Origin of the sequence: Nocardia sp. NPDC051321, from assembly GCF_044455225.1 — a bacterium.
GTDB lineage: Bacteria > Actinomycetota > Actinomycetes > Mycobacteriales > Mycobacteriaceae > Nocardia.
On the sequence record NZ_JBITEM010000008.1, the window covers coordinates 1 to 54,992 of the forward strand.

Here is a 54,992-nt window from a genome sequence, read left to right on the forward strand (position 1 = left end):
AGCTCGGCGTGCTGCAGCAGGGTGATCGATTCGGACAGTGCCTGCAACGCGTGCAGGATCAAGTAGTTGACCGCGATCTTCACCGTCGGGGCGGCGTCCACGGCGTCGCCGAAGTCCCACACCCGGCGGCCGAGTGCGGCGAGTATCGGTGCTGCCGCGGCTCGGACGTCCGCGTCGCCCGAGATCATGACGGCGAGCTTCCCGGCCACCACCGCCTCGGGCCGGCCGACCACCGGGGCACTGAGGTAACCCCCGCCGTTCGCGGCGAACTCGCGAGCCGCGCCCGGACTGATGGTCGCGTGGTTGACGTGCACGAAGCCTTCCGGCGCGGAGCGGATCCGCTCCGCCGTAAACACCTGCCGCACCGCCTCTTCGTTGCTCAGCATCGAGAAGACCATCCCGGTGGCGATCGCGTCCTCGGGGCGGTCGGCGAGCGTCGCGCCCCGCGCCAGCAGGTCGTCTGCCTTGGCGGCGGTCCGGCTCCACACGGTGACGTCGTAACCGGCATCGAGCAGTCGGCCCGCGATGGCACCGCCCATCTTCCCGAGCCCGATGAAGCCCACCTGGCGAGTTGTCATGATTGTTCCTCCGTTCTCCGCAAGGACTGCGGTCATGAGTTGCTGTCGAGCGCGCGCGACATTTCCGTACCGATCTTGCGCAGCAGTTCCCGGTTCGGGTGGAGCGTGGCGTCGAGGTCGCGCAGTTGCCAGTTTTCGTCCACGTCCTGCTCGGTGATGACGGCTTCGACGCGGGTGTCGAGCAGTCGCATGTGCAGTCCGTGCAGGACGCCGATGAGCTGTTCGGCGCCCCTGTTGCCTCCGTGGGTGCCGTAGGTCAGCACGCTCGCGGGCCGGTCGCGCCATTCCCAGTAGAGGTAGTCCAGTGCGTTCTTCAGCACCCCCGGGTAGCCCCAGTTGTATTGCGGGAAGACGAAAAAGAAGCCGTGGTAGCTCTGCACGAGCCGGCTCCAGGCCCGGGTGTGTTCATGCTCGTACTGCTGCAGCGCGGCCCGGCGGGGCTCGTCCAGGAACGGCAGCCCGACCTCGGCGAGATCGAGCAGGTCATAGTCGAGATCGCTCTCCTCCCGCAGAGTGTCGCGTGCCCAGGTGGCTATGCCTGCGCAGATACGGGCGGGGCGGGTGCTGCCGATCACGACGGCGATGCGTTTCTGATCCGTCATAGGACTGCTTCTTTCCCTATTCCGGTCGGGTCGAGCCCGGCGGCACCGTGTGCGGCCGACCCCGCTCAGGCCTACTTCATTGTTCGTCCCAAGTACTGTTCGTGTCACGAATCAAAGTAGTTGGTATCACGAACCAAATCAAGCTAACCTGACTTACTGTGATCACTGACGCACCCGATCCAGCGCCGGACTTGGTCGACGGGCTGATCCAGCTGTCGTTCATCCTGCAGGCGGTCCTGGGCCGCCTCGCCGGCCAGCAAGGGTTATCGGTCACCCAGTTGCGAATGCTCGCAATACTCGACGATCGCGAGATCGGCATGCAGCAGCTGGCCGGCATCCTGGAACTGGAGAAGTCCAGCGTCAGCGGCTTGGTCGATCGAGCCGAGCGGCGCGGCTTGGTGCGACGGATCGCCGTCCCCGGAAACCGGCGCGCCGTCCATGTCACCGTCACCGCCGCCGGCCGAGCCGTCGTGCATCTGGTGCGCGACGCGGTCCGAGCCGAGATCGGGGATCTGGCAAGCACTTTGAGCGAGCGGCAGCAGGGCTCGTTCCGCCGATCGATCGAAACACTGATCCTGCATTACGTCACCCAGCACGCCATCCCGGTGTGAGCGTCCTCGATGCCTAGCGCCGCGATTGCACGTTCGGTGCCGCGTGATGTTCGGGGACGAAGGAGGATCAAAGCAGTCAGGGTACCGTCGTGGTCGTAGGCGGCACCGCGGTGCCGATCGTCACGGTTTTGACAGAGAGTGTCAACCAGCGCCGCGGGTAGTGTCACGTGCGGTCCCCACATGTCATCGGCGTTCCGGGTACGCCGAACCAAGACGCACGCAAATCAGCACCACCGGACGTTTCTGAGCTGCAACGGCTTTGGTCCGCCGGTCACCCAGGACTGCCGCTTCGATCGGCGTGGATTCGATTGGTAACCCATGGGCGGAGTCTCCTACGCTGGGGTGTGTGGATGTCATTGAAATGCCGGTGCGGCTGTTCCTGCTCCGGCTTCCGTTCAGGCATGGTCAGCTATGGATGGATCCGGACCAGCTGTCCCCGCAGGAGCGGCTGAGTGGGAGTCTGCTGTGACCACCGCGCTGATCATCGGAGATGTCCAGCGGGGCATCACCGGCGGCTATCCGTTCGCCCGTGACGTGGTTGCGCCGCTCACCGAATTGCTTCCGCGTGCTCGCGCCGCTGGTGCTCTGGTGGTGTTCGTGCACTTCGCTTTCCGGCCCAACGGGGCCGACTTGCCGCCGGGCAATGCGCTGTTCAGATCGTTTTACGAAGCTGGTCACTCGTTCCATGAGAACTCGGCCGGAACCGAGATCGATCTGCCGGTCGCCGAGCAGGACGTCGTTGTACTGAAGCGCCGCGCCAGCGCGTTCGCGGGCACAGACCTGGACCTGGTACTGCGTGCGCACGGCGTGGACACGCTCGCGGTCGCTGGAGTCGCGACAAGCGCGATGGTCGCCGCTACATGCTATGACGGGGCAGACCGTGACTATCGGGTAACCGTCCTGCGGGATGGCTGCGCCGACGGTGACCCGGCAATGCACGACTTCTTCATGGATGCCGTCTTCCCCAGCCGCGGATTCGAGGTTGTGTCCTGCGCCAGTTGGGGTTTCGCAAGCCAGAAGACACCACGAACCTGACGCCTATCCACGTTGAAAGGCGCGCATAACCTGCTGACGGACCAACCCGCGAAGGTGCTTGTCCCCGTATGGATCCATGCCCTCAGCGTCGAAAACCGCGTCGGTAAAAGAATCGATGTCCGTAGGAGGCGATTCGCATAGGCTTCGTCTCTTCGCCGATGGCAGACAGAATCCCAGGTCGACGCACAGGTTGTCGAGTAAATGCCTTACGTCTACGTCATTGCCGCTCATAGGCAGAAGTCTGCCCGAGATAACCTCTGCCCGTTCACCTTGCTCGGGCCGCGCCCGCTCGGTGACCGCGCTCTGATCGATCTCGCGGCGGCATGAGAACTTATCTGTCTCGACTGAAGTCGGGGTGTGGCAACAGGCTCCGATCGGCCGCAGGTTGTCCATTCCTCCGCGGGAATCGCCCGGGGCGGCATGGCTGCTGCAGAGTTATTGCCGTGAGTCAACGAGAGATTTTGCGGTACACCCGAATCGAGAGCACCCCGGACGGGGGTTCGTCGTTCGTCGATGAGAAGTTTGCGCTCACAGCACGAACGGTCGCGGCGGGCGTACCGCCGATGGAAATCGGCGAATTGAGCGCTGCGGGAGCACTTTTCGTGCGTAGTGGGGGATTCGACAGTGCGCCACATCCTGCGCCGCGTCGACAGTGGGTGGTGATGGTGCGTGGCGCGATCGAGGTAACCACCGGCAGCGGTGAGAAACGAGTGTTCGGCCCGGGCGACCTGGTGCTGGCGACCGATACCGACGGGCTCGGGCACAGCACCGTCGCGCTGGGCGATCCGCCTTTCGAGGCGCTGTTCCTACCGGTCTCCGATCGGGCCTGAATCGGCCCGGCGGTTACTCGCTGCACGGCAGATCGCGCAGACGGACCTCCGCGCCCCATCGGGGGCACGGTGAATGCGCAGAACGCTTGTCAATTGCGTTGTCGCAGTGATCGGTACAGCAGCCACAGCGCCAGGGCGAGCGGGGTCAAGATCGCCGCGAACAAGATTCCGGCGAACATTCCGTAGCCGTGCGGATCGAACAGCAATCCGGTGGCGCTGAGCATCGCCTCGCCGACGAGCAGCACGATCAACGTGGTGGTACAGGCGAACGTGCTGAGCAGGAGGTACCGGAGCACTGTCCGCGGGACGCTTGTCCGGGTAGTGGTATCCGGTGTGTCCATGCTCGGCTCCGCGGGTTGGGTTGTGTCGCAATCATTTCGGGTCAGGGGTGCAGATGGTCAGGAACGACTTCTGGTTCTCGCGCTGCACGTCCGACGCGTCCATCCAGCCGCGCTGGCCGAACAGATAGCTTCCGGAGGGATGCCGGGCCGACTCGCGCAGGATCTGGGCGACGTCGACCCTCGCACCGTACGCTTTCGGGCCGTCGACGGAGAAGTTGAGCGAGCCGGCCTTGGTCCAGTCGTAGTCCGCTGGCAGCGGCTTCTGGACCTGCAAAGATCCACCGCTGTCGGGGGCGGGAGGCCCGGTCGTCCGCAGCAGATCCATGCGTTCTACCGGCACCCCCGGCCGCGGCGCCGTCCACACCTGCTCCGTGCTCTGCTGAGTGCCGGAGTCGAAGATCAACGTCAGGCCGGTGACCCCATCGCACACGGTGCCCGTCCACAGTTTCAGGACGCCGTCGTCGACGCGGAACCCGGCCGCCGGTGGCAGCGACGGCGCGAACTGCGCCTTGGTGTCGCACGCCGCGGTCACCGCCGCCAGAAGTAGTGCAACGCAGGCGACCCGCAGCCGCCTAGTATCCGCCATCGGAAAGTCCCGCGTCTTCCTCGGTCTCGTTGCCGCCGGTGAGTTGCTCCCACGCATAGGAGGCGAGGAAGCCTGTGTAGCCTTCGTCCGCCCATTGCCGGGAGTGGCGCTCCTCGTGGTGCAGCAGTCGGTCGATGTCCAGATTCCCTCGGTAGGGGCCGTTGTCGTTCTCGTACCACGCGTAGCCCGACCTTGCCACCTCTCGAATTTGCTGCGCGGGATCTTTCGGGTCGTCGATGTTCAGCATGAACGTGTCGCCCCAGGTCGTTCCGCCGTGCTGGCTGTACATGTCCTGGATGAAGTTCCCGCCCAAGCCCATCATCATGCCGTTCGGGGTGGTCGCCAACCGCCCACCGTTGCCATGCACGAACCCCACATCGTCGTCGTAACTCCAGGAATTCTCCCGTTGGCGGTCGGTGATCCGCCGCAGTTCCGCGGATCCGTACGGAGTCGGTGGGAAGTCGGTCTTTTCGCCTTCGGTGCCGTAGTCGGTGCCCGCGTTCAAGATGTAGGTCATCCGCACCGCCTTGGCGGCGTCGTCCCCGCTGAAGTCGGTCGGCATCAGGAAGTACGACTTGAAGATCCCGTCGCCGTCCTCGTCCTCGCGGATCTCTTCCATTCTGTCGAGGATCTTGAAGTCCGCGGGCGTGATGTGGTGTTCTGCGATGATCTGTTTGATCGTGTCGAGCGAAACGCCCCGGCGCACGGCGTTCTCCAGCCATTGCCGGTAGTAGCCGGATACCGGCGGCCCGGTCAGCAGTCCGGCGTCGCGCAGCGCCTGCTCCATCTCGGCCACCTGGGCGTCGATCTCCCCGCCCTTCCTGGCGCCGTCCAGGGTGGTCGCTCCGTGGTCGCTGATCTTACGGTCCTGCGCGAGTTGCATCACCCCGGCGAGGGTGGCGTCGATGTTGGTCGCCGTGGTGAGTATCGCCTTGGTTTCCTGCTCGAGCTGCTTCCTGATGGTTTCACGGTGCTGCCGGATCTCGCCACGGTCTTCGGCCTCGGTTCGCGACTTCGGCGGGGGGTCGGCGGGTTTGTTGTCCACGATCGCGCCGTTGGCCGCGATGCCGAACTGGTAGGTGTTGGCTAGGGCGTCGTTGTTGGCGACTCGGGTCTTCAGTGCGGACACGTCGTCCGACACATCCTGTAGCGCGCGTTCGACGGCGGACAGCTCCGCGATCAGGATCTCGGCGTTGTTCCGCGTGTTTCCCAGCGAACCGCGCGCGCGTTCGCTTGCGGGGCCGTGCCATTCGGGCAATCGCCTGGCGTCGTCGAGTTCGTCCTGTAGCCCGATGAGTTTGTCCCGCCGCCCGCGCAGGTTGGTGGCCGAGGTATCGAGCGCTCCCGCGTCCCACTTACCGACGTCGTCGTAGCCGATAGTCATTTCCCGAAAGCCTTTTTCGCCTCGACCTCGTTCTCGGAGTAGATTTTCGCGGCCGACGTGATCGATTCGTCCCACTGGCCGATCTCGCCTGCCCACCCCTTGGCGCGCTCATTGAACGTCGATGCCAGAGTGGGCGCGTTCTTTGCCGCATTGCCACCTGGCAATGCCGTCGCGATCGCATCCAAGCCGGTACCTGGGTTTACCGTAATAGCCTGTTCCGCAGCAGATCCTGCCGCCTTGGCCGCTGCTCGTAGCTGACTGATCTGGACCTCGTACCCGCTCACAGTCTGTGACCCCTATCCCCGCACGCGCCGATACGGTCTGTGCCGTCTACCGGGTTTGTCACCGGTGATCGAATCTGCGATTCGCGAATCGGTTCCGCGGCAGAGCCGAGGGGCCTGAATCTTTTCTGGCATCGAGTACTCCCCCCGGGCGCACCACCAATTGATTCGTGTAATGCGTAGGCACCGATGCTATCGCTCACCGAGATTCACCTCTTGCCCCCGATTCAGGGGGCTACGCTAGTGCGGTTTCCTCGTCAAAGATGTTCTGCGGGAAGGATTCCTACATGCCGTGCGGGGTGTGCCAGTTCGCTGCTGCCAAGCGGTCCCCATGGCGGATCGAGGTAGGTCTCGGCGACCATGGTGTGGCCGGAATTGCCATGAACCCCGTCGTTGACGACGCGGCGGGGAGCCACAGCGAGCCGCACCATCACTCCCTCATCGGCGATACAGGATCTGCTGAGCCACAGCAGATCTCGCCCTAGCCGCGCGCGATATGTGGCAGATACGGACGTTCCTGAACGCGCGATACGCGGCATGAGCGGATATTGGCACGCGCCGTCTGCGCGAAGCTCAGGTTGCCTGAGCGGCGAGTGCCCTGTCCAGAAATCGATCACGGTCTCGATGTCAGGAGATCAGCAAGTCGGTCGTCCACGCGGCGCTATCGGTGGGTTCGGTAGGCGTTGTCGAGTCGTGCGAGCCATTCGCGCAGCAAGCCAGCTTCGAAGACGCTGAAGCCCGCCTCTGTCACGGGGTCGACATCGCGCATCGGGGTGATGATTCCGAGCAGTGACCGCGTGCGGTCGGCGATGGGGTCGGTGGGGCGGAGTGTGGCCTGCTCGGTGAGGGCGTCGAGCACGATGTCGCGCAGCGGCCGGATCAACTGAGCATCCCGCGCCGGTTCCGGTTGGGCCAGTAGGAACAGAACCGCGCCGGTCGTGGATGACTCGATGGCTACCATGGCCGCCTCGACCGGTACCCGGAGCAGCCCCTGCTGGTTCGCGCGGTCGAGCATGGCGCGCAGGATGGCCCGATTCTCCGTTACCGCCGCCGGGTGGCGCACCGGTCGCAGGTTCGCGTACATCAACGTGTAGATGGCAGGGTTGGCCAACCCGAACTCCACATGCGTCTCCCAGCCTCGACGCAGATCCTCGACTGGATCCCGACTGGGCACGAACGCGCGCTTCTCGGCGAGATAGCTCTCGAAACCGAAACTGGCGACCGCGTCGAGCAGCGCGTCCTTGTCGCCGAACAAGCGATACAACGTCGGTGTCTGCACCCCGGCCGCGGTCGCGACTGCTCTGGTGGACAGCCCGGACGGCCCGACCTCGTCGAGGAGTTCCACCGCCGCGACCAGGATGTGCTCGCGTTGATCGTCCGAACCGGTGCGCCGGTCACTGGAAGCCATGTTTCGATGATAACGACAAAGTGTTGACATTGACAATGACACTGTCATCAGAATAACGTTATCAACGTCAACGTCTGGGAGCCGGGTGGCCCAGAAGTCTGCGGCCATGTCCGAGTTCACCCTCACCGATCATCGAAAGGCTCGAGCATGCGATCCGTTCACGTCGCCATCGCTTACTATTCCGGTTACGGCCACACCCTCGAACTCGCCAGGGCCGTTCACGACGGCGTCAAGTCGTTGCACGGCGCCCGCGCCGACATGGTCGACGTCGCCGACATGAACGAGGACAAGTGGGCGCTCCTCGACGCCTCTGACGCGATCATCTTCGGAACACCGACCTATATGGGATCGGCATCCGGGGCGTTCCACGCATTCGCCGAAGCGACCTCCAAGCGCTGGATGACCCAGCAATGGCTGGACAAACTCGCATCCGGGTTCACCAACTCCGGATCGATGAGCGGCGACAAGCTGCACACGCTGCAGTATCTGGCCCTGCTGGCCGCCCAACACGGCATGCACTGGGTCAGCCTGGGCCTGCTGCCCGGCTGGAACACGACCACCAGCAGCGAGCACGACGACAACCGGCTCGGCTTCTACCTCGGCGCGGGCGCCCAAAGCTGGAATGACCAGGGCCCAGACGCCGTCCACGCCGCCGACCTCACCACCGCCCGCCACCTCGGTGCCCGGGTCGCAACGCAGGCTCTGCGCTACCAGCATCCGGTCGCGCCATAGCGCTGCGCACAGCAGGGGCGGCGGCACCGAACCTTCCGGCTCACCGACTGCGATGCCGCGGCCGTCGGGCTCACGCTTGACTTTCGGCCGACGCATGGCCCGGTGGGTGCGTAGATAGCGGGTCAGCTCGTGGCGCAGCTCGCCACGAGCCTGGATGAAAGGCCCGGTAGATCGTCTCGTGCGACACATAACCCATGCTGGACTGCGGGTTTCGGCGCAGCCAGCCCGCGATCTGCTGCGGTGTCGCAGTCGTTCGCAACAGAACGAGTCAAGTCCGTCCCACCTGTGGCTTCTGCAACAGTGCTGGGGCGTCCCATACGAGCGGCCCTCAACCTTCTGCGCTGCACTCCACCGGCCGTAGCTGTTCAGAGGCGACGCCCAGCTCGTTCGATGAAGGTATGCGCGGCCACGCAATTGGCTGCCAGTCAACACGGGGGCAACGCACTCAATTCGGCTAGTTAGACACTTGGTGTCAGGACCGGATCCAGGCCAGGATTTGGTCTAGGTGCCCGGTGGGGTGCTCACTCATTCGGCTGCCCACCGTCGGTATTGGTGTGGCTCGTTAATGGCTTGCCTCCCACCGGGTGCCGTGCCGGGAGTGGCTGGAAAGGGGTCTGCGCGGCTCGAACTAGCGGTGCCTCCCCGCACGGACACCACTGGTCACCGAGCACGGGAGGACACCGATGACTGTCATCATTGGGATGGATCCACACAAGCGTCCCGCCACCATCGAGGTCATCGACTCCATCGGGCGAGTTCTAGCCACCGGCAGATACGCTACCGACACTGGTGGTTATGCGGAAATGCTCGCCGCCACAAAGCGATTCACCGATCGGGGGAGACTGCGCCCGGCCAACCGATCTGGAACGGACATGAGGAGCCGACAGGACTTGTTGAGCATCAACCACTTTCGGCACGTTTGTTGAACACCGGCCCGATACGGTCGGACTCGCGACTCCACCCGACCGGTCCGGTGTCCGACGAACGATTGTTATCTAAGGACGGAGCAGATCTCCGCCGGACCGAGCAAGCTAGTATCCGGTGCAGTAGTGGCAATAGTCTGGGCAGGGAGACCCGTGGCAGCGTCCTTTCGAGTGCGCCTTTCCTTTCTCGCCCTTGTCCTTGTCCGCACTCTTGCTGTTGTCTGGCTGGGCCTGCTCGACGGGTCTGACGGGGTTGGCCGAGGCAGTGCCGCCGCTCGAGACATCACGTGCTGCGATGGTGGGCAGAATATTGTCGGCGTGAGCGGTCGGGGTGGTGATAGCCAAAGTGGCCGCGAGGAAGGACGCTAAGACGACGGCCGGAGCGGCAATACGCAGAAGCATATGTAGTCCGTTTCTATGAGGGCGAACTCGGCGGCCGGACGGCGGTCCGCCGTCCAGCGGTTACGGTACGACCCGATATTCGTTCCACCTTGTAGGTATGGATGGGACGGCGCGCCACCTACTTCGATCCAGCACCCAACACCGCGCGCCGTCCGACGCCTACTCCGGATCGGGCGGCCATGGCCTCGATCAGCCAGTTGAGCAGGTAGCCGATGTGAGCCCCAATTCCGGAGCGGGAGTGAGGCATCAACCAATACTCGCGTGTTACATGTGCCGGTCGAGGGGGTTGGTGGTGATGCGGGTGGACATTCCGCTGTGCAGGGCGGCGGCGGGGGAGGTGTGGGGCTTGCGGGCGGCTTGGGCTTGGAAGCAGGTGAGGAATTCTTTGGGGAGGTCGAGTCGGGGGTGGTGTTGCAGGACGGTGGTCCGGAATTCCGGTGGGAGTTCGGTGGCGCCTCGGCCCGAGATGTCTACGGCGGTGCCGTGTTCCAGTAGGTGACCTTCGGGGTCGATTGTGAAGTCGACGCTGTCCGCCATGTGGGCGATGATCACCTCGGAGACGCGCTTCCTTCGCGCCACCGGCCAACCGGCGGCGGCGCCGAAAACCCAGGCCAGGTGGCCGCCGGAGATCTCGAACGAGAGGGTGGCGTTGTCGAACGCCTCGACCAGGCCGAGGTCGTGCAATAGTGCCGCGACGTAGAGCAGTTCGGCGTCGAAGGGGATGCCTTGGAGCTCGGCGTGGCCCGCGGACCACAGGTACGAGCGGACCGAATGGTTGAACAGAGCGGGCGTGCAGTAGGCGGCCGCTACCTCGGTGGCCGCGCGGCAGCTCGCGGAGTCCGGGATCGCGATGTCTTCGAGCTTCACGGGGTTATTGTGCCAGCAGGGTGGGGCCGAAGTCTCTGCACAGGATCTCCACGTTTGATGCCAGGGACCTGCACAAGCGCTGTCTAGGTTTGCCTGCACCGGGGTGTCCGGGACGCTCGCCGCCGCGGCGAGCCGACGAATGTGGAGGTCGGTATGCAGGGTGTGGACGAATTTTCCCGATGGGCAACCGAATTCGAGGCGAAGAAGGTCGCCCGTGCCGCCGCCGGAGATCCGGAGTGGGGGCGGGGTGCGAAGCTGGAACCGGCGGTGGTTCGTAGTGTGCAGCGGTTCCAGGTCGGGGAGAGTGGGGACGGGGCGAACCTGATCGCCAAGGCCGAGGCCGCGGGGGACCCGGCGTACACCGCAGCCGTGCGGCTGTTCGTCGCCGAGGAGATCAATCACGCGCGGATGTTGGGGCTGCTGCTGGCGGCCGGTGGGTCGCCGACCATTCGCGCGCACTGGAGTGACACGGTCTTTGTGCGGCTCCGGCGTGCGCTCGGGTTGCGGCTGGAATTGATGGTGCTGATGGTGGCCGAGGTGGTCGCGCTGCGGTATTACCGCGCACTGCGTGACGGCACCGACGACACGTCGACCGCCCAGGTCGCCGGTTTGATCCTGAACGACGAATTGCGGCACGTGCCGTTCCACTGTCATCGGCTGCGGGTCGCGTTCGCGAAGACCTCCGCCTCGGCCCGGCTGATTCCGGTGTTGCTGTGGTGGATTGTGCTGGTCGGGGCCACGATGGTGGTCGCAGCGGACCATGGGCCCGCGCTGCGTCGACTGGGTGTCAGCCGGACCGGGTTCGTCCTCGATGTGATCGCCTTGTTCAAAGGTATTGTCCCGACCGCCGTTTCGGCGGGTCCGCGGGCGCACACCGGCGGCGGGCCGGTGCCGTTGCGGGCGGCACTCGGCCTGGCGAAGCACTAGTCTGCTATAAACCCAGCGAGATGCGCCGCCGCGCACCGGTTTTGGTTCGGCATGCCTGCCTGTTCTGGCAGGGTGTCAGATGTGACCGAGACCAGCGATAGGGGCAAGCTGAGGTACCTGGTCGAAATCTCCGAGTTCGACCGGGGCAGCCCGCTGTGGTGGCAGGTGACCAATACCGGTGGCGCCGCGCAGGTGGCGGCGGCATTGGTCGAGATGGCGGTGCGCCTGGAGCTCGAATTGCCGTACCACCCGAGCGAGGTCCGCTGCTGGTACCGCTACGAAGTGAGCTGGCCCGACGGCGCGATCCTGGAAGGCTTCGAGGGCGCGGTCGAACCCCTGCGCATTCCCGATGATCTCCGCGCGCTGGCCCGATCGGTGATCTCGGTGACCGTTCGCGATCGCCGACGGCGCACCGAGTAGAGCTCGCGAAAACGACTATGGTGCCCCGGCCGGGGTCAGGCAGCTGGCTGGTGGGTCGACCAGGACGCACAGGGCGGGGGCGCGGGTGGGGCGGTAGTCGGCGGGGACGCCGCCGTCGTTGATGAGCTGTGCGTAGGTGCCGACAGCGTCGGTGGGGCGGCGGGTGAGGCCGGGGTCGGTGCGCACGTCGACCGTGTAGAGGCCGAATCGTGGTGTGTAGCTGCCCCATTCGTAGTTGTCGGTGAGGCTCCAGTAGTTGTAGCCCATGACGTTCATGCCGTCGGCCTTGGCGCGCTGGATCCAGTAGACGGTGTCGCGCAGATGATCGCTGCGAGAGTAGCCGTCGGCGCGGGGTCGCCCGTTGTCGGTGGGCATGCCGTTCTCGACGATGTAGAGCGGCTTGCCTGGGAATCGGCGCGAATAGTGCTGCAGCGCATAGTAGATGCCCTCGGTGCGCACGGGCAGATCCCAAATGTTCATGCCGGGCAGGTTCGGTGCGGCCGATCCGAGGGCCCTGGTGATGGAACTGAGTACTGACTGCGCCGGATCGTAGGCGAAGTAGTAGTCGATGCCGACGTAATCGAGCCTGCCCCCGATGCGATCGAGGTAGCCCCCGTTGACCTGGTCCTCCGAGCCCGCGACGTAACCGACATTGCTGGTCACCTGTGCGCCGGGCTGGGTTTGGTGGATGTAGTCGTAGATGGCGTTGTGCGACTGCGCGATCCGTTCCAGCATGTCGCCGGGGTTGGCGCCGGCCAGGCGGATCTCCTGCGAGATATAGGCGGCGGGCTCGTTCACGGTGACCCACAGCGGATTACGCGAGGCGTAACGATCGACCACCGTGCGCATGTTGTCCAGCCAGTCGCCGACCATGCCCGGATTGCGCCAGCCACCGCGGTCGACCGCCCAGCCTGGATACACCCAGTGGTCGAGGGTGATCATCGGACGCATTCCCGCCTGCTCGATCTTCGCGATGACGGCATCGTAGAAACGGAAGGCGTTCTCGTCCCACCCGCCCGGCGTCGGCTCCACCCGAGCCCATTCGATCCCGATCCGGAACACCCGCGCGCCGAGTCCGGCGGCCAAGTCGATGTCCGAGGCGTAGCGGTCGTAGAAGTCGACCGAATCCTGCAGGCCCTCGTAGTCGGGGTGTGCCGGGAGGTAGCGCGTCCAATTGCTGTCGGGCGCATGGCCTTCGGATTGGAATCCGGAGGACGCGACGCCCCAGAGGAAACCCCCGTCCAGCCCTGCGGCGACCGGCTGAATCGGCGGGGCCGCGGTCGCGTTCGTACATAGCAGCATCGTCGACGCAGCGGCGGCGAGCATGGCCAAGGCATAGCTACGGAACCGGAATCGCATCACCTCAGGGTAACTGGACGCGCGCCGCCGACCGCGGGATCGCGCGATAGTCGGAGTTCGGCTCCGCGAGTCGCCGCCCGTGGTGCGCAAATGCGGCAGGGCCGCAGCCGGTTTCGCGCGCCAATGGTTCTGGTACTTTGGATGAAGATGCCGGAAACCCGCCAGACCTCACCCGAGTTCGACTTCGACACGACCAAGCGTGGCTGGATGGGCCACGGGACGCACGTTGCCGTGCACCGACATCGGCAGGGACAGTTCCTGTATCCGTCCACCGGTGTGCTCGCCACCACCACCGAACTCGGCACGTGGGTGGCGCCCGCCGATCGCCTCACCTGGACACCTCCCGGATTCGAGCACAGTCACCGCGCGTACGGGGAAACCGAGGTGCGCGTGCTCGAGGTGCCGCGCGAATGGTGTGACGGCCTGCCGAGCAGGCCGACCGTGTTCGCCGTGACGCCGCTGCTGCGAGAGGTGCTGGTAGCGCTCACCACCGATCGTCCATTTCAGCCCGGGGCCAGGGAGCGGCTGTGCCGGGTGGTGCTCGACGAGCTGACCGATATCCCGGAGCAGTTCGTCTACCTTCCCGAACCGCGCGATGATCGGCTACGTGCCGCCACCGCCCTGTTGCATGCCGACCCGGCCACGTCGGCGACCCTCGCCGAGTTGGGGCGCGCGGTCGGTGCGGGCGAGCGCACGCTCAGCCGGCTGTTCCAAGCCGAACTCGGGATGAGCTTCCATCAGTGGCGGACGTTGTTGCGCGTCCAGCATGCCTTGGTGCATCTGCTCGACGGCCGGCCGGTGACGAGTACGGCGCTGGCGTGTGGCTGGTCCAATCCGACCAGTTTCATCGAGGCCTTCACCGCGATCGTCGGCCAGACGCCCGGCCGGTACCAGAGCGACCTTCGGCGGGCACGCTAGAGCTTGGCGGGTTTCCGGTGTTAGGCGGTCGGAAGCCGGTGGTAGGCCTAGGCGGGCGTGCATACCGTGGTGGTATTCCCGGTTCATGGGAATTGCCACCATCTTTCAGGGAGTCACCCAATAATGTCCGAAGTGTACGAGAACACCACTGTAGTAATCATCGGCGCGGGCGTCGCCGGACTTACGCTCGGTAATTTCCTGCTGCGCAGTGGGATTGATTGCATCATTGTCGAAAGGCGGGACCGCGAGTATGTCGAGCAGCGGCAGCGCGCCGGGGTAATCGATACTCGGGCGGTACGCATGTTCCGCGAATGGGGGATCGAAGACAGGGTGTTGGGCGGTGACCCTGTCGCGCCGGTACTGAATTTCCGGATCGACGGCGAGACACGCCCGCTCGAATTCGTCTCCGACGATCAAAACGACGGCCGGTTCTGCCCGCAGCAGGTACTCGTGCGCAACCTCATCGACGTTTTTATCAGCGACGGCGGAGATCTGCGTTTCGAGGCCGAGGTTTCCCTGGAAAACGTTGCCGGCGACGCACATCCGCGCGTACGTTATCGCGACAGCGCGGACGCCACGAAGGTGCTCAGCTGCGAGTTCGTCGCAGGCTGTGACGGTGACCGCGGCGTGAGCAGGGCGGCCATCCCCAGCGCGAGTCTCACTCGGTACTCGCACGAGTACGGGTACGCGTGGCTGACCGTCCTGGCGGAGGTTCCCGCCAACCATCAGTCGATGATGGCGCTGCATCCCCGTGGATTCGCCGGGCAGTTCGCTCGCGGGCCGCACGCGAGTCGCTTCTATTTGCAGTGCCCGCTCGACACTTCCACGTCGCAATGGACGGACGAGCGCATTTGGGAAGAGCTCGAGATTCGTTTCGGTGAACCCGTGGCGAATACGGGCCGGATCGTCAGCACGCAACTGGTTCCGCTGCGGAGTGTGGTGTACAGCCCGATGAGCTACGGTCGGCTATACCTGCTCGGGGACGCCGCACACATCGTTCCACCGATGAGCGCGAAAGGAATGCACCTGGCCATGTACGACGCCGAGGTGTTCGCGAAGGCCGTAATCCACTATCAGACCGGGGATTCGAGCCTGCTCGACAGTTACTCGGCGACGTGCCTTCGTCATGTCTGGAACTATCAGGCCTTCGCGGCGTGGTGGACCGAATTGGTGCACAACGCGGGCGACGATTCGTATCAAGGTGAGTTCCGGCGTCAGACGGCAAGGGCGGACCTGGAGCGTCTGTTCGAGTCCGGAGAGGCGAACCGCCTGTTCGGTGGGTTCATCACCGGACTGAACTAGTCCGAGTCACCCGATCGGCGGATCGTATGATTCGCGCTGTGGTGACGATGGATGAGGTGCTGGAGTCGTTCTGGGGTGACTCCGACTACGGGGTTCTCGGTCCGCTGACGGATAAAGCGGTCCGTGATGCCGAAAGCCAGTTGCGGGTTACGTTGCCTGCCTCGCTGGTACGGCTGCTGCGGGTGCAGAACGGCGGGACTGTTGCCAAACGGTGGAACGCTTGGCCGGTCTCAGCGCCGACAGCCGGGTTCGACTCCTACGTGCCGATCGATCTGGTCATGGGTGTCGGTCGTGCCGACGGTGGCACGACCGTGTTGGATACGCCGTATCTGGTGCAGGAATGGGGGCTGCCCGCACCGATCGTGTTGCTCGACGGGGACGGGCATTACTGGGTCGGATTGGATTATCGCGATTGTGGGCCTGCGGGCGAACCGGCAGTGACGGTGTTCGATGCGGATCGGGAGAGTTCGGTGATCCTGGCCGCGGACTTCGAGACGTTTCTGCGGGGACTTACCGCGGCTGAGTCCTTCGAGTGACGACGCAGCAGACTGGTGGGTAATGAAACTGCCTGAGCTTCCTGATCTGCCGGTTCGTGGTGCGCTCGATCGTATTGTCGGGACGTTGGTGGCGCGGGAGACCGCGGTGCTGGTCGCGCCGCCGGGGACCGGGAAGACGACGTTGGTGCCGTTGGCGTTGGCGGCGGGGACCGTGGGACGGGTGCTGGTGGCTGAACCTCGGCGGTTGGCGGCTCGCGCGGCGGCGGCGCGGATGGCTGCTCTGCTGGGCGAGTCGGTGGGGGAGACCGTCGGATATTCGGTGCGTGGGGATCGGCGGGTCGGGAAGGGGACTCGGATCGAGGTCGTCACGTCGGGGTTGCTGGTGCGCCGCCTGCAGGGCGATCCCGAGTTGGCGGGGGTGGATGTGGTGGTGCTCGACGAGTGTCATGAGCGCCATCTCGACGCGGACCTGCTGTTGGCGTTGCTGCTCGATGCTCGGGCCGGGTTGCGGCCGGATCTGCGGGTGCTCGCGATGTCGGCGACCGTTGCGGCGGAACGGCTTTCGGCTCTGTTGAATGACGCGCCGGTGGTGCGGGTGCAGGGTCGGGCGTACCCAGTGGAGACGACGTATGTTCCGTCGCTGCCGCGGGAGCGGGTCGAGGCGCAGGTGGCCCGCGCCACCCGGGCCGCGCTCGCCGGGACCGAGGGTGACGTGCTGGTCTTTCTGCCCGGGGCGGCCGAAATTCGCCGGACGGCAACACTACTGGCAGACATGAACGACGTGGATGTGCTGCCGTTGCACGGCAGGCTCTCCGCCACAGCGCAGGACGCGGCGTTGCGCGCCGGGGCGCGGCGGCGAGTGGTGTTGTCCACGGCGGTGGCGGAATCCAGCTTGACCGTGCCCGGCGTGCGGGCGGTGGTGGATTCGGGATTGGCTCGGGTGCCGCGCATCGATCGGGGGCGCGGATTGTCCGGGCTTGCGACAGTTCGAGTTTCGGCGGCGGTGGCCGAACAACGCGCCGGGCGTGCGGGGCGTGAAGCTCCCGGGCGGGTGTGGCGCTGCTGGCCCGAGCATGAGAACGGCACGCTGCCTGCTTATCCGGAACCGGAGATCAGGACGGCGGACTTGACGCGGTTGGCGTTGGAGCTGGCCTGCTGGGGCACGGCTGACGGTCACGGTCTCGCCTGGTGGGACGCCCCGCCGCCTGGTGGGTTGGCGGCGGGCCGGGATGTGTTGCGCGCGTTGGGGGCCGTGGACGGCGACGGTGCGGTGACCGATCGTGGGCGGCGCATCGCGCGGATCGGATTGCACCCTCGGTTGGCGCGAGCGTTGCTCGACGGGGCGGCCGTGGTCGGCGCGCGGGCGGCAGCAGAAGTGGTCACCGTCCTCGACGACGACACCCTCACGGCCGGAGTCGATCTCGCGGCCGGTCTGCGGGTGCTGCGCCGCGAGCGACCGGGCCGTTGGCAGCGGGAGGTCGAGCGGCTGGCTCGCTTGGTAGACCCGTCGGACGGCGTCGACGATCCGGCTTTCGTTGTCGCACTGGCTCATCCGGAGCGGCTGGCGCGACGGCGCGGCCCGGGTTCGGCGAGCTATCTCATGGTCGGCGGCACCGCGGTGACGTTGCCGCCCGGCTCCGGAATGGGTGACGCGGAGTGGCTGGCGGTCGGTGTGGCGACGCGCGATCCGGGTCGTTCCGATGGGTGGGTTCGGTTGGCCGCGGTCGCCGACGAACAGTTGGCCCGCCGGGCCGCGTCGAGCCTGCAGACGACCGTCGACGAGGTCGATTGGATCGACGGCAATGTGGTCGCCCGGCGGGTAACCCGGCTCGGCGCGATCGTGCTGTCGGAGAAACAGATTCGCGACCCCGATCGCGAATTGCTCGGCGCAGCGGTACGTCGTGGACTGCGCGCGACCGGTCTCGGCGTGCTGCGCTGGAGCTCCGACGCGATCGCCTTACGTCAGCGTCTCGAATTCCTGCACCGAACCCTCGGAACCCCTTGGCCCGCAGTCGATGACGAGTCGTTGCTCGCCGCCGCCGACACCTGGCTCGGCCCCGAGCTTGCCACCGCCCGAACCCGCGCCCACCTCGAACGCATCGACGCCGGACAGGCACTGCGCCGCCTACTGCCCTGGCCGGAGGCCACCCGCCTGGACGAACTCGCGCCCGAACGCCTGACGGTCCCCTCCGGCAGTCGTCCTCGCCTCGACTACTCGACCGACCCGCCGGTGCTCGCGGTCAAGGTGCAGGAGGTCTTCGGCTGGACCGACACCCCACGCCTGGCCGGCGGCCGCGTCCCGATCGTGCTGCACCTGCTCTCACCCGCGCAACGCCCGGTCGCGGTCACCGCGGACCTGACCTCCTTCTGGCGCACCGGCTGGCCCCAGGTTCGCGCGGACCTGCGCGGCCGCTACCCCAAACACGCCTGGCCGGAGGACCCCACCACCGTCCCGGCGCACCGCGGCACCGCGCGCAACGCGGGCCGCGGCTAGCCGGGGTCCACCGCGAGCATCCCGAACCGGCTGACGTTCGCGTGGTTGTGCCCGTCGGGACTGGTGATCACGACCTCGGTCGGATTGGTCAACGCGATGCAACAGAAGTTGTCCCGATCGTGCTGAATACTGATCGACAACAGGCGCTGACCAGCAGCCTGCTGCCACTCTTCCATGCACTCGTACAGCCCCCGCATGGACGGATTTTCGAAATAGACGAGATTGCGCTTGTTCGTGTCCGACATGAGTCCGGTCTCCATTCGTGCCGTGGGGGAGTCCGCAACACCCCGTGCCTCCATCGTAGAACGCGACGAATAGCGCTCTAGCGCAATATATTCCGGGCGCGGTAGGGCTCGACGACAGCGAACATGCCCACCCTGGCAGTGTGCCGACGGACTGACGAGCCAATGAGATTTAGGCCACGTTCGACCGAATTCGGCTTGCAACTCTCCCCTGACTGGAGAGTACGGTTACTCGTGCTGAGCGATAGCTGAGCAGCGACGCATCCGGGCAGCGCCGCCCGACGTCCCTCGGAATCACGCCCCTCCCCACCCTTCGCCGACGAGCTGGCACTCGTCCGGTTGTGCCTGCCTGGGCACGATCCACGAACGGAGTTCTCCCACGTGACTACCGAGCAGCGCGCCAATAGTGCCGACTGGTCTGTACTTTCCGCGTTGCGGAGCCCGAAGCGATTGCGGATCGAGGCGCTGGCCGGGCTGGTGACGGCGCTGGCGTTGATTCCGGAGGCGCTGTCGTTCTCCATCCTCGCGGGCGTGGACCCGAAGGTCGGGTTGTTCGCCTCGTTCACCATGGCGGTGATGATCGCGATCACGGGCGGGCGGCGCGCGATGATCTCCGGGGCGGCGGGGTCGACGGCGTTGGTCGTCGCGCCGGTGGTGCACGACCACGGGCTGCAGTATCTGATCGCGACGGTACTGCTGGCCGGGGTGTTCCAGATTGCGATGAGCGCGGCCGGGGTCGCGAAGCTGATGCGGTTCATTCCGCGCAGCGTGATGGTCGGGTTCGTCAACGCGCTGGCCATCCTGATCTTCAGCGCCCAATTGCCGCATCTGCTCGGGGTGCCGTGGCTGGTGTATCCAATGGTCGCGGCCGGGTTGCTGATCATCGTGTTGTTGCCGAAACTGACCACCGTCATACCGGCCCCGCTGGTGGCGATCGTCGCGCTCACCGCCGTGACACTGGCGTTCGGGCTGCGGCTGCCGACCGTCGGCGACGAGGGCGCGTTGCCATCCAGCCTGCCGACGCTGGTGTTCCCGCAGGTGCCGTTCACGCTCGACACCTTGGCGATCATCGCGCCGTACGCGCTGGCGATGGCGCTTGTCGGGTTGCTGGAGTCGCTGATGACCGCGAACCTGGTCGACGACCTCACCGACACCGCCTCGAACAAGTCGCGCGAAGCCTGGGGTCAGGGCGTGGCGAATATCGTGACCGGATTCTTCGGCGGCATCGGGGGCTGCGCCATGATCGGCCAGACCATGATCAACGTGAAGATCGCCGGTGCACGCACCCGCATCTCTACCTTCCTAGTCGGTGTCTTCCTGCTGATTCTGGTGGTGGCGCTGAGCGGTCTGGTCGCGCGTATCCCGATGGCCGCCCTGGCCGCGGTCATGATCATGGTGTCGGTGACGACGCTGGATTGGCACTCGATCGCGCCGAAGACGTTGTGGCGCATGCCGATCGCCGAAACGACCGTCATGGTCGTCACCGTCGCGGTCACCGTGCTGACCGCCGACCTCGCGATCGGTGTCATCGTCGGCGTGCTCATCGCCATGGTCGCCTTCGCGCACCGCGTCGCCCACTTCACCGAGGTGACCCCGGTCCGCGACGACGACACGAACCAGGACGGCGTCATCGACACCCGTGTCTACAAGGTGCGCGGTGAGCTGTTCTTCGCTTCCAGCAACGACCTTTTCGCGCAATTCGACTATGCCGACGACCCGCGCAATGTCGTCATCGACATGAGCGAGACCCACATCTGGGACGCCTCGACCGTCGCCGCGCTCGACGCCATCACCCACAAATATCGGTCGAAGGGCAAGCACGTGGAGATCGTCGGGCTCAACGCCGCGTCGCGGGAGCGCCGCGAACGCCTGTCCGGCTACCTCACCGGCACCCACTGAGGTGCGCCCCAGCCAGCAGGGCTACCTGCGAATCGGTGCGGTCGCCGAGCGAACCGCGTTGTCGATCAAGACCATTCGCCACTACGACGAGGTGGGCCTGATCACCCCGTCCGCGCGCAGCACCGGTGGCTTCCGGCTCTACACCACGGCCGACGTCGATCGGCTGCTGGTCATCCGTCGCATGAAACCGCTCGGCTTCACCCTGGCGGAGATGCGCCGCCTGCTCACCGCGGTCGAGGTGCTCGATGCGCTGGATTCTGCCGCTGAAGAACGCGCGGACGCCGGCGCCTACGTGCGGCAGTGCCGGGAGCGAGCCGAGGGCAGCTGCGTTCGGCTACGCCGCCAACTGGCCTACGCCGAAGAGTTCACCCAGCTGTTGGCGCGGACTCAGCCGCCTACCTTGCCGGACATGTCGTACTCCTGATAAATCTGCGCGGCGTTCTCCGGCGTCACTCGCGTCGTCGACAGCACCTGCTTTTTCTCCACCGCCTGGTTGTGCAGCAGCTTCACCAGGGTGTCGACCGCCTGCTCGGCGCCGGTCGGATACACGAAAGTGGTCAGCAGCTGGCCGTTTTGCACGGCGCGGATGCCGCCGGTGGGGATGGCCAGACCGTCGATGCCGATGATCTGGATGGCCCCGGCCTTGCCCGCGCCCTGGATGGCGAGTTGGGCGCCGAGCGCCATGTCGTCGTTGTGCGCGTAGACGAGGTCGACCTTGTCACCCTTGGACAGCCATTGCTGCATGACCGTGGTGGCGTTGGCCTTCAGCCATTTGGCTTCCTGCTCGTCGATGATGGTGAGGTTGTGGCCGGCGATCGCGTCCCGGAAACCCTTGTCGCGGTCGACCTGTGGCTGGTCGGACAGGATGCCGCGCAGTTCGACGACGTTACCGCCGTTGGGCAGCGCGGCCACCGCGGCCTCCCCGGCGAGCTTGCCGATGACGTAGTTGTCGCCGCCGATGAACGCGCTGTAGCAGTCGGTGCTGACGGTGCGATCCAGGATGATCACCGGGATCTTGGCGTCGCAGGCCTGCTGCACGGCGGCGGTCAGCGGGGCGGGTTCGTTGGGCGAGACGATGAGCGCGTTGACCTTCTGCTGAATGAAGTTCTGCACCTGGCTCACCTGGGTCGCGCTGTCCTGGTGCGCGTCGGTGATGGGCAGCAGTTTGAGGTCGGAATGCTGTTTGGCGAAGTACTGCAGCTGCAGGTTGAGCTGGGCACGGTAGGGCTCGGCGTTGTTCGACTGCGAGTAGCCGACGACGAACTGGCCGCCGTCTGAGGGGCCCGGCGGACTGGACGCGCAGGCCGTGGCGGCAACGGCGGTCGTGCACAACGCGATCGCCATGAGAACCGAGCGACGAGTGGGTGACATTTTCACTCCTGGAACAGATATGGGTGGTGGGGTTCCGGCTCGATGGGCCTCGGGTCGGGAAACGGCATCGGGTGCCGTCGCTTATTCGCGGGTGACGATCTCCGGTCGACGGGGTAGCCACCGCGCCAGTGGTCCGCTGAGACCGCGGAAGAAGCCGGGCCGCTGCAGCACCACGGCGATCACGACGATCAGGCCCTTGATGATCAGCTGGAGGTTGTCGCTGACCGCGTTCAAACCGAGCACATTATCGAGCAGGGTGAGAATGAGCGCTCCGACGAAAGTGCCGGTGATGGTGCCCTTTCCGCCCGCCAGGCTGGCACCGCCGATGACCGCGGCGGCGATGGCGTCGAGCTCGTATCCGGCGCCCGCCAGCGGGTCGCCGGATGCGCGGTAGGCGGCGTCGATCGGTCCGGCGAATCCGGCGAGCATGCCCGACAGGGTGAACACCGCGATCACGACCAGGGTCACATTGACACCGGAAAGCCGTGCGGCAGTCGGATTCCCGCCGACCGCGTAGATGTGGCGCCCGAAGGTGGTCTTCGACAGGACGAGCTGGGCAATGACGCAGACGCCGACCAAAGCCAGTACCGGATAAGGGATTCCGGACGTGCCGAACAGTGGCAGCCAGGTTCCTTTGAACAGTGTGTGGCCTGGCGTGCCGAGCAGGGCGAAATCGGACGCGGTGGGGGTGAGGTGCCCGTTCTCGTCGTACACGGCGGTGCCGACGGCGACATTGCCGGAGATCTGCCGATCGATGCCGCGGACTATCGACAGCATCGCCAGCGTCATGACGAACGACTGGATCCGAAGCACCGTGGTGCCCAACCCATTACACAATCCGAAGAACGCGCCGACCAGCGCACAGGCCGGGATGATCAGCCACGGGTCGAGGTTGTGGTCGACCAGCAGCATCGCGGCGGTCATCGAGCCGATGCCGAGGATCGATCCCACCGACAGGTCGATGCCCGCGGTGATGATCACCAGGGTGACCCCGACCGCGAGGATGCCGCGCGAGGAGAACGCGGTGATGGCGTTGGTGATGTTGGTCTGGTTCCAGAAGTACTGACCCTTGGTGCTGATGCCGATGACGATGACCAGCAGCAAACCGATATATCCCTGGGCCGCACCGAGATACGGCGTCAGCCGGGTCAGCCGTAACCACCCTCGCGACGCGAGGGAACCCTGATTATCGGAGGAGAGTTGGTCGGTCATGCTCGGTCCTCTCGCCGGGTGCGGATGGCGGGCGCCCTGGCCATCGCCGCCGCGAGAATCGCTTCCTGGTCGAACGGCGCGCCCCGCGCGGGATCTCGGTTGAACTCTCCGGTGAGGCGTCCCTCGCAGAGCACAAGGATGCGGTCGCACATGCCGATCAGTTCGAGCAGTTCGGAGGACACCGCGAGGATCGCCGTGCCCTGCCGGGCGAGCTGGTCCATCAGGGCGTGCACCTCGGCCTTCGCACCGACGTCGATGCCGCGGGTCGGCTCGTCCATGAGCAGCACCGACGGGTGGGTGAGCAGGCACTTGGCCAGCACGACCTTCTGCTGGTTGCCGCCGGACAGGGTGGCGACGGTGGTGGCCAGCGACGGCGTCTTCACCTTCAGCTCAGTCACTTTCGCCGCGACCGCGGCGCGCTCCCGTTTGCCGTCGACCGTGCCCCACGGGCGCAGATAGCGGTTCAGCGCGGCCAGCGACGCGTTGAAGCGCACGCTGTTGGCGAGCATCAGGCTCTGTGCCTTGCGGTCCTCGGCGACGAGGGCGATGCCGTTGGCGATGGCGCGGCGCGGACCGCGTGGCCGGTAGCGACGACCCGCCAATTCGATGGTCGCGTCGACGCCGGTGCCCGCGCCGTAGATGGCTTCGAGGACCTCGCTGCGGCCGGCTCCCATCAGGCCTGCCAGCCCGACGATCTCGCCCTCGGCCACGTCGAACGAGACGTCGTGCAGTGGCACGGCATCGCTGCCCGCCGTCGGCGTGGTCGTCAGATGCCGAACGGACAGGCACACCTGTCCGCCGACGCGCTGGCCGGCCTCGCGCGGGAACAGCTCGCCGAGCGGGCGGCCGACCATCAACTGAATGAGTTCGGCCCGGTTCGTGGTTCGCATCGATCGCTGCCCGACGTACGCGCCGTCGCGCAATACCGTGACCGTGTCGGCGATTTCCTCGAGCTCCTCGAGCCGGTGCGAGATGTAGACGACGCCGACATCGTGTTCGGTCAGGGTGCGGATGACGGTGAACAGCCGCGCCACCTCCGATTCGGTGAGCGCGGAGGTCGGCTCGTCCATGACCAGCACTTTCAGGTCATGGTTGAGCGCCTTGGCGACCTCGATGAGCTGTTGCTCGGCGAGACGGCACTGCCGAACCAGCCTGCGCGGCTTCAACTCCAGGCCGACCCTGGCGAGCAGGCGGCGGGTCTGCGCGTCCATTTCGGTGCGGTCCAGCGTGCCGCGCATCGTGCGTCGTTCCTGGCCGAGGAAGATGTTGTCGGCGATGGACAGCTCGGGCACCAGGTTGAGCTCCTGGTGGATCATCGCGATGCCGTGCCGGGTGGCGTCCTTGGGGGAGCGCAAATGCACCGGGCTGCCGTCGATTTCGATGCTGCCCGCGTCGGGGGTGAAGACCCCAGCGAGGACGTTCATCAAGGTCGACTTGCCTGCGCCGTTCTCGCCGAGCAGCGCAAGCACCTCGCCACCGCGCAGCGTCAGTTGCACACCGCGCAGTGCTTTCACGCCGGGGAATTCCTTGACGATGCCGCGCATCGCGAGCAGCGGCGGGCGAGCGTCGGTGCTGGTCATGGGATTCCGCGTGGTCCGTTGCGTGTCAACTGACCCCTCCCCCTCGTCGACCGGTGGGCGTCGCCGCGAACGGTGACCGCTCCACTCAGTGTGACATCGGTCTCAGAAATCGATCTCTGCTACCGTAATTTTCGACGCGGCGAGCCGTCAAGGTCATTGGCTGCCAGGAAATCCGGGGGATGGTCGAGCGCCCGGCAGCTGACCGGGCCGGCCGTAACCGGACTGTCATCGGTGTGTCATACCTGGGCGAGAGCGCCGCTGGGGGAGTAGTAGAGAGAGTATTCTGAGAACTCTAACGTGAGTGTGGCAGTTAGGAATTCATCGAAGGGGGGATCGAAGTCTTGTCATGTTTTGGTGAGATGACAATCCGGCCGGGTGTTTTGTCCTATCGCGGCGGAGTGTCCGCGGCGGCGATGCATGCACACCATTCGGTTCAGGTGCTGGTTGCCCGGCGCGGTCAGTTCATCGTGTCCGATACCGGCGGCGCGCAAGTCGCGTGCCGCTCGGTGGTGATTCCGGCCGATGTCGACCATGCCGTGCTGCAGGGCGTGGAGGAAGGCGAAATGGTCCATCTCGCTGCCGAATCCGAGGACGGCGTCGAGGTGAGCCGAATGGTGTTGCGGCCGAGATCTGCCGTGGCGTGGGCGGAGGCGGGGGATGCGCTGATGTCCGGGCTCGGCGACGACGAGTGGTGGGCGGACGGATTGCCGTATGTGCGTTCGACCGTCCGGCCGATGCGACATCCCGCCCTCTCTTCGGCATTGTGCCTGTTGCCCGAGCTCATCGCGGCTGGCCCGGTTCGGTTGCGGGAGGTTGCCTGCGCCGTCGGTCTTTCCGAGAGCAGGCTTTCTCATCTGTTCTCGGAGGAGATAGGGCTGGCGTTCCGGCCGTATGTGCGGTGGTTGCGGATGAGTCGAGCGATCGACGAAATCGCGCTCGGGCGCAACCTCGCCGACTCCGCGCATGCGGCGGGGTTCTTCGATGGGGCGCACTTCACTCGCGTATGCAACAAGACATTCGGCATGTCTCCGGCCGTTTTGATCGAAGAGATGGCATTCACGGTCGATTCGTAGCCGGTTTGTCCAAGCAGTCGCGCGAACAACGCCGGATCATGAGTGTGCGGCGTGATCCAGTAATTTCGGCTTCGACGCCAAGTCGCGGTCCCAGTGTTTATTTTGTTGATTCTGCTGACAGAGCTGCCGAATTATCGCGGCTGTCGAGGCGTGGTCCGGTGATCGGTACCCATGAGGTGATCATCGACCGCGCAGGGGAGGACGAATGACCGACGGTTACACCGCTGACGAACTGCGCGACCTGCTCGAGGGTGGCGCTTTGGTATCCGGCTCGATCAGCGATCGCGCCGCGATCCATGTGCTGCATGGTGTCGGCTTGATCGGACAGCGATTCCTCAACCGCTACATCAGCATCGAGTCCGTCGACTTCGGTGGTGAGCAAGTGGACGCCGCGTTCATCCGCGATTGGTCCGCCCTGGCGCACCCGGCGGACGACTTCCCCTTCCTCAGTGTCAGTGAGCAACGCGGTCTCGAACTGGCCGCCTGCATCGCGATGAGCGCGATGTGCCGATCCACCGCCGCCGATGTCGACGTCGAAGCCCCGCTGAAGATCCACGTGTGCAACCGGTGGCTGGGCTAGTGCTCACGCCGTAGCGGCGTCGAGCAATGCCGCCGCGGCGGCCCGGCCGTGCGCGGCGCACGCGGGGTCGTTGAACACCATCGAGCGGCTGGCGACCCCGTCGGCGAGAATCGCGAGTTGCTCGCCGAGTGCGTCGGGGTGTGCCGCACCGAGTTGCCGCACCTGGTCGATGACGCGCTCGGTGAAGCGCTGTTTCTGCTGACGCGTGTAGGCGTGTACCGCGCTGTCCGGATCGGGGAACTCGGCGGCGGCGTCGATGAACGGGCAGCCGCGCAGGGGCCCATCGCCGGAGTCCGGCACGGTGAACAACTCCAGCAGTCGTTGTCTGGGCGACAGATCCGGTCGATCGAGCACGCTCTCCATCGTGCGCCCGGCCTCGACGAGGTGGCGAAGGTACGCGACCACCAGCTGATCCTTGGTTGAAAAGTGCAGGTAGAGAGTGCGTTTGGAGACCGGGGCGCGCGAGGCCACCTGTTCCATGCCGGTGGCGGTGATGCCCTGCGCCTCGAACAACGAGGTGGCCGCCGCCAGGATGCGCTCCGGTGCCCCGCGCCCGCGACGACGGGCGATCTCTTGTTTCTCGACCACGGCTTAAGTATACGCCACCGTTTACCTCTGGCTGATTCTCCGCTATGGTTCATTTGGTAAACGGAACCGTTTACTTTGACTGCATGGACGTGAGGCGATGATCACCGACTACCAGCCCGAATACGCCGAACACCTGATCCGCGGACGACGTGCCACCCGCGCGTTTCGTCCCGACCCCGTGCCCGAGGACACACTGCGGGCCGTCTTTTCCCTGGCCGGCGCGGCACCATCCAACTCGAACACCCAGCCCTGGCACGTCGAGGTGGTCAGCGGCGCGGCCCGCGACCGCCTCGGCGAGGCACTGGTGGCGGCCCACGCCCAGCACCACCTCTCCCTCGACTTCCCCTACAGCGACGATCTTTATCGCGGCACCTACCAGCGACGACGTGAGCATGCGGGCGAACGGTTGTACTCGGCCATCGGGATTGGCCGCGACGACCACGCCGGACGGGACGCCTACAACGCCGAGAGCCTGCGCTTCTACGGCGCCCCGCACGTCGCGCTGCTGTTCACCGCCGCCAATGCGGAGGTGCGGATGGCCGCCGACGTGGGCATCTACGCGCAAACGCTGATGCTGGCGCTGACCGCGTACGGCATCGCCAGCTGCCCGCAAGGACTGCTGAGCTTCTACGCCGACACCATCCGCGCCGAACTGGGTGTTCAGGACCGAAAGATCCTGCTCGGCATCTCTTTCGGCTACGCAGACCACTCCGCCGCGGCCAATACCGTCACGGTGCCGCGTGCCGACCTCGGCGAGACCACTCGTTTCCACTCATGACCGCCTCGGCTTCTCGGTAGTCGCTGTGCACGCCCGGTGGTCCGTTGTCGTGCGATCGACACCGTGTCAGGGCGTGTCAGTTCGGTGACAGAGCGGTGTAAGCCGAGATGGCGACAGTGTTCACGTGAACAGCACAGCATTTGCCGGTTCCGGTCTGCGGAACGCATACGAAGACAAGACGCTCTTCGATGGCATCGATCTCGGTGCTTATCCGATGCTGCGCGCGGAATGGTTCGACCGATTCGCCCGCGCGCTGCGGTATCTGCGCGGTGATCACGCCTTCGCCCAGCTGATCCGCTTCGCTCTGGTCGGCGGCGCCAGCAATATTGCCTACGTGCTGCTGTTCATGGCGATGAGCGGGGTCGGCTCGCTCGTCGCCAATGCCGCGGGCTCGATCGTCAGTACGGTAATCGCGAACGAACTGCATCGCCGGCTCACCTTCCGGGCGGCCGGTCGGGTCGGTTGGTTCACCGCGCAATGGGAAGGCGGCGGGCTGGCGTTGATCGGCCTGCTCGTCAGCACGGCGGCGCTGGGCGGTCTCGCGTTCTGGGCACCCGGACTCGGCGAGATCGCCCAGGCGGTCGCCGTGCTCGCCATCATGGCGGCGGTCGGGGGTATGCGCTTCGTGGCACTTCGCGGCTTCGTCTTCTGAAAAGATCATCGAGACACTCGACTGGGAGGTTTTGATGTCCAGTAAATTCACCGAGCTCGCGATCGACTGCGCCGATCCCGCCGGCCTCGCCCAATTCTGGTGCGCGGTCCTCGATTACGAGGTGCAAGACGAAGAAGAAGGACTCGTCACCATCGGCCCACCAACGATGCCGTCAGGCAAGGACCGCCCCGGCCCGGTGCCGCCGACGTTGACCTTCGCGCGCGTACCCGAGGGTAAAACCGTCAAGAACAGAGTCCACCTCGACATCAACCCCACCGACCGAGAGCAAGACGAAGAAGTCCGCCGCCTGCTCGAACTCGGTGCCCGACACGCCGATATCGGCCAAGGCGAACAGAGCTGGGTCGTCCTTCTCGACCCAGAAGGCAACGAATTCTGCGTCCTCGCAACCCGCCACCCCTGACCCCAAGCCCGCCACCGATCTCACAGACCGCCCACACCTCTCACAAGGCCCCAGGTGCCTGTGAGAGGTATGCAGGCTCTGTGAATCACCCTGTCTCCAACAGGTTCACCACAGCGAAGCACGCGGAGGCAGCCGCAACCCGATCACGCTTAACGGTTACGGTTAACCTTTCTTGGGAGTAAGCGCGATTCGGCCGAATACCTCTCCGGCTTCTATTTTCTGGTGGGCGAGGACGGCCTGGTCGAGGGAAAGTACCTCGTGGACAACCGCTTTCAGGTCGCCGTGGTCGGCGGCGGCGAAGAGGGCGGTGGTTGCGGCGGCTCGGTCGGGTAGGGAGATGGTGTCGGCACTGAAGGTGGCGAAGGACATCGACTTCTGGAAGGCCGCGATCATCGGGGTGGCGAAGTCGGCGGGTGGGATACCTGCCATTACGCCGACGGCCACCATGCGACCGTTCGGCGCGAGTTTGCTGAAGAACGACGGTAGGTCCGCGCCTGCGACGATATCGATGATGACGTCGTAGCTGGCGGGAGCGTCCCCGTCGTCATGGCCGAGCCGGTCGAGTACGTGCGTCGCGCCGAGTGCACGGAGGCGATCGCCACGTTCGGCCGACGAGGTGGTGACCGCGACGGCGCTGGCGCCGTCGCGGGCGGCGAGTTGGACTGCCATGACGCCGATGCCACCGGCCGCGCCGCGCACCAGCACCGACTCGCCGGGCGCGAAATGGGCGTGGCGCAAAGCGAAGTGGGCCACCATGGCGGAGCTGCCGAGGGTTACCGCGTCGACGGACGACAGGCCCGCGGGCACGGGGACGAGCGTCGCGGCCGTGGCGATGGCGTGCTCGGCGTAGCCGCCGTGCACACCGGTGAACCCCCACACGCGCTGACCGATCCACGCGGCGTCGACATCGTCGCCTACCGCGGCGACCGTGCCGGCCACCTCACTGCCGAGGATGCGCCCGGCCGTGGATCCGTAGTCGGCCAGCGCACCGCTCCGGATCAGGGCGTCGAGGCCGCCGACGCCGATCGCCTCGGTGGTGATCAGCACCTCTCCGGCGCCTGGCCGCGGATCGGGCAGGTCGACGATCGCGAGAGCCTCTGGACCGCCGAACGTTTGAACCATTACTGCTTTCACTGGTGTCTCCGTGTTCTTTTCGATCGGAACCAACCAGCGGACCGTAACGGACGCCCCCGTCCGTTTAGCTAAAGTGAGAGTGGTGACCGCCCATTTGTCTCACACCCTGCGTTCGGACGCCCGGGACAACCGCGAACGCATCCTCGACGAGGCCCGCGCGGTGTTCGTCGCCGAGGGCCTGGACGTGCCGATCCGTGAGATCGCTCGCCGCGCCGGCGTCGGGCCCGCCACCCTCTACCGTCATTTCCCGACCAAGGAGTTGCTGGTCGCCGAGGCGTTCACCGATCAGATGATGGCCTGCCGGTCCATCGTGGACGAAGGCCTCGCCGATCCGGATGCCTGGCACGGCTTCTGCCGCGCGGTCGAGAATCTGTGTGAGCTACTAGCCCGCGACCACGGCTTTTCCGCGGCTTTCATGTCCGCGTTCCCGCACGCGATGGACTTCGCCGCGATCCGCACCTTCTCGCTGACCGGCGCCGCCGAACTGATCCGCCGCGCCAAGGACACCGGCCGCCTGCGCCCAGAGATCGTCCTGGACGACCTGATCTTGATGATCATGGCCAACAACGGCATTCAGGCGAGTACACAGGCGGCGCGCGTCGCGGCTTCCCGGCGTTTCGCCGCGCTCATGATCCAAGCGTTCCAAGCCTCGCCGGTGTCCGCGCCGCTGCCGCCGGTGCCACGATTGCGGCCGTTATTGCCCCGGTGATCGCGTCGCGTCGGCGAGTTCCGGGTATTCGGGCAGCGGCCACGCACCGCCACGGTCCTCTTTCGACCGCCGCGCGACGAGCTCGGGGATGTGCAGCGAACAGGCCAAGGTCGTGAGGGCGTGGAAGGCATCGATGCCGAGTTGGTGGGTCGGCATGCCGAGTCGCAGCAGGCGCGGTTTCACGGTGGCCTGGATCTCGTCGACGAACGGCCGCAGCGTGCTGTCGTAGGTGGCCAGGGCGCCGGGCAGGTCATGCGGACGCCGGTTGATCTCACCCGCCAGGATGTACGCGCCGACCAGTGCGCCGGAGACGCCCATGCCGCTGTAGGGGGATGCGCAATGCGCGGCGTCGCCGACCAGGACAACGCGGTCCTTGGACCAGGTGTCCGTGCGCACTTGCAGCGCCTCCTGGGAGTAGAAGCCCTCGGTCGTTTCCATGCCGTCGAGGAACCGTTCGGTCTGCCAGCCCGCGTCGCGGAACTTGTCGGTCCAGAACTGCTTCTGGCGTTCGACCGGCTCGCGGTGGATGGCCGAGGCCTCCTCCGAGGTTTCCCGTAGCACGAAATAGACCTGGGTCTCGGCCGGATTGTGGCTGCGGCGCATGATCATTCGGCCGCGCGGGGCATGGTAGGTGTCGCGGATGTTGCCGTCGGAGGCGATGCGCGGAATGAACCAGTAGGCCATGTGGATGCCCACCGGCCAGTACGGATCGGGGGAACCGTACGGCAGGATGGCTCGACGGATTCGCGAACCTTGCCCGTCCGCGCCGACCAGCAGATCGAATTCGCCGGAGGTGCCGTCGGAGAAGTGGGCGAGGACTCGATCGGCGTCCTGCTGGAAGCGGTCCACGCTCTTGCCGAAGACGTAGTTCACGTCGCCGCTCGTCGCGTCGTGCAGCAGGCGCACCAGGTCGCCGCGCATGATCTCGTACTCCGAGGTCAGCGTCTGCCGTCCTTGGCCGGAGGTGTTGGCCATGATCGTCCCGCGCGCCTTGCCGCGCGCATCCACGAACGAGACGCCGGCCTCGTCGACGAGGTTGCTCCGGACGACCTCGAGCAGGCCCATCCGCTCGATGGCGTCGATGCCCTGGCCGCGCAGGTCGACCTGCGCGCCGGTGGCGCGGAGGGCTGGAAAACGTTCGACGACGGTCACCTGGTGACCGCCTCTGGCGAGCCAGAAGGCCAGCGCTTGTCCGGCGATCCCGCCGCCGCAGATGAGGACTTTCAATGATGTCGTTGAGTCGATTGCCATGTCGTCCACCTTTTCTATCGGTGATAGGTTCGTCTTTTGCATGGTTGCCTATCGCTGATAGATTGTCAATGTGGCCAAGCTGAACCGGGACAATGTGATCGCCGAGGCGCTCGATCTGCTCGACGAGGTCGGGCTGGATGCCGTCAGCACGCGGCAGCTGGCCAAGCGACTGAACGTCGAGCAGCCGTCGCTCTACTACCACTTCCGCAAGAAGGAGGATCTGCTCGCCGCGATGGCCGAGGCGGCGATGATTCCCCATGCGACCGAACCGCTACCGACGCCCGCCGATGACTGGCGTGCATGGTTTTTGGAGAACATGCGCAGTTTCCGGCGAACGCTGCTGATGCGCCGCGACGGGGCGCGGCTGCACGCCGGGACGCGGCCTGGGTCGGCCGACCTGGATCGGATCGCGCAGAAGATGGCGTTTCTGGTCGCCTCCGGTGTGCCGGAGCGGGACGCGCAGATGGCGATGCTGGCCGCGGGGCGCTACACGGTCGGCGCCGTGCTGGAAGAACAGGCGGACGCGGAACTCGGTCACGGCGAGGACGACCTGCCGGAGATAGATCCCGAGTCGGCGTTCGAGGCGGGGCTGGCGCTCATTGTGGCGGGTTTGGGCCGAAAGGTATAGCGCGCGTGGTCAGTTGGTGAACGCACCGGCGCGTGCGGCGAGCGCGGTACCGGCGGCCGCTTGATCGGGGAGTCGCGGGTCGGGTGGGGTGCGCAGCAGGACCAGCTGGTGATAGATCGGCGCGGTAGCGGCGATCAGCAGGGCACGCGCATCGACGTCGGGCGAGAGCTCGCCGCGCTGGATCGCTCGCTGAATGACGATCTCGCTCTGCGTATATCGGTCTTCCCACAATCGACGCAGCGCTCGGGCGGCTTCCTCGGAGCGGAACGAGACCGCGATCAGTGCCGCCGCGAAGGACGGTTCCTCGGTCAGCGAATCCTGGACCTCCTGGTTGAGCGCGGCCAGATCGCCGCGCAGGGAACCGGTGTCGCGGGGATGCCAATCGATATCGCTCGCCGCGGCGAAGACGTCGCTGATCAGGCCGCCGACATCGTGCCAGCGGCGATACACCGTGGTGCGGTGCACGGCCGCGCGGGCGGCGACCGTGTCGACGGTGAGTGCGTCGTACCCATGCTCGGTCAGCTCCGCGCGGACCGCTTCGAGGACTTGGTCGCGGATGCGGGCGGTTCGGCCACCGGGGCGGGGCGTACGGCCAGGTGAAACGGGTGAGGAACTCATTCTCGGCATTCCGGTTGCTCGAAGGGGGCAAGCTGTGACACTATGCTAATGCAACAATCGTCGCACTAGTGAGGTAGGCCGATGCTCATCCGAAGTGTTCACCCGGTCCTGTGGTCCCCGATGACCGTGTCTTCCTCGAATGCTTCGGAGTGTGCATATGCCAACCCAGATCACCGCGCTCGCGGTCAGCAAGTCCTACAACGGCAGGCGTGTTCTCGATGAGGTGACGTGTTCGCTCGCCGCGGGCGAGCGCACCGGCATCGTCGGCGAGAACGGATCCGGCAAGACCACCCTGCTCCGGCTGCTCGCCGGGCGGGAGCAGCCCGATCACGGCGAGATCGTCGTCCAGGCCGACGGCGGCGTCGGCTACCTCACCCAGGACGAGCAGCTCCCGCCGCACATGACGGTCCAGCAGGTCATCGATCGGGCGCTGAGCGAACTACGCGCGATCGAGCTGCGGCTGCGCTGCCTCGAGGACGCGATGGCCGCGGGCGACGAGTCGGGCATGGCCGAATACGGCGAGCTGACAACCACTTTCGAGTTTCGCGGCGGCTACGACGCGGACGCTCGAGTGGAACGAGCGCTGCACGGCCTCGGCTTGGGTCTGGTGGACCGCGACCGCACGGTCGACGGGCTGTCCGGCGGCGAGCAGGTCCGGCTGCGCCTGGCCGCGGTACTCGCGGCGGGCACCGAGGTGCTGTTGCTGGACGAGCCGACCAACCATCTCGACGACGACGCCCTGACCTGGCTGGAAGACCACCTGCGTACCCGTCGCGGCACGACGGTGACGGTCTCGCACGACCGGGTCTTCCTCGAGCGGGTCGCGACCAGTCTGCTCGAGGTCGACGCGGACCGGCAGCGAGTTATCCGCTACGGCAACGGTTATGCGGGATTCCTGACCGAGAAGGCCGCGGCGCGGCAGCGGTGGGTGCAGGCGCACGCGCAATGGCAGGCCGACGCCGAGCGGCTTCGCGAGGTCGCCGCCACTACCGCCCGCGATGTCGCGCCGGGCCGGGCGATGAAGGACAACAACAAGATGGCCTACGACCGGGCCGGGGGACGGGTGCAGCAGTCGCTGGCCAGCCGGGTCCGCAACGCCGAGGAACGGCTGCGTCGGCTGCTCGCCGACCCGGTGCCACCGCCGCCGGAACCGCTGCGGTTCGCTGCTACGGTGCGGGCCGGACGGGTGCGGGGCAGCGTGCTCGACGCCACCGACATCGCGGTCGAGGGCAGGCTCGATCGGACGAGTGTCACGCTCAATGCGGGCGACCGCTTGCTGATCACCGGCCAGAACGGTGCGGGTAAATCGACGTTGCTGCGCGTGCTGGCAGGCACGCTCGCTCCGGACAGCGGCTACGTAACTCGCAGTGGCGCAGTCGGTTACCTCGCACAGGAGCCGCAGGCTGCCGTCCAAGGCGAGACGTTGCTCGCCGCCTTCGCCCGCGGTCGAGGGGGAGCAGCCGCCGAGCACGCCGAACGATTGTCCTCGCTCGGCCTGTTCAGCCGTGCCCAGTTCACGACGCGCGTCGAGAACCTGTCCACCGGGCAGCGGCAGCGACTTGCCTTGGCGCGGTTGGTTACCGAGCCCGTCGATGTGCTGTTGCTCGACGAGCCGACCAATCACCTGTCGCCCGGGCTGGTCGAAGAGCTGGAAACCGCGCTGGCCGAATACCGCGGCGCCCTCGTCATTGTCAGCCATGATCGTCGGCTGCGTGCCCGCTGGCGGGGTGCTCGCCTCGACCTGCGCGCGTCGGCATCCGTCTGATACCCGAAAACCCAAGCACCGAAGGAGATTCGCTGTGCCCAAGGATTCCGTTCCCGCAGACCCGACCGTGCTGCACCCCATGCCCGGCCAGCCGCGCGTAGTGCAGTTGCGGCCGCTGATCACCTCGCCCCTGATCGAGGTGGGGGAGTACTCCTACTACGACGACCCGGACGACCCGACCGCGTTCGAAACCCGAAACGTGCTGTACCACTACGGTCCCGAGAAACTGATCATCGGAAAGTTCTGTGCGCTGGGCACCGGAACGCGGTTCATCATGAACGGCGCCAACCATCGCATGGACGGCCCGTCGACGTTCCCGTTCCCCACCATGGGCGGCTCGTGGTCGAACCACTTCGACCTGCTCACCGGCCTGTCCAACCGAGGCGACACCGTTGTCGGCAACGATGTCTGGTTCGGCAACGGCGTGACGGTGATGCCCGGCGTGCGGATCGGTCACGGCGCGATCATCAGCACCGGCTCCGTCGTCACCGGCGACGTGCCCGATTACGGCATCGTCGGCGGCAATCCGGCCCGCCTCATCCGAAACCGATACGACGACAAGGACATTGCCCGCCTGCTGGCGGTGGCCTGGTGGGACTGGCCCGTCGAGCACCTCACCGAACATGTGCGGACGATCATGTCGGGCACCATCGCCGACCTCGAAGCCGCCGCGGACCTGAAATGAGCGAAATGCCTTTACGTCGTACCCACATCGCGATGGTCGGTATCCCCATCGTCAGCCATGTCCTGCCGAGTCTCGCGCTCATCCGCGAACTGGTGGCGCGCGGCCATCGTGTGACTCACGCCAACGACCCGGTGGTCGGCGACCTGATCGCCACGGTCGGTGCGGAATTGGTTCCGTGTACCTCCATTTTGCCGGTGGCCGAGAACAACTGGCCCGAAGACCCTGTCGAGACCATGAATCTGTTCCTGGACAACGCGATTCAATCACTCCCGCAGCTGCGCGCCGCCTACGATCACGACCCCGCCGACCTCTATCTCTACGACGTCGGCGCTTATGCCGGGCGGGCACTCGCCGAGGCACAGAGCCGCCCGATCGTCCAGCTGTCGCCCACGTTCGTGGCGTGGAAGGGCTACGACCAGGAGGTGGCAGCGCAGATTCGGCAGCTGCCGGGTGCTGCCGCCTACCAGGAGAAGTTTGCACAGTGGCTCATCGAGAGCAACGCGGCCACCCGGGAGGTAGACGCGTTCTCCGGCATGCCCGACCGGGCACTGGCCTTGATACCCAAGGCGATGCAACCGCACGCAGACCAAACCGACTCCGGCACAGTGACATTCGTCGGCCCTTGCTTCGACACCCGCAAAGCCGAGGACGGATGGAAGCGCCCGGCGGAGGCGGAGAACGTCCTGCTGATCTCCCTCGGCTCGGCCTACACTCGCCAACTGGAGTTCTACCGCCAGTGCCTGTGCGCGTTCGGTGATCTGCCCGGCTGGCACGTCGTGTTGCAGATCGGAAAGTACACCGACCCAACCGAACTCGGCGACATCCCGGCCAATGTCGAAGTGCACTCCTGGGTTCCGCAGCGGGCGATCCTGGAGCAGGCGGACGCGTTCGTCACGCACGCGGGCATGGGCGGCTGCGGCGAAGGGCTGCTGGCGGGCGTCCCGATGATCGCGGTGCCGCAGGGGGCCGAGCAGTTCATGAACGCGGACCGGCTCGTTGAACTGGGGGTGGCTCGCCGCATCGACACTCAGGACGCAACGGCTCAGAACCTCAGGGAGGCCCTGCGCGATCTGATCGCGGATCCAGAGGTGGCCCGCCGCTCGGCGCAACTGCGCGCCGACACGGCGGCCGAGGGCGGCACCACGCGAGCCGCCGACCTCATCGAGAACATGCTGAGCCGAGCTTTACGAGTACCGAACGGCTGAGTTTCCGGAACGGACTACCTGGTCGCCGGGGGTTACTGGTGGCCGTCGTGATGGTTGACGAGTTGGGTCAGCAACTCGGCCAGCTGCTTGCGTTGCGTCGCGGTGAGCGGGGCGAGCAGTTCGCGTTGCAGGCCGGCCAATACGGTATCGAGTTCGCGCAGCCGGGCGGTGCCGGATCTGGTCAGTGTGATGACGTTGCGCCGATGGTCGTCGGGGTCGGGGACTCGGTGGGCGTAGCCGTCGCGCTCGAGTTCGTTGAGTACCGCGACCATGTCGCTGCGGTAAATGCCGGTGCGCCTGCTCATTTCGGCCTGGCTGGCCGGTCCCGCGTCGGCGAGCGTGGCCAGGACCGCGTAGTGCCACTTGCGCGCGCCGATCCGCGCGAGACCTTCGGACACCAGTCGATCGCCATGAGTCGCCGCCTGACTCAACAACCGGCTGGGCAGTGCGCGCAATCGCGGTGACGTCGTGGTCATGCGGCAAGCATACCTACTTGCGTTAGTGCCACTAACGATCTACCGTCGTTTGTGCCATAACCGTTTATTTCACTAACGATGTGGCGTCAGCCCAAGGAAGGAAGACTCACTATTTCCACCGACACCAGGACACTGCAGATTCCCACCGCGGACGGCCAGGCCGACGCTTTCGCCGCCTTCCCGGACGACGGCGAGCGGCACCCGGGAGTGCTGCTGTACATGGACGTCTTCGGCGTGCGACCCGTGCTCGAGCAACGGGCCGGCGAACTCGCCGAGCACGGCTACTACGTGCTCGTCCCCAACCTCCTCTACCGGGACGGCCCGGCACCCCTGGTCGAACTTCCCGAGCACATCACCCACGAGATCCGGCCCGCGATCGCGGCCAAGTTGATCCCGCTGGTCATGGCGCACACCGTCGAACGCGTCCTGCGCGACGCCGACGCCTACCTCGGATTCCTCGCTGCTCAGCCCGAGGTCGGCACCGGACCGGTCGCCGTGATCGGCTACTGCCTCGGCGGCGTCTTGGCGATGCGCACCGCGGCCGCCTACCCCGACCGCGTGGCCGCCGTTGCCGGATTCCACCCCGGCGCCCTGGTCACCGACGCACCCGACAGCCCACACCACCTCATCCCCGAACTTCCGGCGCACACCCATCTCGGTCTCGCCGAAAACGACATGCCGTCCGAGTCCGTCGACGAGCTCAACCGGGCCCTTGCGGCGGCGGGATTCGACAACGCAGCCGAGATCTACCCCGACACGGTGCACGGCTTCACGATGTCCGACACCGACGCCTTCGATCCCGCAGCGCTGCAACGTCACTGGGACCGCCTGCTTCCCCTGCTCGGCCGAGCCCTGGCGGACCGCTGAGCCCTGGGTGTGCTTGCCCGCTGTGACCTGGACTGTTGCGGATTTTCGCGAATTCCCCACGCCGAGTCGGATCCGCGGTGTATCTTGGCTGTTCGAGGCCCCCGAACTGTTTTGGTTCGGGGGCCATCGCCATTCGAGCGGTCCGACGTGCTCAGTTATCGGTGGCCGGCGGGCGCCTCAGTTCCAGGCGTAGAAGACGATCCGCCGGGTGCTGGTGCCGACCAGGGTGCCGGTGGGGTCGCGGAGTTCGGCGACGCCCTCGTTCCGTTCGTTGTGGCTGGCGAAGAACGGTGCGTCGTCGGGGCGGACGGTGAGTGGGTGCTGTCGCCACTGCGTTTCACCGTCGCAGGTCACCGGCGAGTTGGTCACCGAGCCGGTGGCGGTCGGCTGGCCGGGCTTGACAGCGGTGAGATGGAGGGTCAGGGTCCATCCCTTTTGTCCCTTTGGGCATTGCACATCGATATAGGCATTGGCTCTTCCGGCGGACACATAACTGTCGTCATGGAGCCAGACCGCGCCGGTCGGCGCGGTGGGCATCGGCATTGCCCCGAGGAACCCGGCTACCAAAAGCGCGGTCACAAAAGTCATCGAGCCCTCCAGCGTCACGGTGCGACAAGCGCCGCGTCGGGCCTCAATTGTCAGGCAAGACAACCAATTTCATGATGACGCACGTTTCCCCAGTTGGCCCTTCCTTGTTCGGACCGTCGCGGTATCCGGTCCTGGTGGCGGCGGAGACGTTTCCCCAGTCTGTCGGGTTGGCGCGCCGGATCGTGGACCGAATCACTCGTCAACCTTCCCGGACCGGGTTTCGAAACTGCCGATCTGCATGCAACACTAGGTTTGCCTTGCCGAACTGTGGTTAGGCTGGGTTTGGTTCGACTGGGAGTGGATGTGAGAGAACAGGCGTTTGCTTCCGGCGCACCTTCGGTCGCCGCTCAATTGTTCGGGAGCGGCTTGATCGGGGTGCGTGAGGGGCTCGAAACCGGAATCGTAGTCATGATTTTGGTGGCCTTTCTGGTGAAGTCGCAGCGCCGCGAGTCGTTGAAGTGGGTCGCGGTGGGGGTGGGTGCTGCCGTCGCCATGGTCGCGGCGATCTTCGTCGGCATCCGCTACGGCACCTCCACGGTCACCGGCATTGCCGCGGAGCTGATCGCCGGGCTCGCGTCGCTGGCCGCGGTCGTGATCGTGACGTGGATGGTGTTGTGGATGCGGACGGCGTCCCGGTCCATCTCCGGGGATCTGAAGGCTGGCCTGTCGCACGCGCTCGATGTCGGCCCGGTGGCGGTGGTGTCGCTGGCGTTTCTCGCTGTCGGGCGGGAGGGCGTGGAGACCGCGCTGTTGATGGTCGGATACGCCGAGAACACCGCGGGCAGTCAATGGCCCTTGATCGGTTTGCTGCTGGGAATTGTGGTCGCGGCCGTGCTGACCGTGCTGATGTACCTCGGCGCCGTCCGGATCAATTTCGCCACCTTCTTCAAATACACCGGGGTGCTGTTGATCGTGGTCGCCGCCGGGATTCTCGCCTACGGCATCCGGGCGTTGCAGACCGCGGACTGGCTGCCGGGACTGGCGCGCAACGCCTTCGATATTTCGTCGTGGTTCTCGATGTCGAGTTGGTACGGCACGGTCGCGCAGGGCATCTTCAACTTCCGCGCCGACCCGACGGTGCTCCAGGTACTCGCCTGGCTCCTCTACGTCGTCGTGGTGTTGTTCCTGTTCCTGCGCCCGGTGCCCGCCGCGAGAGCGCACCAGACGACTCGGTCCACGACAGATACCGCGGCCAAGCCGTGACAACGAAAGGTCCACTCTCCGTGCGTTTCTCCATATTCCCGATAGCGGTCGCGGTGGCAGTTCCCGCGTTGCTGGTGTCGTGCACCAGCAAGACCGAGACCGCGGCGGCAGGCGATATCGCGGTCACCGCCGACGACTCCACCTGCGCGGTGGCCAAGGATTCGGCCGACACCGGCACCGTGACCTTCCGGATCGCCAACAATGGGACCAAGGTCACCGAGTTCTACGTCTACGGCGCCGGCGAACGCGTCATCGGTGAGATCGAGAACATCGGCCCCGGCCTCACGCGTCAATTGATCGTGTCGGTACCCGAGCCGGGCAAGTACCAGACCGCGTGCAAGCCGGGCATGGTCGGCGACGGAATCCGGCACGATTTCACCGTGACCGGCGAGGCGCAAAAGCGTGACGAGACCGGCAAACTCGCCGACGCGGCCGACGGCTACAAGCGCTACCTGCTGAGTCAGCTGACCGCGCTGCAGGAGACCACGAAATCGTTTGTCACGGCGATCAAAACCGGTGATATCGAGTCGGCCAAGAAGCAGTACCCGGTGACCCGCACCTATTACGAGCGCATCGAACCGGTCGCCGAGAGCTTCCCCAATGATCTGGACCCGCGTTTGGATCTGCGTGAAGCCGATGTCGCCGCTGGCGACAAGTGGACCGGATTCCACCGGCTGGAAAAGGATCTGTGGACGCAGGGTCTGCAGCCCGACACCAATCAGCTTGCCGACCAGCTTCTTTCCGATATCGGCGAACTCGTCGCCGGGGTGAACGCGCCGAGCTACGCTGTCGATCCGGTCCAGGTCGCTGGCGGTGCGCAGGGTCTGCTCGATGAAATCGCGCGCACGAAGATCACCGGCGAGGAAGACACGTTCTCGCACACCGATCTCTGGGATTTCCAGGCTAATGTCGACGGTTCGCAGGCGGCGATCGCGAGCCTGCGCCCGATCCTCGACGAGCGCAATCCCGAGCTCGGCACGCAGATCGACCGGCGCTTCGCCGAGCTCGACAGCGAGCTGGCCAAGTACCGGCAGGGCGACGGGCATGTCAGCTACGAGAAGGTCAACAACGATCAGCGCGCCGCACTAGCACGCCAGATCGACGCGTTGTCCGCGGTCGTGAGTCAGGTGCAGGGCGTTGTCGCGGGATCGTGAGACCGCGGGCCGCGGTGGCATCTCGCGCCGCGGCCTGATCGGATCAGCGGGTATCGGCGTCGCGGCGGCCGGGGCCGGGGTGCTGGCCGGGCGGATGTCGAGTCCCGCCTCGGCGGCGGCGGCCGCCGCCGGTTCGGTGCCGTTCCGCGGCGCCAACCAGGCAGGCATCGTCACCGCAGCGCAGGACCGGCTGCATTTCGCGGTATTCGACGTGCACACGAAATCGCGCGCCGAGCTGATCGATCTGCTGAAGACCTGGACGCTGATGGCGGAGCGGATGACCTCCGGGCGCGAGGCCGCGCAAAACGGCGCCATCGGTGCGGGCGCGTACAAACCGCCGACCGATACCGGTGAGGCGCTCGATCTCGCACCCTCGCGGCTCACGTTGACGATCGGGTTCGGTCCGTCGCTGTTCAGCACCGCCGACGGCGTCGACCGGTTCGGGATCGCGGCGCGTAAACCGAAGGCGCTCACCGATCTGCCGAAGTTCACCGGCGACGCCCTCGAACCGGCGCGCAGTGGCGGCGAGATCGCCATCCAGGCCTGTGCGGATGACCCGCAGGTCGCGGTGCACGCGATCCGTAACCTCGCGCGCGTCGGTTTCGGCGCGGTGTCGGTGCGCTGGTCGCAGCTCGGTTTCGGTCGTACCTCCTCGACCTCCACCAGCCAGACGACGGCACGAAACCTGCTGGGGTTCAAGGACGGAACGCGCAACATCAAGGCCGAGGACCAGGACACCGTCAACAAATTCGTCTGGGTCGATCGCGGCGACGACCAAGCATGGATGGCAGGCGGCTCCTATCTGGTGACCCGCCGGATCCGCATGCTGATCGAGCCGTGGGATCGCACCACCTTGCACGAGCAGGAACGGGTGATCGGCCGCACCAAGGGCTCCGGGGCGCCCATGGGCGGCACGGACGAGTTCGACGAACTCGATCTGCAGTCGGCGGGACCGTCCGGGCCGCTCGTCGATATGAACGCCCACGTCCGCTTGGCCTCGGCCGAAGAACTAGGCGGCATCCAAATCCTGCGCCGCGGCTACAACTTCACCGACGGCTCCGACGGTTTCGGCCACCTCGACGCCGGACTGTTCTTCATTGCCTACTGCCGTAACCCGCAAACCCAGTTCGTGCCGATGCAGGAAAAGCTCGCCCGCAACGATGCCCTCAACGAGTACATCAAACACGTTGGTTCGGCGGTCTTCGCGGTCCCGCCGGGCGTCGGTGCCGACGACTACTGGGGATCGACGTTGTTCACGGCCTGACCTCCGGCCACGGCCGCAAGGCAGTCTCGCTGCACTGCCTTGCGGCCCTTGACGTTGTTGTCAGGTGGTGGGGCAGAGGGCGGTGTCGACGAGTTGGTTGATGTGCTGGGTGGGTTCGGGAGTGCCGGGGACCTGGTTGGTGATGACGGTGACGGAGCGGCCGTCGGTGGTTGCGCCGCCGCGGGTTTCGAAGCCGTCGATGTCGCCGCCGTGGCCCCAGCTGTCTTTACCGCAGGGGAGTCGGTGGTAGAGCAGGCCTAGGCCGTAGGCCGCGTCGGAGTCCGGAACACCGAGGGGGACGGTGGTTTTCATCGCTGCCAGCTGGGCGGGTGGTAGCAGGGTTCCATCCAGGAGGGCGGTGAAGAAACGGTTGAGGTCCGCGCCGGTCGAGACCATCGCGCCCGCCGCGCCTGCCGAGGTGACGTTCTGGTCGGTATAGTCGATCAGTTTGCCGTCGATCTCGCTGTAGCCGAGGGGGTGCGGGCCGCGGATAGCGGTTTCGTCGGGGTTCGGGTAGTAGGTGTCGGATAGGCCGAGTGGCTCGATGATGCGGTGGGTGATTTCCGCGCCGAGCGAACTCGCGGTGACCTTTTCGATGATTATTCCCGCGAGTGCGTAATTGGTGTTGGAATAGGCCCACTGTGCGCCTGGTGCGAAATCGGCGGGTGCGGTGAGGGCGTTGCGCACGACCTCCGTCATATCCGTTATCCCCCAACGCACTTGTTCGTCGTGGGTCTCGAGCTGTCCCGGCTTGGGCGGCACGCCGAACTCGGCCGCGTACTCGGGGATTCCGCTGGTGTGCTGCAGCAGGTTTCGGATCGTGATCCGATTCCCGTCGATACCGGGCCCGTGCACGACATCCGGCAGATACCGTTCCACTGGCGCATCCAGTTCGACCTTGTCTTCGGCCACCAGTTGCAGCATGACCGTCGCCACGAATGTCTTTGTGTTGCTGGCGATCCGGACCCGTGCGTTGTCCGGGAAGGGGGCGCCCTGTTCTACGTTGCCCACACCGGCGGTCGCGGTCCACGCCTGGCCGTGATCGGTGATCACGATCTGGGCACCGGGCAGATGGTCTATCGAGATCAAATCGTTCAGGGCCTCAGTGATTTTCGCCCGTCCGGTAGCTGCGGCGGGCTCGGCTCGATCGGCTCCTGTCGAACTGCAAGACGTGGCGATGAGGGCGACCAATGTTCCGGTCGCCACCACGGTAGCCAACGATCGATCACATACCCTGATGCGCAAGGTGATTCCTTTCTGCTGCGGACACGATCACGCTATGGGCAGGCGGGTAGCTCTCCTATCCGGCAGACCCCCTTCTTTCCGGTCGTGCTGGCCCCACCCCAGCGTGGTGCCGCGGTGTCCATTTGTCGCAAGGTCTACTCCGCTAGATTCGAGCTCATGAACGAGGCTCCTCGACTACCTGGACTGAACTTGGCCGATGCCGACTGGCTGGTGGCGTCCGCGCTGGAGGTCGCCGCAGAGCGTGGCTTCCCACCACTGGCTGTGACCGTCCTCGATGTGAGCGGCGCGGTGATCGCTTTACGCCGCGCCGACGGCGGCATGCCGATGACCAGCCGCATCGCTGTCGCCAAGGCCCGCACCGCATTACTGGCATTACAGCCATCGGGCCAGATCGCACTGCCTGGCGCGATAGTCGACAGCATCCAACACCTCAACGGTGGCGACTTCATCCCGTTCGCCGGCGGCATCCTGATCACCGACGCCGGCGTGGTACTCGGCGCAGCAGGCGCTTCCGGAGGTCATGCGACAGAGGACGAGGGAGCCGTGCAAACGGCGGTAGACCGCTGGCACGAATACCGCTCGCGCGCAGAGTAGGCCATGCGCCCGGTAGGGCTCCGGTGCCATGGGCGGGGTGTCGGTGCCGGTGGATAATCTGGCGGATGACGAAACTGCCGCAGTTCATCGATGACGCACAGGTTCTCCGTGGTGCGGATATCCGAGGTGTCACGCCGACGCGGCTTTGCCGAACACGGTAGTCTCGGTGCCGATCGGCGCCGTCTCGTGCACCCCGTTGAGCCCCTGCGGGTCTTACCTACAGTCGTCCGCCGTCATCCTGGACGGCCTGTGATCGAGTCCTGGGGGTTGTTGAAACCTGTTGGCAGGTATCGGGTCCCGAGGCTTCAGGCCGGGATGAGCCGGTAGGCACCTTCGTGGTCGACGACGACACCCGTTGTGGGCGGCGGGAAATGCGTGCCGAGCAGGAGAGTGCTTGTGCCGGTGAGGGATTGGAGTAGGGCGCGCCGGGAGGTCTCGGCGCGGCGCGGGTCGATGTCGACGCAACTGCCGATGGTGGGGTCGGCGAATTGGACGGGATGGTGGATGCAGTCGCCGGTGATCAGCGCGGCGCTGCCGAGTTGGACGGCGAGGTGTCCTGGTGTGTGGCCGGGGGTGGGGAGTAGGCGCAGGCCCGGCACCACCTCCAGGCCCGAGTCGGGAACGTCGAGGATGTCGAGGAGCCCGGCGTCGTTGATCGGGTGGATGGAATCGTCGAACATCTGCTGGCGGGGCCCGTCCATGTCGTAGTCGGCCCAGAACCGCCATTCGGTGCGTGAGGTGAGGTAGCGGGCGTTGGGGAAGGTCGGAACCCAGCTGTCGTTGTGCCGCTGGGTGTTCCAGCCGACGTGGTCGGTGTGCAGGTGGGTGAGTACGACGAGATCGATGGACTCCGGGGCGTATCCGGTAGCGGCGAGGCGCTGAAGGTAGTCGGTGTCGAGGTTGTCCCAAGCGGGATTCGCGCGCGCCTTGCCGTTGCCGATGCCGGTGTCGACGAGCACGCGCAACCCGTCGATCGTCACGGCGAAGGTGTGACTGTGCAGATTCAGGATGCCGTCGGTGTCGGCGAAATCTGGTTGCAGCCAGGGGTTTTCGGCTACCAGTTCGGGGGTGGCGGTGGGGAGCAGCCAGGCGCCGGTTGGTCGTGGCAGCGCGATCTCATCGATGCGGTGGATGGTGAGGTCGCCAACGGTCCAGGAGGGGGCTGCGGTCATCGGCGTTCCTTCTTCGACGTTAAAAGCAATTGGTTTGCGTTAAGTAACGGTAGCCCCTACTGTGACGTTAACGCAAACCATTCGCGTTTAACGACACGTCCAACCGCTGAGGGGTTCCATGTCCACACGTCCACTCACCGCGCCCGAGGCGGCGCACTGGGCAGCCCGCGCGGGGCTGGAGTTACCGGTCGAGCGGCACGACGGTCTGGCGGCTGCCGCCGAGTACGTCCACTCCGTCGTCGCCCTCCTGCGGGAGCTCGATCTGACCGACATCACGCCCGCTGCCGTCTACCGCGCGAAGGAGGACCACGATGAAACCGTATGAGCTGACGGCAACTGCGGCCTCGGCCGCGATCCGCGCCGGGGAGATCTCGCCCGTCGAATTGGTCGATTCGGTGCTCGACCGCATCGAGCAGGTGGAACCACAGTTGGGCGCCTACGTCGCGGTAACCGCGGACCAGGCCAGGAACGCGGCGCGCGCGGCCGAACACGAGATCGCCGCCGGACGTTCGCGGGGTCCGCTGCACGGAATCCCCATGGGGCTCAAGGATCTGATCGATGTCACCGGTCTCGCCACCACGGCCAGTTCCCGAGTCCGTGCCACCCACCGCGCCGAGGCCGACAGCGCTGTTGCCGCCCGCCTGGACGCCGCCGGAGCCATCCTGCTCGGCAAAACACACACCCACGAATTCGCCTACGGCCTGATCACCCCGCAGACCCGCAACGCAACGGATCCCACTCGGATCGCGGGCGGATCGAGTGGCGGATCCGCCGTCGCCGTCGCGGCCGGAGCGGCGACCTTCGCGGTGGGCACCGACACCGGCGGGTCGATCCGGGTGCCCGCGGCACTCAACGGCGTCGTCGGCCTCAAACCGACCTACGGCCGAGTGTCCAGGCACGGGGTGGTTCCGCTGTCGTGGTCGCTGGACCACGTCGGCCCGATCACCCGCACCGTCGCCGATGCGGACTTGGTGCTGAACGCGTTGTCCGGGTACGACTCTCGCGACCCGGCCTCGGTACCGACGCCCGCCGAGGACCGCCAGGAATCCGACCTGACCCGATTGCGGGTCGGCGTGCCGACCAACTACTACTTCGACCACGTCGATCCCGAGGTCACGGCCGCGGTCCGGCAGGGAATCGAGCAGCTGCGAGACCTCGGCGCGCAACTCGTCGACGTCGAAATTCCCATGACTCGCTACATCAAGGCCATCCAGTGGGGTCTGATGGTTCCGGAGGCCAGTTCCTATCACGAGCAAACCCTGCGTACGGCTGGCGAGCATTACGGCGACGACGTCCGCCTGTTCTTGGAAGCCGGTGAACTGCTGTCCGCGGGCGATTACCTGCGCGCGCAACGCGCGCGAACCCTGATGCGCCGGGCCTGGGCCGAGATGCTGGCCGAGGTGGATGTGCTTGCGGCACCGGCGGTTCCGATGACCGCGGTGCCGGTCGGCCAAGAAACAGTGACCTGGCCCGACGGCACCTCGGAAGCGGTCGCCGATGCCTACGTCCGACTCGCCGCTCCGGCCAACATCACCGGCGTCCCCGCGCTGTCGCTGCCGGTCGGCCAGGACCGCATGGGGCTGCCGATCGGCATGCAACTGCTCGGTCACCCTTTCGGCGAAGGCACAGTGTTGCGAACCGGGCGCGCCTACGAACAAGCCGCGGCTGTAGTCCCCGCATGAGCCGCAAACCGATGGTCCGTCCTGGCGGACGCAGCACCCGCGTCCAACAGGCGGTCCATACGGCCACGAACGAGCTGATGGCGGAAGTCGGTCGCGACGCGCTCACCGTTCCGTCGATCGCTACCCGCGCCGGAGTCACCCCGTCGACCATCTACCGCCGGTGGGGCGATCTGCGCGAGTTACTTTCCGACGTCGCCGTCGAACGACTCCGCCCGGAAACCGAACCGGACGACCACGGCACCTTGGCCGCGGACCTGACCGCCTGGGCCGAACAATTCCTGGACGAGATGAATTCGCCACCGGGTCGCGCCTACATCCGCGACGCTCTGCTCGGCGACCCCGAGGGCGCGAACGCCGGACAGTGCTCGGACTACGCCGCCGAGCAGATCGCCGTCATCGTGACCCGCGCCGACCGTCGCGGCGAATCCCCACCGGGCGCCGAAGCCATTCTCGACCGCGTGGTCGCTCCGATGATGTACCGCATACTCTTTCGCCCCGGCGCGCTGAGCGCCGAGTACGCCCACCGGCTCGTCGACGACCTGTTCACGAGCCGGGCAAGCCGCGAGACGGACTGACTGAGGTCACGCCAACCCGCGCTCTAGCAGGTCGAAGGCCTTCTCGGCGCGGGTGACTGCCGCCGGATAAACCTCGTCCGCGCTGTGGCCGGAACGTATCGCCATGGCGTTGTGATATGTGAGGATTCGCTGCGTACCAAAAACCTGCCCCGCGACCAGGTGTGCGGTGAACGCGTCACCCGGCTGGCCGGACGCGAGCAGTTCATCAGCGAGGTCCTGCTCCTGGTCGAGCATGTAGCCGGCCAGGTGGGCCATCAGCGCGGGCGTCGAATACAGCAGGTTATGGAACGTGATGGCCGCCGCGGTGTCGTTGAGTCCGGTGAGGGGATCGCGTTCGGCCAGCCGGTCGAGAAAGTACTGGCGTAGCGCATTCAGCGCGGAGGTGCCGGGCGGGCGTTCCCGGACGACGAGCGCGGAACCTCTGCCTCCGTTGATGAATCGGCGCAGGACCAGATCTTCCTTGGTCGGGAAGTAGGCGAACAGGGTCGGCTTGGACACCTCGGCGGCAGCGGCGATGTCGGCGACCGAGACGCCGTCGAACCCGGACTTCTGGAACAGGGCGAAGGCCGCCTCCGCGATCGCCTCGCGCGTGCGGGTCTTCTTGCGTTCGCGCAGACCGGGCTCCTCCATGGATCCAGCGTAGTCAAATTTGATTTGGTCTACAAATTGTCTCGGTTATATAGTTGACCGAGTTAAGTGATTTGCACTTCGAGGTGGGGGAGTTGCCGAGACCATGCACGATGCTGAGTACGACCAGGTCGAACCCGAGATTCAGGTCGAACGTGACTATCTGAGCAGCTGCCGCGCGGCGCTCGCGCGCATGCGCGAGGAGGCCGTGACCGCGCTCGCCACGGGCAGGGGTTCGGGCGATGTCTTCGACAAGATGCAGAACTTCGCGGCCCGGCAGTTCCACAAGAAGCAGATCGAGGAGCTGTCCGGCCTCGACGATGTGCCGTTGTTCTTCGGGCGTCTGGACTTCCCGCTAGGCGACGTCTATGACGAAATCCGTGATCTCGGTTCACCTTCGGCCGCACCGGACAGCGATCGCGTCTATATCGGTCGGCGCGGCGTCAGCGACGAGGCCGGCGAGCTCATGGTCATCGACTGGCGCGCCCCGCTCTCGCGCGCGTTCTATGAAGCCAGCCACCAGGATCCGCTGAAAGTGCGGGTGCGCCGCCGCTTCGGTTTCGACCATCGCGGCGGATTGACCGCCTTCGAGGATGAATCGCTGGATTCTCGGTTCGCGCGGGCCGAGGGCAGCGATCTGCTGGCCGCGGAGATCGAACGGCCGCGCAAGGGTCCGATGCGCGACATCGTGGCCACGATCCAACCCGAACAGATGAGCCTGGTGCGTTCTCCGATGGAGCGCACGCTGTGTATCCAGGGGGCGCCGGGCACCGGAAAAACGGCGGTCGGTTTGCATCGGCTGGCGTATCTGCTGTTCACCGAGCGGGAACGGTTGCGACGGGAGGGCGGGGTCGCCGTCATCGGACCCAACCGGTCCTTTCTCGCCTACGTCCGCAACGTGCTGCCCGCTCTCGGCGAAGTCGAGGTCTTGCAGACCACCATCGACGAACTCACCAACCCGGGCATCACCGTCACGCGGGTCGAGGAGCCGAGGGTGGAGCGGATCAAGGGCGATGCGCGGATGGCCGAAGTCATTCGGCGGCAACTGTTTTCGCGAATCCGGCCCATCGAAGAGACAGTGCAGGTCAAGTACCTGCAACGCACCTGGCACCTTTATTCCGACGAGATCGCCGACGAACTCGACGAGGTCCGCGACCGCAACAGCGACTACCGCAGCGGTATCGAGTTGCTCGCCCAGCGTCTGAGCCTGCTCGTGCTGCGCCAGCTGGAGCGGCGCGGGGAATCGGCTAGCCCGAGCGCGCTGAGCCAGCTCCGCCGGAACCGGGCGATCGTTCGCGCCGTCCAGCAGATGTGGCCCGAGACCGATTCCGGGCGGGTGGTTTTCGAGCTCCTAACCGATCCCGACCTGCTGGCCCTTGCGGCCGACGGCATCCTCTCCGCCGACGAACAGCACGCCATCCTGTGCGTGCCGCGGCCACGCAACCTGCCGGGAATGCGCTGGAGCAGTGCCGATCTGGCGCTGATCGATGAGGCCTCGGCCCTGATCGAGCGTCCGGCGAAACTCGGCCATATCGTGGTCGACGAAGCCCAAGACCTCAGCCCCATGCAAATCCGGGCAATCGGCCGCCGCGTCGCGGGCGCCTGCACCGTGCTCGGCGACCTGGCCCAAGCCACCAGCCCCGCCGCCGCCGAAGACTGGACCGCCGTCCTCACCCACCTCGGCAGGCCGGACGGCCAGATCGAAGAACTGACCCGCGGCTACCGAGTTCCCGCGCAGGTAATCGACTATGCCGCACGCTTACTCCCACACATCGCTCCCGAACTACGTGGCCCCGCGTCCTATCGCCAATCGGCCGACGCACTCCACATCACCAGAACGGCGACACAGGCCATGACCAAGGCGATCCTCAGCGCATGCGCCACCGCCCTGGCCGACGAAGGATCCGTCGGAGTTATCGCCGCCGACCACGACATCGCAGGTCTGCACAAAGCGTTCTCCGACAACGGTTTACCGCACACCATCCTCGGTACCGATGAACCGGGCACCGATTCCGATCGCCTGAGTCTGATCCCGGTCACCCTCGCCAAAGGCTTGGAATTCGACACCGTCCTCGTCATCGAACCGTCCCGCATCGTCAACGCCGAACCGCGCGGCCTGCAACGCCTATACGTCGCCCTCACCCGAGCCGTCAGCAACCTCCGCGTCATCCATGCCGACGTGCTGCCGGAACCCCTTGTCCAAGAACCTGCGATGAGCGTCTGACGTTCGTAAGGGACTGTGCTGTAGCGATCCGCTACTGCGCTGCTCGCGGCAAAGCAGTGACCGCAGCGCTCGATTCGGTGGTGGTCTCGGCCCGGCTCGGTCCTGGTGGATGGTGACCCAGCGCACATATGGTGACGGAATGCGCGCTTCCTATCTTCTCGCGCTTCGGATGCTGCTGACGGTATCCGCGGCAATGCTCGTGATCATGCCGTATTCACCTGCGGCACAGGCAAATCCGGATGCCGGTGCCGAGGGTGCGGCGTGGGCGGCGGCCTATGATGCGCCGCCGCGCTATCCGAATGTGCACATCGATTGGGACGTGCCCATCACGATGAGCGACGGAACGGTGTTGAAAGCTAACATCTATCGTCCCGCCGACGCGTCGGGTGCGCCGGTGGTCGAGCCGACGCCCACCATCCTCAACCTCACGCCGTACACCAAACTGGTGTGGAACGTGCTGGATTCGGCGCTGGCGGTGCCGGTGCTCGGCGATGCCATACTGCAGCTGTTCCGCGACTTCGACCTCACCGGAACGCCTTTCGACGGCGTCACCGACATCACCAAGGCGTGGGGCACCGGTCTGCCGCGTAACCTGACCGTCGACCGCAACCTGATCAGGTCCGGCTACACCCAGGTCGTCATCGACGTGCGCGGTACCGGGTTCTCGCAGGGGGTGATGGAGTTCTTCGGTGCGCGCGAGCAGCAGGACAGCATCGAGGCGATCGACTGGATCACCAAGCAGCCCTGGTCTACCGGCGATATCGGGATGAGCGGCGTCTCCTACTCCGCGGTCAATCAGATCCAGGCCGCCGACAAGCAACCCGCCGCGCTGAAAGCGATCTTTCCGGTGGTGCCCGGCAGCGATCTGCTGCGCGACATCCTCGCGCCGGGCGGCGCGCTGCAGATCGGGTTCGTGCCCGCGTGGCTGGTCGGTGTCAATGTCACCAAGCTCCTGCCGGACCTGCTCTCCGCCGTGCAGGGGCGCTTCGACTGGAAGTGGCTGGTGGACCGCGTTTCCAGCCCGATGACTTTCTTCGACATGCTGTTCGCGGCACTGACCGTGCCCGATATCGACCAACTCCCCGACAGCGTGCGCGCGTTGTTCAACGAGCACAGTCCGCTACGCGACGGCATGCTCTCGCACCCGGAACGGATCCGCACGCCGGCCTTCGTCGTCGGCGGCTGGCACGACGTCTTCGCCAACACCGAACCGTTTATCTACCAACAGATTCAACTGCCGCCAGGGCAGAAACAGCTGCTGATGGACAACGCCTACCACATCAATGTCGGCGCGGATTTCGGTGAGCAGGGCTTCCCGCCACGGTTGGATGTCTTGCAGCGTGCCTGGTTCGACAAGTGGCTCAAGGGTATCGACAACGGCGTCGACAACTACGGACCGATCACCAGCAAGCAGATCGGCGGCGGCTGGACCAGCACCGACCAGTTCCCGCGCGCCGGCGTCGAATATCAGCGCATGTACCTCAGCCCCGCGCCGAGCGGCACCACCGCAACCAGCGTTCATGACGGAAGCCTCACCACCGCAACCGAGTTCGCGCCAGAACGGTTGACTGTCGCGCCGGGCGTGACGAGTATCTGCTCCAACGACACCGCGGTCGTGACCGCCGGTGCGGCCTCGATCCTGTCCGGCTGCGCGAAAGACGCACGGCCCCATGAACTCAACGGATTGACCTTCACCAGCGCGCCCGTCGACGAACCGACGCTGATCTCCGGCCCGGTCAACGTCCACCTCAACACCGTTCTCGACGCCGTCGACGGCTACTGGACCGCCACCATCAACGATGTCGGTCCCGACGGCCGCTCGACGGTACTGGCCACCGGCCAGCTCACCGCATCATTGCGCGCCATCGATCCAGAGCGCAGCGTGCGGTCCCCGAACGGTGACCTGACCGCCCCCTATCCGCAGCTGACCCTCACCGGCCGCCAGCCGATCCTGCCCGGCGTGCCGACCGCCCTGGACCTCGGCCTCACCCCGACCGACGCCGTGCTGCAGCCCGGTCACCGGCTACGCGTTGACGTCTTCGCGAGCAACCTTCCGAAAGGTCTGCCGCTGCTGCCCATGCTGGTCGACAGCCAGCTCGCGCCCCAGCACCTGCAGCTCGACCCGAACGAACCGAGCTTCGCCAATGTGCCGGTCGGAGGTCGGCCGACCTGGTGATTCGGCCCGCGACTCTCGCGAAGTAGTCGACCATCGAGAAGGATGTCGGTGCCCGGTGCAAGACTCCGGGCATGAGATGGGCGGTGGCCGAAACTGGCGAGGGAGGTGCGCGTCTGTGTCCGCTCGACCAGGACGGTCGACCAGCGGGTCCGGTGGTCGACGAGCCGTCGCTAGCCGAGGCGGTGCGCTCGCGTCCCGAGGTCGAGCGGTGGGTGTGGCGATCCACGGCGGAGATCTACCGATCATTGCTCGCGGCCGGGGTGCGGGTCGAGCGGTGCTACGACGTGCAGGCGGCTGAGGCGCTGCTGATCGGCCACGAGGAGGGGCAGTCGGGCCAGGCCCGCTCATTGGCCGCGGCCTGGGCTCGACTGCACAACCTGCCCGTTCCACCCGACGCGCCCGCACGGGCCGCGGAGACGCAGCCCTCGCTGTTCGAGTCCGGCCCGGTGCCACTACCGCCGGGCACCGACGAGTTCACCGCACTGTTGGAGGTGTACGCCGGACAGCTGGCCCGCACCGCGAAGGCCGAACATCCGGAGCGCATGCGGCTGCTCGTCACCGCCGAATCGGCGGGCATGCTGGTGGCCGCGGAAATGTCTCGAGCCGGAATTCCTTGGCGCGCGGACGTACACCGCGAGTTACTGGACAGGATGCTCGGCGAGCGCTTCCCGAGCGGCCTGGAACCGCGCCGGATGGCGGAGCTGGCCGACGAGGTGTCACGCGCGTTCGGTGGCGTGCGCGTTCGACCGGACCTGCCCAACGACATCATCAGAGCCTTCGGCCGCGCCGGAATCTCGTTGTCCTCCACCCGGAAATGGGAGCTCCAGCGGATCGATCACCCCGCGGTCGCGCCGCTGCTGGAATACAAATCGCTCTACCGCCTGCATACCGCCAACGGCTGGGCCTGGCTGGAGCAGTGGGTGCACGACGGCCGTTTCCGTCCCGAATACCTGCCCGGTGGCACGGTTTCCGGCCGCTGGACCACCAATGGTGGTGGTGCCCTGCAGATCCCGAAGGTGATCCGGCAGGCGATCCGCGCGGATCCCGGGTGGTCGCTGGTGGTCGCCGACGCCGACCAGATGGAGCCGCGAATACTTGCCGCGGTCTCCCGCGACCCAGGCCTGATGGAGGTGGCAGGCCGCGACGACGACCTGTACGCCGATCTGGCGGCCCGCGCCTTCGGCGGCGACCGCGCCCAAGCCAAAATCGCTCTGCTCGGCGCTATTTACGGCCAGACCTCCGGCGACGCGCTCGCGCACATGGCCGAACTTCGCCGCCGCTATCCCATCGCGATGGCCTACGTCGATGACGCGGCGCGGGCCGGCGAACAGGGTCGGCTGGTGCGCACCTGGTTGGGCCGCACCTGCCCACCGGCCTCGGTCACCTCGCCCGAGCAAGCAGAGCTGGCCCAGGAGACGGTCAATGGATATGGCAGCACCGCGGCGGCGCGCGCACGTGGCCGTTTCACCCGCAACTTCGTGGTGCAGGGCAGCGCCGCCGACTGGGTCCTGCTGATGCTGGCGGGAGTGCGGCATGCGATGAGCCAGGCCGGACTTCGCGCCGAACTGGTCTTCTTCCAGCACGACGAGGTCATCGTGCACTGCCCGGCCGAGGAAGCCGCGGCGGTCGCGGACATGATCACCACCGCCGCGGAGACGGCAGGCCGCATCACCTTCGGCCCGACACCGGTGCGGTTCCCGTTCACGACAGCCGTGGTCGAGTGCTACTTCGATGCGAAATAGGGGCGCGTTCGACCCCGTCCAGGACCTGCACGGCCGCCCGCGAAAGGCGTTCGGGGCGGCCGTGATAGGTGCGCTAAGCGCCGAACCAGCGGGAGAGCGCCGCGCGCAACGTGCGCGCGGCGGTCTCGGCGGATTCGTCGATGGTCGCGGCCCAAGCGATGTGCGCGTCCGGCCGGATCAGCACCGCGTCGGCCGGTCGGTCGCCGGTCTTTCCCTGGCGAATGTCGATGCGATCCGCCCATTCCCGGGCGATCTCGCGCAGGTCCGCGCGCTCGGCGAGATCCAGGAAGACGGGCCGCGCGGTGTGCAACAGTTCCGCGACCGAGGTGGTGCCCTCGTCGGTGTGCAGCGTGAGGTCGGGTGCGAAGGCGCCGGTCAAGGCGTGCTCGTCGGGATCGGTGCGCGGGTAACGGATGTCGCTGCCCGCGACCAGCGCGCCCATCCGGCGCAACGGCTGCTCATCGACGAGCAGTTCCTGGAAGACCGCCCGCAGTGCTTCGGCGGCCGGGTCCTGC

The 54,992-nt window shown here is 66.1% G+C and carries 57 protein-coding genes (1 of these 57 running past the window's edge); 34 read left to right on the plus strand and 23 right to left on the minus strand.

Annotation, left to right across the window (positions count from 1 at the left end):
• Window positions 1-578: NAD(P)-dependent oxidoreductase (locus ACIA8C_RS19815; RefSeq protein ID WP_397136611.1), on the minus strand; the 578-nt coding region annotated here is incomplete at its 3' end.
• A gap of 32 nt (window positions 579-610) precedes the next feature.
• Window positions 611-1,180 carry an NADPH-dependent FMN reductase gene (locus tag ACIA8C_RS19820; protein WP_397136613.1) on the minus strand — a complete coding sequence of 190 codons (570 nt, stop codon included), beginning with the start codon at window positions 1,178-1,180 and terminating at the stop codon, window positions 611-613.
• 158 nt (window positions 1,181-1,338) lie between these two features.
• Between ACIA8C_RS19820 and ACIA8C_RS19825 the strand changes: the two genes are divergently transcribed.
• The 4 genes from ACIA8C_RS19825 (at window position 1,339) to ACIA8C_RS19840 (ending at window position 3,656) form a co-directional block, all read left to right on the plus strand.
• Window positions 1,339-1,791: a MarR family winged helix-turn-helix transcriptional regulator gene (locus ACIA8C_RS19825; RefSeq protein WP_397136615.1), complete on the plus strand. Its 453-nt coding sequence runs from the start codon at window positions 1,339-1,341 to the stop codon at window positions 1,789-1,791.
• A 346-nt stretch (window positions 1,792-2,137) separates the two neighbouring features.
• Entirely contained in the window at window positions 2,138-2,260 is a 123-nt protein-coding gene (locus ACIA8C_RS19830; RefSeq protein ID WP_397136617.1) for a hypothetical protein, read from the plus strand.
• Window positions 2,257-2,826 (plus strand): cysteine hydrolase family protein, encoded by a 570-nt coding sequence (locus ACIA8C_RS19835; RefSeq protein WP_397136618.1) that lies wholly within the window; start codon window positions 2,257-2,259, stop codon window positions 2,824-2,826. Before ACIA8C_RS19830 ends, ACIA8C_RS19835 begins: the two co-directional genes overlap by 4 nt.
• A 443-nt stretch (window positions 2,827-3,269) precedes the next feature.
• On the plus strand, window positions 3,270-3,656 hold the full coding sequence (locus tag ACIA8C_RS19840) for a hypothetical protein (protein ID WP_397136620.1): 387 nt from the start codon (window positions 3,270-3,272) through the stop codon (window positions 3,654-3,656).
• 89 nt (window positions 3,657-3,745) lie between these two features.
• Here ACIA8C_RS19840 and ACIA8C_RS19845 read toward each other — a convergent pair whose 3' ends face one another.
• The 5 genes from ACIA8C_RS19845 to ACIA8C_RS19865 form a co-directional block, all read right to left on the minus strand.
• Window positions 3,746-3,997 (minus strand): hypothetical protein, encoded by a 252-nt coding sequence (locus ACIA8C_RS19845; protein ID WP_397136622.1) that lies wholly within the window; start codon window positions 3,995-3,997, stop codon window positions 3,746-3,748.
• A 31-nt stretch (window positions 3,998-4,028) separates the two neighbouring features.
• Window positions 4,029-4,583 (minus strand): hypothetical protein, encoded by a 555-nt coding sequence (locus ACIA8C_RS19850; RefSeq protein WP_397136624.1) that lies wholly within the window; start codon window positions 4,581-4,583, stop codon window positions 4,029-4,031.
• Entirely contained in the window at window positions 4,570-5,967 is a 1,398-nt protein-coding gene (locus ACIA8C_RS19855; protein WP_397136626.1) for a hypothetical protein, read from the minus strand. The genes ACIA8C_RS19850 and ACIA8C_RS19855 overlap by 14 nt, the downstream gene beginning before the upstream one ends.
• Window positions 5,964-6,251 (minus strand): hypothetical protein, encoded by a 288-nt coding sequence (locus tag ACIA8C_RS19860; protein WP_397136628.1) that lies wholly within the window; start codon window positions 6,249-6,251, stop codon window positions 5,964-5,966. The genes ACIA8C_RS19855 and ACIA8C_RS19860 overlap by 4 nt, the downstream gene beginning before the upstream one ends.
• Window positions 6,252-6,909: 658 nt before the next feature.
• Window positions 6,910-7,656 carry a TetR/AcrR family transcriptional regulator gene (locus ACIA8C_RS19865; protein ID WP_397136630.1) on the minus strand — a complete coding sequence of 249 codons (747 nt, stop codon included), beginning with the start codon at window positions 7,654-7,656 and terminating at the stop codon, window positions 6,910-6,912.
• A gap of 147 nt (window positions 7,657-7,803) precedes the next feature.
• On the opposite strand from ACIA8C_RS19865, the gene ACIA8C_RS19870 reads away from it, so the two are divergent.
• Entirely contained in the window at window positions 7,804-8,388 is a 585-nt protein-coding gene (locus ACIA8C_RS19870) for a flavodoxin family protein (RefSeq protein WP_397136632.1), read from the plus strand.
• A gap of 1,589 nt (window positions 8,389-9,977) precedes the next feature.
• Here ACIA8C_RS19870 and ACIA8C_RS19875 read toward each other — a convergent pair.
• Entirely contained in the window at window positions 9,978-10,580 is a 603-nt protein-coding gene (locus ACIA8C_RS19875; protein WP_397136633.1) for an HD domain-containing protein, read from the minus strand.
• Window positions 10,581-10,733: 153 nt separating this feature from the next.
• Between ACIA8C_RS19875 and ACIA8C_RS19880 the strand changes: the two genes are divergently transcribed.
• Together ACIA8C_RS19880 and ACIA8C_RS19885 are read left to right on the plus strand one after the other, a co-directional pair.
• The gene (locus ACIA8C_RS19880) at window positions 10,734-11,507 is read left to right on the plus strand and encodes a ferritin-like domain-containing protein (RefSeq protein WP_397136634.1); all 774 of its coding nucleotides are present in this window, start codon (window positions 10,734-10,736) and stop codon (window positions 11,505-11,507) included.
• An 81-nt stretch (window positions 11,508-11,588) separates the two neighbouring features.
• A complete protein-coding gene (locus ACIA8C_RS19885) occupies window positions 11,589-11,927 on the plus strand; it encodes a hypothetical protein (RefSeq protein WP_397136635.1) in 339 nt (112 codons plus the stop codon).
• A 15-nt stretch (window positions 11,928-11,942) separates the two neighbouring features.
• Here the strand turns inward: ACIA8C_RS19885 and ACIA8C_RS19890 are convergent, their stop codons facing one another.
• Window positions 11,943-13,286: a family 1 glycosylhydrolase gene (locus ACIA8C_RS19890; protein ID WP_397136637.1), complete on the minus strand. Its 1,344-nt coding sequence runs from the start codon at window positions 13,284-13,286 to the stop codon at window positions 11,943-11,945.
• Between the two features lie 141 nt (window positions 13,287-13,427).
• Between ACIA8C_RS19890 and ACIA8C_RS19895 the strand changes: the two genes are divergently transcribed.
• From ACIA8C_RS19895 to hrpB, 4 genes are all read left to right on the plus strand, one after another.
• Window positions 13,428-14,204, plus strand: coding sequence for an AraC family transcriptional regulator (locus ACIA8C_RS19895; RefSeq protein ID WP_397136639.1), 777 nt, complete (start codon window positions 13,428-13,430; stop codon window positions 14,202-14,204).
• A 123-nt stretch (window positions 14,205-14,327) separates the two neighbouring features.
• A complete protein-coding gene (locus ACIA8C_RS19900; protein WP_397136641.1) occupies window positions 14,328-15,506 on the plus strand; it encodes a 4-hydroxybenzoate 3-monooxygenase in 1,179 nt (392 codons plus the stop codon).
• A 47-nt stretch (window positions 15,507-15,553) separates the two neighbouring features.
• A complete protein-coding gene (locus tag ACIA8C_RS19905; protein WP_397137419.1) occupies window positions 15,554-16,042 on the plus strand; it encodes an SMI1/KNR4 family protein in 489 nt (162 codons plus the stop codon).
• A gap of 22 nt (window positions 16,043-16,064) precedes the next feature.
• On the plus strand, window positions 16,065-18,497 hold the full coding sequence (hrpB, locus tag ACIA8C_RS19910) for an ATP-dependent helicase HrpB (RefSeq protein ID WP_397136643.1): 2,433 nt from the start codon (window positions 16,065-16,067) through the stop codon (window positions 18,495-18,497).
• On the opposite strand, the gene ACIA8C_RS19915 is transcribed toward hrpB, so the two are convergent.
• Window positions 18,494-18,742, minus strand: a complete 249-nt coding sequence (locus ACIA8C_RS19915) for a hypothetical protein (protein WP_397136645.1) — start codon at window positions 18,740-18,742, stop codon at window positions 18,494-18,496. The genes hrpB and ACIA8C_RS19915 overlap by 4 nt on opposite strands.
• 378 nt (window positions 18,743-19,120) lie before the next feature.
• Here ACIA8C_RS19915 and ACIA8C_RS19920 point away from each other — a divergent pair, with 378 nt between their 5' ends.
• Both ACIA8C_RS19920 and ACIA8C_RS19925 read left to right on the plus strand, forming a co-directional pair.
• The gene (locus ACIA8C_RS19920; RefSeq protein WP_397136647.1) at window positions 19,121-20,638 is read left to right on the plus strand and encodes a SulP family inorganic anion transporter; all 1,518 of its coding nucleotides are present in this window, start codon (window positions 19,121-19,123) and stop codon (window positions 20,636-20,638) included.
• A gap of 1 nt (window position 20,639) precedes the next feature.
• A complete protein-coding gene (locus ACIA8C_RS19925; RefSeq protein WP_397136649.1) occupies window positions 20,640-21,062 on the plus strand; it encodes a MerR family transcriptional regulator in 423 nt (140 codons plus the stop codon).
• On the opposite strand, the gene ACIA8C_RS19930 is transcribed toward ACIA8C_RS19925, so the two are convergent.
• From ACIA8C_RS19930 to ACIA8C_RS19940, 3 genes are all read right to left on the minus strand, one after another.
• Complete coding sequence (locus tag ACIA8C_RS19930) at window positions 21,026-22,009, minus strand: substrate-binding domain-containing protein (protein WP_397136651.1); 984 nt, start codon at window positions 22,007-22,009, stop codon at window positions 21,026-21,028. The two genes, ACIA8C_RS19925 and ACIA8C_RS19930, sit on opposite strands and share 37 nt — an antisense overlap.
• An 81-nt stretch (window positions 22,010-22,090) precedes the next feature.
• Window positions 22,091-23,221 (minus strand): ABC transporter permease, encoded by a 1,131-nt coding sequence (locus tag ACIA8C_RS19935; RefSeq protein ID WP_397136653.1) that lies wholly within the window; start codon window positions 23,219-23,221, stop codon window positions 22,091-22,093.
• Window positions 23,218-24,801 carry a sugar ABC transporter ATP-binding protein gene (locus tag ACIA8C_RS19940; protein ID WP_397136655.1) on the minus strand — a complete coding sequence of 528 codons (1,584 nt, stop codon included), beginning with the start codon at window positions 24,799-24,801 and terminating at the stop codon, window positions 23,218-23,220. Before ACIA8C_RS19940 ends, ACIA8C_RS19935 begins: the two co-directional genes overlap by 4 nt.
• A 359-nt stretch (window positions 24,802-25,160) precedes the next feature.
• On the opposite strand from ACIA8C_RS19940, the gene ACIA8C_RS19945 reads away from it, so the two are divergent.
• Together ACIA8C_RS19945 and ACIA8C_RS19950 are read left to right on the plus strand one after the other, a co-directional pair.
• On the plus strand, window positions 25,161-25,874 hold the full coding sequence (locus ACIA8C_RS19945) for a helix-turn-helix transcriptional regulator (protein ID WP_397136657.1): 714 nt from the start codon (window positions 25,161-25,163) through the stop codon (window positions 25,872-25,874).
• Window positions 25,875-26,079: 205 nt separating this feature from the next.
• Complete coding sequence (locus tag ACIA8C_RS19950) at window positions 26,080-26,454, plus strand: hypothetical protein (protein WP_397136659.1); 375 nt, start codon at window positions 26,080-26,082, stop codon at window positions 26,452-26,454.
• A gap of 3 nt (window positions 26,455-26,457) precedes the next feature.
• Here ACIA8C_RS19950 and ACIA8C_RS19955 read toward each other — a convergent pair whose 3' ends face one another.
• A complete protein-coding gene (locus ACIA8C_RS19955; RefSeq protein ID WP_397136661.1) occupies window positions 26,458-27,042 on the minus strand; it encodes a TetR/AcrR family transcriptional regulator in 585 nt (194 codons plus the stop codon).
• 97 nt (window positions 27,043-27,139) lie between these two features.
• Between ACIA8C_RS19955 and ACIA8C_RS19960 the strand changes: the two genes are divergently transcribed.
• The 3 genes from ACIA8C_RS19960 (at window position 27,140) to ACIA8C_RS19970 (ending at window position 28,893) form a co-directional block, all read left to right on the plus strand.
• Window positions 27,140-27,820 carry a nitroreductase gene (locus ACIA8C_RS19960; RefSeq protein ID WP_397136663.1) on the plus strand — a complete coding sequence of 227 codons (681 nt, stop codon included), beginning with the start codon at window positions 27,140-27,142 and terminating at the stop codon, window positions 27,818-27,820.
• A 214-nt stretch (window positions 27,821-28,034) separates the two neighbouring features.
• A complete protein-coding gene (locus ACIA8C_RS19965; RefSeq protein WP_397137421.1) occupies window positions 28,035-28,472 on the plus strand; it encodes a GtrA family protein in 438 nt (145 codons plus the stop codon).
• Window positions 28,473-28,506: 34 nt separating this feature from the next.
• Entirely contained in the window at window positions 28,507-28,893 is a 387-nt protein-coding gene (locus ACIA8C_RS19970; RefSeq protein WP_397136665.1) for a VOC family protein, read from the plus strand.
• A gap of 162 nt (window positions 28,894-29,055) precedes the next feature.
• Here ACIA8C_RS19970 and ACIA8C_RS19975 read toward each other — a convergent pair whose 3' ends face one another.
• Window positions 29,056-30,015: a zinc-binding dehydrogenase gene (locus ACIA8C_RS19975; RefSeq protein WP_397136667.1), complete on the minus strand. Its 960-nt coding sequence runs from the start codon at window positions 30,013-30,015 to the stop codon at window positions 29,056-29,058.
• 94 nt (window positions 30,016-30,109) lie between these two features.
• On the opposite strand from ACIA8C_RS19975, the gene ACIA8C_RS19980 reads away from it, so the two are divergent.
• The gene (locus tag ACIA8C_RS19980) at window positions 30,110-30,736 is read left to right on the plus strand and encodes a TetR/AcrR family transcriptional regulator (protein ID WP_397136669.1); all 627 of its coding nucleotides are present in this window, start codon (window positions 30,110-30,112) and stop codon (window positions 30,734-30,736) included.
• Here the strand turns inward: ACIA8C_RS19980 and ACIA8C_RS19985 are convergent.
• Window positions 30,722-31,987, minus strand: a complete 1,266-nt coding sequence (locus ACIA8C_RS19985; RefSeq protein ID WP_397136671.1) for an FAD-dependent oxidoreductase — start codon at window positions 31,985-31,987, stop codon at window positions 30,722-30,724. The two genes, ACIA8C_RS19980 and ACIA8C_RS19985, sit on opposite strands and share 15 nt — an antisense overlap.
• 70 nt (window positions 31,988-32,057) lie before the next feature.
• On the opposite strand from ACIA8C_RS19985, the gene ACIA8C_RS19990 reads away from it, so the two are divergent.
• Window positions 32,058-32,615, plus strand: coding sequence for a TetR/AcrR family transcriptional regulator C-terminal domain-containing protein (locus tag ACIA8C_RS19990; RefSeq protein ID WP_397136673.1), 558 nt, complete (start codon window positions 32,058-32,060; stop codon window positions 32,613-32,615).
• A 9-nt stretch (window positions 32,616-32,624) separates the two neighbouring features.
• Here the strand turns inward: ACIA8C_RS19990 and ACIA8C_RS19995 are convergent, their stop codons facing one another.
• Window positions 32,625-33,233, minus strand: a complete 609-nt coding sequence (locus ACIA8C_RS19995) for a TetR/AcrR family transcriptional regulator (RefSeq protein ID WP_397136675.1) — start codon at window positions 33,231-33,233, stop codon at window positions 32,625-32,627.
• A 157-nt stretch (window positions 33,234-33,390) separates the two neighbouring features.
• Between ACIA8C_RS19995 and abc-f the strand changes: the two genes are divergently transcribed.
• The 3 genes from abc-f (at window position 33,391) to ACIA8C_RS20010 (ending at window position 36,888) form a co-directional block, all read left to right on the plus strand.
• Complete coding sequence (gene abc-f / locus ACIA8C_RS20000; RefSeq protein ID WP_397136677.1) at window positions 33,391-34,998, plus strand: ribosomal protection-like ABC-F family protein; 1,608 nt, start codon at window positions 33,391-33,393, stop codon at window positions 34,996-34,998.
• A 79-nt stretch (window positions 34,999-35,077) separates the two neighbouring features.
• Complete coding sequence (locus ACIA8C_RS20005) at window positions 35,078-35,683, plus strand: CatB-related O-acetyltransferase (RefSeq protein ID WP_397137423.1); 606 nt, start codon at window positions 35,078-35,080, stop codon at window positions 35,681-35,683.
• Entirely contained in the window at window positions 35,680-36,888 is a 1,209-nt protein-coding gene (locus ACIA8C_RS20010; RefSeq protein WP_397136679.1) for a macrolide family glycosyltransferase, read from the plus strand. The genes ACIA8C_RS20005 and ACIA8C_RS20010 overlap by 4 nt, the downstream gene beginning before the upstream one ends.
• A gap of 32 nt (window positions 36,889-36,920) precedes the next feature.
• Here the strand turns inward: ACIA8C_RS20010 and ACIA8C_RS20015 are convergent, their stop codons facing one another.
• The gene (locus ACIA8C_RS20015; protein WP_397136681.1) at window positions 36,921-37,364 is read right to left on the minus strand and encodes a MarR family winged helix-turn-helix transcriptional regulator; all 444 of its coding nucleotides are present in this window, start codon (window positions 37,362-37,364) and stop codon (window positions 36,921-36,923) included.
• 78 nt (window positions 37,365-37,442) lie between these two features.
• Here ACIA8C_RS20015 and ACIA8C_RS20020 point away from each other — a divergent pair, with 78 nt between their 5' ends.
• Window positions 37,443-38,231, plus strand: coding sequence for a dienelactone hydrolase family protein (locus tag ACIA8C_RS20020; protein ID WP_397136683.1), 789 nt, complete (start codon window positions 37,443-37,445; stop codon window positions 38,229-38,231).
• A 177-nt stretch (window positions 38,232-38,408) separates the two neighbouring features.
• Here the strand turns inward: ACIA8C_RS20020 and ACIA8C_RS20025 are convergent, their stop codons facing one another.
• Window positions 38,409-38,819 (minus strand): hypothetical protein, encoded by a 411-nt coding sequence (locus ACIA8C_RS20025; protein ID WP_397136685.1) that lies wholly within the window; start codon window positions 38,817-38,819, stop codon window positions 38,409-38,411.
• 408 nt (window positions 38,820-39,227) lie between these two features.
• On the opposite strand from ACIA8C_RS20025, the gene efeU reads away from it, so the two are divergent.
• The 3 genes from efeU to efeB are packed head-to-tail and all read left to right on the plus strand — an operon-like array spanning window position 39,228 to window position 42,440.
• Entirely contained in the window at window positions 39,228-40,022 is a 795-nt protein-coding gene (gene efeU / locus ACIA8C_RS20030) for an iron uptake transporter permease EfeU (RefSeq protein ID WP_397136687.1), read from the plus strand.
• A gap of 20 nt (window positions 40,023-40,042) precedes the next feature.
• Complete coding sequence (gene efeO / locus ACIA8C_RS20035) at window positions 40,043-41,176, plus strand: iron uptake system protein EfeO (protein WP_397136689.1); 1,134 nt, start codon at window positions 40,043-40,045, stop codon at window positions 41,174-41,176.
• Window positions 41,160-42,440 carry an iron uptake transporter deferrochelatase/peroxidase subunit gene (gene efeB, locus ACIA8C_RS20040; protein ID WP_397136691.1) on the plus strand — a complete coding sequence of 427 codons (1,281 nt, stop codon included), beginning with the start codon at window positions 41,160-41,162 and terminating at the stop codon, window positions 42,438-42,440. Before efeO ends, efeB begins: the two co-directional genes overlap by 17 nt.
• Before the next feature lie 60 nt (window positions 42,441-42,500).
• On the opposite strand, the gene ACIA8C_RS20045 is transcribed toward efeB, so the two are convergent.
• Window positions 42,501-43,649: a serine hydrolase domain-containing protein gene (locus ACIA8C_RS20045; RefSeq protein ID WP_397137425.1), complete on the minus strand. Its 1,149-nt coding sequence runs from the start codon at window positions 43,647-43,649 to the stop codon at window positions 42,501-42,503.
• Window positions 43,650-43,841: 192 nt separating this feature from the next.
• Between ACIA8C_RS20045 and ACIA8C_RS20050 the strand changes: the two genes are divergently transcribed.
• The gene (locus tag ACIA8C_RS20050; RefSeq protein ID WP_397136693.1) at window positions 43,842-44,279 is read left to right on the plus strand and encodes a heme-binding protein; all 438 of its coding nucleotides are present in this window, start codon (window positions 43,842-43,844) and stop codon (window positions 44,277-44,279) included.
• 305 nt (window positions 44,280-44,584) lie between these two features.
• Here the strand turns inward: ACIA8C_RS20050 and ACIA8C_RS20055 are convergent, their stop codons facing one another.
• On the minus strand, window positions 44,585-45,451 hold the full coding sequence (locus tag ACIA8C_RS20055) for an MBL fold metallo-hydrolase (protein WP_397136695.1): 867 nt from the start codon (window positions 45,449-45,451) through the stop codon (window positions 44,585-44,587).
• A 118-nt stretch (window positions 45,452-45,569) separates the two neighbouring features.
• Here ACIA8C_RS20055 and ACIA8C_RS20060 point away from each other — a divergent pair, with 118 nt between their 5' ends.
• Genes ACIA8C_RS20060 through ACIA8C_RS20070 form a run of 3 tightly spaced genes read left to right on the plus strand, consistent with a single transcriptional unit; the run spans window position 45,570 to window position 47,708 of the window.
• Window positions 45,570-45,776, plus strand: coding sequence for a hypothetical protein (locus tag ACIA8C_RS20060; RefSeq protein ID WP_397136697.1), 207 nt, complete (start codon window positions 45,570-45,572; stop codon window positions 45,774-45,776).
• Complete coding sequence (locus tag ACIA8C_RS20065) at window positions 45,763-47,133, plus strand: amidase (protein WP_397136699.1); 1,371 nt, start codon at window positions 45,763-45,765, stop codon at window positions 47,131-47,133. Before ACIA8C_RS20060 ends, ACIA8C_RS20065 begins: the two co-directional genes overlap by 14 nt.
• Entirely contained in the window at window positions 47,130-47,708 is a 579-nt protein-coding gene (locus ACIA8C_RS20070) for a TetR/AcrR family transcriptional regulator (protein ID WP_397136701.1), read from the plus strand. The genes ACIA8C_RS20065 and ACIA8C_RS20070 overlap by 4 nt, the downstream gene beginning before the upstream one ends.
• Before the next feature lie 6 nt (window positions 47,709-47,714).
• Here the strand turns inward: ACIA8C_RS20070 and ACIA8C_RS20075 are convergent, their stop codons facing one another.
• On the minus strand, window positions 47,715-48,338 hold the full coding sequence (locus ACIA8C_RS20075; protein WP_397136703.1) for a TetR/AcrR family transcriptional regulator: 624 nt from the start codon (window positions 48,336-48,338) through the stop codon (window positions 47,715-47,717).
• A gap of 103 nt (window positions 48,339-48,441) precedes the next feature.
• Here ACIA8C_RS20075 and ACIA8C_RS20080 point away from each other — a divergent pair, with 103 nt between their 5' ends.
• From ACIA8C_RS20080 to ACIA8C_RS20090, 3 genes are all read left to right on the plus strand, one after another.
• The gene (locus ACIA8C_RS20080; protein WP_397136705.1) at window positions 48,442-50,559 is read left to right on the plus strand and encodes a HelD family protein; all 2,118 of its coding nucleotides are present in this window, start codon (window positions 48,442-48,444) and stop codon (window positions 50,557-50,559) included.
• Between the two features lie 139 nt (window positions 50,560-50,698).
• The gene (locus ACIA8C_RS20085; RefSeq protein WP_397136707.1) at window positions 50,699-52,735 is read left to right on the plus strand and encodes a CocE/NonD family hydrolase; all 2,037 of its coding nucleotides are present in this window, start codon (window positions 50,699-50,701) and stop codon (window positions 52,733-52,735) included.
• A 71-nt stretch (window positions 52,736-52,806) separates the two neighbouring features.
• A complete protein-coding gene (locus tag ACIA8C_RS20090) occupies window positions 52,807-54,477 on the plus strand; it encodes a bifunctional 3'-5' exonuclease/DNA polymerase (protein WP_397136709.1) in 1,671 nt (556 codons plus the stop codon).
• Window positions 54,478-54,550: 73 nt separating this feature from the next.
• On the opposite strand, the gene ACIA8C_RS20095 is transcribed toward ACIA8C_RS20090, so the two are convergent.
• On the minus strand, window positions 54,551-54,992 hold the 3' portion of the coding sequence (locus ACIA8C_RS20095) for an FAD-dependent monooxygenase (protein ID WP_397136711.1). Its footprint extends 1,082 nt past the window's final position; only the last 442 of its 1,524 coding nucleotides appear in the window; its start codon lies off the right edge, out of view — the gene reads right to left on this strand; its stop codon occupies window positions 54,551-54,553.

What these genes read in the sequence shown, in the direction of transcription:
- ACIA8C_RS19905 (WP_397137419.1), top strand. Translation starts at nt 15,554, where the DNA reads ATGGATGAGGTGCTGGAGTCGTTCTGGGGTGACTCCGACTACGGGGTT.
- ACIA8C_RS19935 (WP_397136653.1), bottom strand. Translation starts at nt 23,221, where the DNA reads ATGACCGACCAACTCTCCTCCGATAATCAGGGTTCCCTCGCGTCGCGA.
- ACIA8C_RS19985 (WP_397136671.1), bottom strand. Translation starts at nt 31,987, where the DNA reads ATGGCAATCGACTCAACGACATCATTGAAAGTCCTCATCTGCGGCGGC.
- ACIA8C_RS20070 (WP_397136701.1), top strand. Translation starts at nt 47,130, where the DNA reads ATGAGCCGCAAACCGATGGTCCGTCCTGGCGGACGCAGCACCCGCGTC.
- ACIA8C_RS20055 (WP_397136695.1), bottom strand. Translation starts at nt 45,451, where the DNA reads ATGACCGCAGCCCCCTCCTGGACCGTTGGCGACCTCACCATCCACCGC.
- ACIA8C_RS19970 (WP_397136665.1), top strand. Translation starts at nt 28,507, where the DNA reads ATGTCCAGTAAATTCACCGAGCTCGCGATCGACTGCGCCGATCCCGCC.
- ACIA8C_RS20025 (WP_397136685.1), bottom strand. Translation starts at nt 38,819, where the DNA reads ATGACTTTTGTGACCGCGCTTTTGGTAGCCGGGTTCCTCGGGGCAATG.
- ACIA8C_RS20020 (WP_397136683.1), top strand. Translation starts at nt 37,443, where the DNA reads ATGTGGCGTCAGCCCAAGGAAGGAAGACTCACTATTTCCACCGACACC.
- ACIA8C_RS19960 (WP_397136663.1), top strand. Translation starts at nt 27,140, where the DNA reads ATGATCACCGACTACCAGCCCGAATACGCCGAACACCTGATCCGCGGA.
- ACIA8C_RS19895 (WP_397136639.1), top strand. Translation starts at nt 13,428, where the DNA reads ATGAAGATGCCGGAAACCCGCCAGACCTCACCCGAGTTCGACTTCGAC.
- ACIA8C_RS19890 (WP_397136637.1), bottom strand. Translation starts at nt 13,286, where the DNA reads ATGCGATTCCGGTTCCGTAGCTATGCCTTGGCCATGCTCGCCGCCGCT.
- ACIA8C_RS19845 (WP_397136622.1), bottom strand. Translation starts at nt 3,997, where the DNA reads ATGGACACACCGGATACCACTACCCGGACAAGCGTCCCGCGGACAGTG.
- ACIA8C_RS20085 (WP_397136707.1), top strand. Translation starts at nt 50,699, where the DNA reads ATGCGCGCTTCCTATCTTCTCGCGCTTCGGATGCTGCTGACGGTATCC.
- ACIA8C_RS19900 (WP_397136641.1), top strand. Translation starts at nt 14,328, where the DNA reads ATGTCCGAAGTGTACGAGAACACCACTGTAGTAATCATCGGCGCGGGC.
- ACIA8C_RS20090 (WP_397136709.1), top strand. Translation starts at nt 52,807, where the DNA reads ATGAGATGGGCGGTGGCCGAAACTGGCGAGGGAGGTGCGCGTCTGTGT.
- ACIA8C_RS19940 (WP_397136655.1), bottom strand. Translation starts at nt 24,801, where the DNA reads ATGACCAGCACCGACGCTCGCCCGCCGCTGCTCGCGATGCGCGGCATC.
- ACIA8C_RS19865 (WP_397136630.1), bottom strand. Translation starts at nt 7,656, where the DNA reads ATGGCTTCCAGTGACCGGCGCACCGGTTCGGACGATCAACGCGAGCAC.
- ACIA8C_RS19855 (WP_397136626.1), bottom strand. Translation starts at nt 5,967, where the DNA reads ATGACTATCGGCTACGACGACGTCGGTAAGTGGGACGCGGGAGCGCTC.
- ACIA8C_RS19965 (WP_397137421.1), top strand. Translation starts at nt 28,035, where the DNA reads ATGCTGCGCGCGGAATGGTTCGACCGATTCGCCCGCGCGCTGCGGTAT.
- ACIA8C_RS19850 (WP_397136624.1), bottom strand. Translation starts at nt 4,583, where the DNA reads ATGGCGGATACTAGGCGGCTGCGGGTCGCCTGCGTTGCACTACTTCTG.
- ACIA8C_RS19915 (WP_397136645.1), bottom strand. Translation starts at nt 18,742, where the DNA reads ATGTCGGACACGAACAAGCGCAATCTCGTCTATTTCGAAAATCCGTCC.
- ACIA8C_RS20005 (WP_397137423.1), top strand. Translation starts at nt 35,078, where the DNA reads ATGCCCGGCCAGCCGCGCGTAGTGCAGTTGCGGCCGCTGATCACCTCG.
- ACIA8C_RS19880 (WP_397136634.1), top strand. Translation starts at nt 10,734, where the DNA reads ATGCAGGGTGTGGACGAATTTTCCCGATGGGCAACCGAATTCGAGGCG.
- abc-f (WP_397136677.1), top strand. Translation starts at nt 33,391, where the DNA reads ATGCCAACCCAGATCACCGCGCTCGCGGTCAGCAAGTCCTACAACGGC.
- efeU (WP_397136687.1), top strand. Translation starts at nt 39,228, where the DNA reads ATGATTTTGGTGGCCTTTCTGGTGAAGTCGCAGCGCCGCGAGTCGTTG.
- ACIA8C_RS19975 (WP_397136667.1), bottom strand. Translation starts at nt 30,015, where the DNA reads ATGGTTCAAACGTTCGGCGGTCCAGAGGCTCTCGCGATCGTCGACCTG.
- ACIA8C_RS20015 (WP_397136681.1), bottom strand. Translation starts at nt 37,364, where the DNA reads ATGACCACGACGTCACCGCGATTGCGCGCACTGCCCAGCCGGTTGTTG.
- ACIA8C_RS20050 (WP_397136693.1), top strand. Translation starts at nt 43,842, where the DNA reads ATGAACGAGGCTCCTCGACTACCTGGACTGAACTTGGCCGATGCCGAC.
- ACIA8C_RS19945 (WP_397136657.1), top strand. Translation starts at nt 25,161, where the DNA reads ATGACAATCCGGCCGGGTGTTTTGTCCTATCGCGGCGGAGTGTCCGCG.
- ACIA8C_RS20060 (WP_397136697.1), top strand. Translation starts at nt 45,570, where the DNA reads ATGTCCACACGTCCACTCACCGCGCCCGAGGCGGCGCACTGGGCAGCC.
- ACIA8C_RS20010 (WP_397136679.1), top strand. Translation starts at nt 35,680, where the DNA reads ATGAGCGAAATGCCTTTACGTCGTACCCACATCGCGATGGTCGGTATC.
- ACIA8C_RS20065 (WP_397136699.1), top strand. Translation starts at nt 45,763, where the DNA reads ATGAAACCGTATGAGCTGACGGCAACTGCGGCCTCGGCCGCGATCCGC.
- ACIA8C_RS19870 (WP_397136632.1), top strand. Translation starts at nt 7,804, where the DNA reads ATGCGATCCGTTCACGTCGCCATCGCTTACTATTCCGGTTACGGCCAC.
- ACIA8C_RS19820 (WP_397136613.1), bottom strand. Translation starts at nt 1,180, where the DNA reads ATGACGGATCAGAAACGCATCGCCGTCGTGATCGGCAGCACCCGCCCC.
- ACIA8C_RS19950 (WP_397136659.1), top strand. Translation starts at nt 26,080, where the DNA reads ATGACCGACGGTTACACCGCTGACGAACTGCGCGACCTGCTCGAGGGT.
- hrpB (WP_397136643.1), top strand. Translation starts at nt 16,065, where the DNA reads ATGAAACTGCCTGAGCTTCCTGATCTGCCGGTTCGTGGTGCGCTCGAT.
- ACIA8C_RS20080 (WP_397136705.1), top strand. Translation starts at nt 48,442, where the DNA reads ATGCACGATGCTGAGTACGACCAGGTCGAACCCGAGATTCAGGTCGAA.
- ACIA8C_RS19995 (WP_397136675.1), bottom strand. Translation starts at nt 33,233, where the DNA reads ATGAGTTCCTCACCCGTTTCACCTGGCCGTACGCCCCGCCCCGGTGGC.
- ACIA8C_RS20075 (WP_397136703.1), bottom strand. Translation starts at nt 48,338, where the DNA reads ATGGAGGAGCCCGGTCTGCGCGAACGCAAGAAGACCCGCACGCGCGAG.
- ACIA8C_RS19930 (WP_397136651.1), bottom strand. Translation starts at nt 22,009, where the DNA reads ATGTCACCCACTCGTCGCTCGGTTCTCATGGCGATCGCGTTGTGCACG.